Raw genomic sequence first — 56,460 nt, 5'->3', positions numbered from 1 at the left:
TCTCTATCGGGACACACGTCATCCTCTATCGCTTTGGCCATGCAAGACGAGACTGGTAAAGGCTCACGCGGTACGCAGGGAGAGGTCAGTAGAAGCTGTAGCCCGGCCAGTTATAGTGATGATGCAATTTCTTCTCATACACCTGGTCGATCATCGCAAGCGGGTCCCACGCCGGGCTGGTATTGACCTTGTCGCGGCTGACATTGAGGTGGATGTCATGCGCTTCCCAACTGATGGCCGTCACGGCATAGGGTGAGATCAGCACATGCTTGCCGGCCCACCAGTTTCTGGTATCGACAATCACGTAGCGAATGCTCCAACTGGCGTCTTCCATCAGCAGATTCTCGACATGGCCGATTGCGCCGTCGGTCGCATGCACATGATATCCGGTGACCTCCGCCGTGCTGCGCAGATGGGGATCTGCCGCATCGCCGGCCAGGGATACGTCATCCGTCGGGTGCGACCCTGCGCCAAAGAGCGGCGGTGCTGATACAGGCACGCCAATTCCGCCGGCACCAATGCCCTGACCGCCCAGGAAATAGTCATCACCACCCCAAAGCGGGCTCCAACCATAGTAGTCGTAAACGGTCAACTCAGCCTGACGCGATACCGGCTGATCACTGCGGATATCGGGACTGGCTTCCACCTGCGCCGTCGTCAGCGCCACGTTCAGCTCGCGGTGCTCATAATCCACCTTGCTGATTGCTGATGGATGCACCAGCACTTTGCGGCCCATGAGCCAATTTCCGGTATCGACCACCAGCCAGCGAATTTTCCACGTTCTATCATCGAAGAGAAATTCCGAGACAGTCCCCATCCGCCCATCGGTAGCCTCGATGACGTAGCCCTTGAAAGCCGCAATGACGACAAGCATGGCGAAGACCCTTCATGATAAAACGGCAACAAACCTAGGCTGCTTAGACACTGACGGCAGCGGATCGCTGTATCAACCGCCTGAAGCTCGGACAATAAATGTCCTCCTAGTTTACGGACAGGTTCGGAAAATACTCAAACTTTCCAAGAGCACGCGGACTGTTGACGGAGATCACTGCAAGGCCATGCGGCTTTTGGCTTCAGATCGTTGAGACGAGCAGTGCGCACCCTTTGCGAACCTGTGCTAGGATTGCATTCACGCCTCCAATATGGCGGCCCTACCGAGGCCATCGCATCATGCCAGAAAGCTCTTCGCGTCGCCGCACGAGAGACCCTGCCGACCTTACCGTCGTGGGCATCGGCGCCTCTGCGGGCGGTCTGGAAGCCTGCCGGGATTTCGTCAAAGCGCTACCGGCCGAGACGGGCCTCGCTTTCGTCCTGGTGCAGCATCTGGACCCATCCCATGAAAGCATGATGGTGGAATTGCTTGGCAACCACACCGCGCTCACGGTGCGGCAAGCTGCCGAAGGCATGAAGATTGAAGTCGAGCATTTATACGTCATCCCGCCAGGCTTCTATCTCTCCGTCACCGCAGGCACGCTTCACCTCTCCCGGCCGACCGCCCATCATGGCGCCCGCTTGCCCTTCGACTTCCTGCTGAACTCGCTGGCAGCAGCCTATGGCGACCACGCCTGCTGCGTCATCCTGTCCGGGTCGGGCGCCGATGGCAGCCTTGGTCTGGCCGCAGTCAAAAGGCATGGGGGCCTGGTCATCGCGCAAGATCCCGATGAGGCCGGCTATGATGGCATGCCACGAAGCGCCATCATGACCGGGCTGGTCGACCAGGTCCTTCGCGTGCGCGAGATTCCCGCTGCCCTTGCGCATCGGCATCAGCAAAAAATACTGGCGCCGTCAGGCCGCGCATCGCGTAAGACAGGCGCGGGCCTGATGGAGATCATCCATCTTCTGCGCCTCAAGACAGCGCATGATTTCACGCACTACAAGCAGGGCACCCTGCAGCGTCGGATACATCGGCGCATGACCCTCGCCGGAATCGAACTGGATGATATGCCGCGTTATCATGCGATGCTGGCGACCGACGCCCCGGAAGCCGATCTGCTGGCACAGGATCTCCTGATCAACGTGACCGGCTTCTTCCGGGACCCGAAGGTATTTGAGCTTCTTGCCAAGACACTCATCCCGGACATGGTGCGCCAGCATCCCTTGGACCGTGCGCTCCGCATCTGGGTCGCCGGCTGCAGCACAGGCGAGGAACCATACTCTCTCGCCATCCTCTTCCGGGAGGAAATCATTGCGGCGAAAAGTGCCCTCAAGCTCCAGGTCTTCGCCTCCGACGTGGATTCTGAGGCAATCGCCAGCGCGCGCGACGGCCTCTATCCGGCGACGATCGAAGCCGACGTCTCCGCTGAGCGTCTGGGCCGGTTCTTTACCAAGGAAGATAATGGCTACCGGATACTGCCCGAACTCCGTGCCATGGTCGTCTTTACCGTGCAGGACCTCATGGCCGATCCGCCCTTTTCACGGCTCGATCTGGTATCCTGCCGCAATCTGCTGATCTATCTGGATCTGGAAGCGCAGATGCGCGTCCTGTCTCTCTTCCATTTTGCTCTGCGGCCAGGTGGCATTCTTCTCCTTGGGTCATCCGAAACTGCCGGAAGTCTTGGCGATCGATTCGAGGTCATCTCCAAGCCGGCGCGCCTGTACCGCCGCATCGGTCACACGCGGGCGGGTGAAATCGGCTTCGCGGTCAGCAATGCCGATGGCGTTCGGCTTGCTGTCCGGCCGCGCCAAAATCCAGGTCTGTCGCGGCAGGCAGCCTTGGCCGAGCTATGCCGCAAACATGTGATGGATAGCTACGCGCCGGCAGCGCTGCTGATCAACGCCAAGAACGAATGCATCTATTCGCTCGGGCCCACCGACCGCTATCTCAGCGTGCCCACCGGCCACCCGACGCATGATCTGCTGGCGATGGCACGTCCCAGTATGCGGACCAAGCTCCGCTCCGCCATCCACAGTGCCAAAGACCGTCGCGCTCGCATTCTGGTATCGGGCGGACGGCTTGACCGCGGGGCAGACGGGCCTTCGTTCAACATCGCCATCGAGCCGGTCGAGAGTGACGGGGAGCCGCTACTGCTCATTTGCTTCCTCGACGACCAGACATACGATAAGAAACTCGGACGTCCTCTGACGCCGCAGGACGCGCCGCGGGTGGCGGAACTCGAGCAGGAGCTTGAAGCGACGCGCGCCGAGCTGCGTGGCGCCATCCATAGTCTTGAGATATCCAATGAAGAACAGAACGCCATCAATGAAGAGGCGCTCTCGGTCAACGAAGAATATCAATCGACCAACGAGGAACTGCTGACCTCCAAGGAGGAATTGCAGTCTCTCAACGAAGAACTGACGGCGCTCAATGGCCAGTTGCAGGAGACGTTAGAGAGTCAACGCACAACATCCAACGATCTCAAAAATATCCTCTACAGCACGGATGTCGCGACCCTCTTTCTTGATCCCCATCTCAATATCCGGTTCTTCACCCCGGCAACCCGATCGCTGTTCAGCATCATTGCGAGTGACGTCGGCCGCCCCCTCGCGGATCTCAACGCTCTCTCCTCCGATACGGACCTTCTCACCGATGCGCGATCGACACTCGAGGCACTGACACCCATCCAACGCGAAATTGAGGCGAAATCCGGCGCCTGGTACCTCCGCCGGGTGTCGCCGTATCGCACACATGATAACGATGTGGGCGGTGTCGTCATCACCTTCACCGATATCACCGACCGCAAGGCGGCTGCCAAAGCCCTCGAGGATGCAAGGCTCCGTGCCGAAACCGCCAACATGGCCAAATCGCGCTTCCTCGCGGCCGCAAGCCACGATCTCCGCCAGCCATTGCAGACGCTCTCTCTCATCCAGGGGCTGCTGGCCAGAAAAGTGCTGAGCGACAGGGCGCACAAGCTGGTCGGCATGCTCGGCCCGACCCTCACCGCCATGTCGGGCATGCTGAATACGCTTTTGGACATCAATCAGATCGACGCTGGCACCATCAAAGCCAAACCGAGCACATTTCCCATCGCGATGATCTTGGACCGTATGCGCGATGAATTCGCCTATCACGCAGAAGCGCAGGGACTAGTACTGGTCGTCGCGCCATGCAGCCTTTTACTCCACTCCGACGCGCACCTGCTTGAGCAGATGATCAGAAATCTTCTGGCAAATGCGTTGAAATATACGCGTTCAGGAAAAATTCTCCTTGGCTGCCGTCGCCATCCGGCAACGGTCAGCATTGAGGTTTGGGACACCGGGATCGGAATACCTGACGGCGAACTGAAATCAATCTTCAATGAATACCATCAGATCGATAATCCCTCGCATGACAGAAGCCTGGGCCTTGGACTCGGCCTGCCGATCGTCCAAAGACTGGGCGAATTATTGGATCACCGTATCACGGTTAAGTCCAACCTCGGCCGTGGTTCGGTATTTGCCATTGAGGTTGCACGCGAGATGGAGGCGACAAGTCCAACGGCTGATCCAATCCTGGATCAAACGGCCGCGGAAAATACCGTCGCAGAAGGGCGCCGCACCGGGACTATTCTCATCATTGAGGATGACGCCGAACTCAAAGAACTTCTTGATCTGCTGCTGTCCGCTGAAGGCCATCATGTTGTGACTGCACCAGACGGTGTCACGGCACTCGATCTTGTCGCGCGCGGCGCCGTGCGCCCCGCCCTGATTCTCTCTGACTACAATCTGCCGAGTGGCATCGATGGCCTTCAGGCATGCGCCCGCATTCGCGCAAGGTTGCAGCGGCATGTACCGGTCATCATACTGACCGGTGATATTTCAACCAAGACACTGCAGGATGTGGCCGCGCAAGACTGCGTCCAGATCAGCAAGCCCGCCAAGCCCGAGGAACTGACCGAGACCATTCAGCGCCTTCTTCCGGCGCGGCAGGCGGAGTTGCACTGGAACAAGTCGAAGCCTCACGGCACGGCCGATGCCACAGCGCCAGCTACGATTTATGTGATCGATGATGACCGCAATATACGGGACATGATGCTGCGCATCCTGGAAATGGAAGGCTTCGTCGTCGAGATCTATGAGAGCTGCGAAAGCTTCGTGGAAGCCTATCGCCACAGTGACCGCGCCGCCTGTCTTCTGGTAGACGCTTATTTGCCGGGGATGCAGGGGCTTGAGCTGCTGCAGAAGTTGAATGCCGAAGATAGTCGCCTGCCTGCCATCATGATCACGGGCACCAGCGACGTGCATATGGTCGTCGAAGCCATGAAGGCCGGGGCGTCCGACTTCATTGAGAAGCCCGTCAGTGACCACGAACTTCTCGCGAGCATCCACCGGGCACTGGAGCAAGCGCGCGACTCAAGCAAGCAGATGGCGTGGCGGCAGATCGCCGCCGATCGGGTGGCTGGGCTCACCGGACGGCAGAGGCAGATTATGGATCTCATTCTGGCCGGCCATCCCAGCAAGAATATCGCAGCCGACCTCGGCATCAGCCGGCGGACCGTCGAGAACCATCGGGCATCCATCATGAAGCGCACCAATTCGAGGTCTCTGCCAGAACTGGCCCGCACTGCGCTCACCGCCGCCTCGAGTAGCGCCGACCTGCTCGTGCAACCCGGCGCCAGGTCAATTCCAGTCGTGGCAGGGTAGACGTCACAATGCACGCCATGGTTCTGAATGCTCTGCACGCACCGCTCGAATGGACCGAACTGCCGGACAGAACGCCGGGACCTGGGGAGATCCGGGTGAAGGTCGCCGCCTGCGGCGTATGCCGGACGGATCTGCATGTCGTCGACGGCGAGTTGCCTCACCCGCAGGTCCCGATCATCCCGGGCCATGAGATCGTTGGGCGGATTGACGCGATCGGCAGTGATGTAGAAGGGCTGCATCTCGGCCAAAGGGTTGGTATCCCCTGGCTTGGCCATACCTGCGGGGTCTGCCCCTACTGCAGCACCCAGCATGAAAATTTGTGCGATCACCCGCTTTTCACGGGCTATACGCGCGATGGTGGATTTGCAACTGCAACCGTCGCAGACGCGCGTTTTGCCTTTCCACTGGGAGAAACCGGAACAGATGTGGAGGTCGCCCCTCTGCTCTGCGCCGGGCTGATCGGCTGGCGGTCGCTGGTCATCGCGGGGGACGGCCGCAAAGTCGGCCTCTACGGGTTCGGTGCCGCCGCACATATTCTGGCGCAGGTCGCGGCCTGGCAAAATCGCGCCGTCTACGCTTTCACCCGACCCGGAGACGTCTCAAACCAGGCCTTTGCGCGCAGCCTCGGTGCCTGCTGGGCCGGTGGTTCAGATGAAATGCCGCCCGAACCCCTGGATGCGGCGATCATCTTTGCCACGGCAGGCGAGCTGGTACCGATGGCGCTTAAAGCGGTCCGCAAGGGCGGCCGCGTCGTTTGCGCCGGCATCCATATGAGCGATATCCCGTCCTTCCCCTACAGCCTGCTGTGGGAAGAGCGCCAACTCGTCTCCGTCGCCAATCTCACGCGCCAGGATGGGCTCGATTTTCTCAGCCTGGTGCCGAAAATCGGCATCGTCATGAAGACGACGCCATACCCGCTTATCAAGGCGAACGAAGCCCTGGCCGATCTTCGTGCCGGCCGCTTTGAAGGGGCGGCCGTTCTCGTGCCGTAACGCGTGAGTCACGCATGAAATTCATGGAGAGCCATAAAAGCTCTGTAGAGAACGCGCGGCTCAAACTTACCCTGATATACTGCCGGCGGTTTGCGATTCAAATCCAGCAGCGCATAGACCGCTGTCTGGGCCGATCGGATCGAATACTCTACCGTGAACACAACATCGTCCGGCATTTCGCAAAACTGTCCAATGAAGGCGAGATTGGTCAAGCCGGCCGGTACCACGTCAGGACGATCACCCTTCTGGCGGCGGAGAAACTGGCTGGTGATGAACGGCATCATGCAGGGAATGCTGATGCTGCTGTCCAAAATGTCCGTGGCCCCAGCCACGATACCGAGATGACCCAGGATCTCGGTCATGATCTCGCGACCGCTACAGGCAGACATCGGCTTCTTGACGAAGTCGCCGGGCGTGTCGACGGCCAGCCCATAACCCCAAACGACGCTCACATCGGCGGCCTGGCCGATGAAATGCGGCTGAAACGGGATGACGATTGAAGCGAGCCAGCTCGATTGTGAGAAGGTGATCAGTCCGCCCTCCCCTGCGACATTTCCGGTCATGGCTGCAACCGCCTGTATAAAGGCCGGGTCATGCAAGGTGGTGGTGAAAGATACCCAGCGAGACTCCTCCACATGATCCGCGAAAACCGCCGGCTGTCCGAATTCCGTCCGGCCTGCGGCCAGTGTCTTCCATAATTGCCATGCTGCCCCATGGTCGCGCGCATCGAGAAGCGGGGCAGAGTCGTTGGTGCCAAGGCTGGATGCTGCCGTCATCGAACCAAGCGTGACCAGGACATAGTCCTCTGGCCTGACGACAATTTCTCCCGGCTCACCATCTTGCTCGAAGATAACACCGGCAACGCTTCTGCTGCCGTCATGCTCCGTGAACGCAAGATCCGTGACCCGCGTATTTAGCTCAAAAATCACGCCCCGTTCCTGAAGCCAGGCCTGCAGCGGCCGCACCATCGAGTCGTACTGGTTGTAGACGGTTCGCATGATGCCCTGCAGGCGATTGAAGCCATCGATCATGTGGGAGAAGCGCTGCAGATAGCGCTTGAACTCCAGGGCGCTATGCCAGGGCTGAAAGGCGAAGGTGGTGCACCACATCAGCCAGAAATTGGTCTTGAAAAAGGCTGCGTCGAATTGCTCGGCAATGCTGGTGCGGCCCAGCATCCACTCTGGTTCCAGCGCCAGCCGTTCGATCGTCAGGATATGGCGCTCACTGAGACCGAATTCCGGCGCCGTGTGACGGTGCCCATCGTAAAACAGACGCGATTTGGACGAGGTCTTGAGCGTTTCGTTCCAGGCAAAAATCTCCTGCGTGACGGTCTTGCTGCCATCGAGCGTCGGAATTGAGTCAAAAAGCCCGTAGGTACAGACGTATTTGCTCTCGAGCATCCGGCCGCCGCGCAGCACATAACCGCCCTGGGGTGATCCCGCGCCATCCAGGCTGCCGCCGAGCTTGTCCATCTCCTCAAGAAGAATGATGTTGCGGCCGAGGATGTCGCCGTCACGAATCATGAATGCCGCCGCCGCCAAGGAGGCGATTCCGCCACCAATCAGATAAACCTTCGCGTCGTCGCGATTGGCAGTCCTCATGGCCGCCTTTACACGGTCTGGCACGGGAAGAAGGGACAAATGAGCGACTCCTGATGAGGCCAGGCGGACGGAGAGGTTTTGCGGACTCGTCCAAGACCCCACCACCAGTCTCGCGGAATTGCCAGCCTCGGAAACTACCTAACACATCGCGAGGCTGGAGCGATGCGCACCATGGCAGTGTTATGCCTCCAAACCTAGGTAATTTCCGAGGCTACACGTCGCATAGCCTCGCTCCTTATATGTTCGGCGATGGACGACATCGTCCAATCAACCAAAGCTGGGAGCACAATTTCATGTCGCAAGATAGTCTGCTGCAACTCGCTGTTCTGGCAGAACTGGGCTGGGACCCGAGTGTCACAGCAAGCCATATCGGCGTGACCGCGAACGCGGGTGTTGTCACCCTTACTGGTCATGTTGAGACCTATGCCGAGAAGCTCGCGGCCGAAACAGCTGCGCGTCGTGTCAAGGGCGTCAAGGCCGTCGCGGAAGAACTGGAAGTTGAACTGCCCTTCGAGCGCGCACGCGGCGATGATGACATCGCGGCGGCTGTGCTTGATCGGCTGGCCTGGGACGTCTCGATTCCGCCCGATGCCATCTCCGTCACGGTCGAGCAGGGTTGGATCGTCCTGACCGGCGACGTGAACTGGTATTATCAGAAGGAAGCGGCCGAACAGGATGTGCGTCGCCTTGCCGGCGTCGTCGGCGTGTCCAACCACATCCAGGTCAAGCCGGCCGTCGATGCCGCCAATATCAGCACCCATATCGCCGACGCCCTGCATCGCTCATGGCTGCTTGACACCAATGAAATCCGCGTGACCGCCGAGGGTGGGGCGGTACGTCTCTCGGGCACCGCGTCCTCCCCCCAAGATCGCGAAGTCGCCTTTGCAACTGCTTGGGCAGCACCCGGCGTCATAAGCGTCGAGAACGATATTCTTGTCCGTTAGTCTCACCCAGCCTGGCCAGGCCACCAAACGAAGACGGAGCCATAGACGGTGAGTTCGCTACGCATTCTGTTGGTGGAAGACGACAATCTGATCGGCATGCTTCTATCCGCGATGCTTGAGGGCATGGACTACGAGGTTGTGTCAATCGTGGCGACCGAAGCGGACGCCGTGGCGCATGCCGCCCGTTACGAACCGGACCTGATGATTGTCGATATGAACCTGCGCGAAGGCAATGGTGCCTCCGCCGTGGCACGCATCCTCCAGTCCAGGCCGGTTCCTCATCTTTTCATGAGTGGCACGGTGCTGGAGTTTGAAGCCGCAGGCACCGTTTTCCTGCAAAAGCCGTTCCTCGAAAAAGACCTCGTGCAAGCCATACAACGAACGCTTGGGCGCTCGGTTGAGTCATAAAATTTTCTTCTAACCCTCCCTAGATCGAAAGACATGTCATGGCGAAAATGCATGCGGCCGTCGTGGAGCAATTTGGCAAGCCCCTGATCCTGCAGGAATGGGATATTCCCACCCCCGGCCCCGGTCAGATTCTGGTCAAGACCGAGGCCTGCGGCGTCTGCCACACGGACCTTCACGCGGCGCGCGGAGATTGGCCTTTGAAGCCCAGCCTGCCCTTCATCCCGGGCCATGAGGGGATCGGACTGGTCACCGCCGTGGGCGCCGGCGTCATCATTGTCAAGGAAGGCGACCGGGTCGGCGTGCCCTGGCTCTATTCGGCATGTGGTCACTGCGAACACTGCCTGTCGGCCTGGGAAACGGTCTGCGCCGAGGCCGAGTTCGGCGGCTATACCAAGAACGGCGGTTTTGCGGAATATATCCTGGCAGACCCCAACTACGTCGCCCATATCCCCGCCGGTCTTGCCGCCCGCGATGCTGCGCCGCTCATCTGCGCGGGCATTACCAGCTACAAGGGCATCAAGCAGACGCAAGCGAAGCCCGGTGAGTGGATCGTCATTTCCGGTGCCGGCGGCCTCGGCCATTTGGCCATCCAATATGCCAAAGCCATGGGGCTGCAGGTCTGTGCGGTCGATATCGACGAAGGCAAGCTCGCCCATGCCACCCGCCTTGGCGCCGATCTTGTGGTCAACGCCCTGCATGATGACCCGGCCGCAATCGTGAAGCAGGGGACAGGCGGGGGCGCCCATGGCGTGCTGATCACCGCCCCCTCGCTGGGTGCCTTCAAGCAAGGCGTCGGCATGACGCGCAAGCGCGGCACCTGCGTACTCGTCGGTCTGCCCCCAGGTGATTTCCCGGTGGCACTCTTCGATGTGGTTGCCAATTGCATCACCATCCGCGGCTCCTTCGTCGGCACCCGAGAGGATATGGCTGAAGCGCTGGCCTTCGCGGCCCAGGGCAAGGTGAAGGCGGATATCGAATTGCAGCCCTTGTCTGCCATCAATGACGTCTTCACGCGGCTGCAGCATGGCGATGTGCCGTCCCGCGTGGTGCTGGACTTCGCCTCCACCTGAAGGCAGGCGAAGACCCGGCCGCGTCAGGCGCGGCCGGGTCAGGCGCGGCCTAGGCCGCGTTGGCGCCCAGGCCGCGCACTGCCTCGATCATGCTCACCAGCACGGCCTGCGCGTCACCATAGACCATATTGCAGTTTTCTCCGTAGAACAGCGCATTGACGATGCCTGCATAGCCTTTGCCGTCACCGCGTTTGACGACATAGACTTTCTTCGCCTTGTCGGCATTCAGGATGGGCATTCCGAAGATCGGTGACGACTTATCCGTGCGGGCTGCCGGATTGACGACGTCATTGGCGCCGATCACCAGCGCCACATCGGCATTGGCAAATTCGTCGTTGATATCGTCAAGCTGGAAGATGAGATCATAGGGCACGCCGGCCTCTGCCAGCAGCACGTCCATTTGTCCTGGCATGCGGCCGGCCACGGGATGGATGGCGAATTTAACGACAACACCCGCACCCTGCAGCAGCTTGACGAATTCGTACAGCTTTTGCTGACCCTGCGCGACCGCCAGGCCATAGCCGGGAACGATGATCACCTCCTTGGCGTAGCGCATGAAAATGCCCGCGTCACCGGCACTGACCGGCTTGAGGCTGCCTTTGATGATGCCCTGTCTGGTCTTGGGGGCATCGCCGAAATTCGTGAACAGCACATTCGCCACCGAGCGGTTCATCGCCTTGGCCATCAGCAGCGTGAGCAGCATGCCGGCCGCCCCCACCACCATGCCAGCAATCATCAGCGCCGGGTTCTGCAGGGCAAAGCCTTCAAGGCCAACAGCAAGACCTGTGAAGGCGTTATAGACCGAGATCACGACGGGCATATCCGCGCCGCCAATCGGCAGCGTCATCAGAATGCCAAAGATCAGGGCGAGTGCGAAGAACAGACAAATCAGCTGCGGCATGGCGATCAGCGGATCGACACCATGCCGCATCGCCACGGCGATATAGGTGCCGACAACAACCGTGGCCAGAAGAACGACTCCGTTCAACCCCTGCTGTCCCCTCATGCGGAACGGCTTGTTGATGACGCCATCAAGCTTCGCCCAGGCAATGAGGGAACCGGACAATGACACCGCACCAATCAGGGCACCGACCAGAGTCACAACCAGAAGAACAGCGCTGTGGGCCTTGCCGCCGAAGAGCTCCACCGCCGCGATCGCGCCTGCCGCGCCACCGCCCATGCCATTGTAAATCGCCACCATCTGCGGCATCGCCGTCATGGCGACCTTCTTGCCGCTCCACCAGGCGGTGCCACCGCCCAGGATCAGGGCAATCAGCACAAGGCCAAGATTGACGGCAAGATGCGGCCGCGCGGCGGCATCGACGCTGAAGGCATAGAGGAAGCTCGCGATGACGGCAGCGAGCATGCCAATTCCGGCGACAAAAATCCCGGACGGCGCCGTGGTCGGCGATGACATCCGCTGTAGTCCGTACAGGAATAGAAACGCCGCTGCCAGGTCGGTCAGACCGATGACAAGCTGTGGAATCATGATCAGCATGGCGTATCTTCAACCCTTCTTCGCATGGTGGGGTTTGGCGTGCCGCGCATGGGCGGGCGTGCCACTGGTCTGGAACATGGCCAGCATGCGGCGCGTCACCGCAAAACCGCCGGCAGCATTGCCGGCGCCCAGCAGGACCGCGAAAAACCCGATCGCCTGCTCCAACACCGTGTTCGCATTCAGCAGCGCGAAGATCCCGCCCACCACGACGATGCCGTGCACGAAATTGCTGCCCGACATCAGCGGCGTATGCAGGATCGCCGGCACATGGCCGATGATGACCCAGCCGGCGAAGGCGGCGAGGAGGAAGATATACAGAGCAACGAAGCCCGATATCGATATAGCGGCGGTCATAGCGCTCTCCTTTGCCCGCTCATGCCGCGGTCTTGGACGGTGACACCGTCGCCAGCCCGCCATCATGGGTGAGGGCGGTTTTGGCAAGAATCTCGTCGGTCCAGTCGATGGTGACGATATTGTCCTTCATCATTAGCGCGAGCAGGTTGTATTGATTGGCGGCGTAGAGTGTGCTCGCATCCTGGGCCAGGAGGGACGGCACATTCAGCGGCGCCACAATCGTCACCTGCCCAATCTCCGCCGTCTCGCCGGGCACGGTGTCTTCGCAATTGCCGCCGCCCTCGGCGGATAGGTCGATGATGACCGCCCCCGCCTTCATGCCGGTCAATTGCGCCCGGCTGATCAGCTTGGGCGACGCCCGTCCCGGAATGGCGGCCGTGGTGATGATGAGATCAGCAGCCTGGATATGCTTGGTGAGGACAGTAGCGACCTTGGCCGTCTCATCGGCCGTAAGCGCGCGGGCATAGCCGCCCTTGCCGCGGGCGTCGACGCCGGTCTCTACAAAACTCGCCCCGAGCGACAGGGCCTGTTCCTCAGTTTCCGGCCTTACGTCATAGCCTTCGACCACCGCCCCCAGGCGATGGGCGGTGGCAATCGCTTCCAGACCCGCGACACCAAGACCCATGACCAGAACCTTGGCAGGTCCTATCGTGCCGCCCGCCGTTGTGATCTTCGGCAGAACCCGGCCGAGATGCGTCGCCCCAAGTTGAACGGCATAGTAGCCGGCAAGTGCTGACTGGCTGGAGAGCGCATCCATGGACTGCGCACGCGTGATGCGCGGCAGTCTCTCCATGGCAAAGCAGGTGATCTTCTTCTGGATCAGACGTTCGACCAAAGCCGGCTTCTGCCCCGCATAGATGAAGCAGATCAGGATGGAACCTGGCTTCATGCTGTCGATGACATCGAGTGCCGGGGGCTGCACCGCCAGCACCACGTCCGCCTCCGCCACCAGCGCGTGCCGATCCTCAGTGAAGGCCACATCCGCGAAGGCCGCATCGGGCATTCCCGCGGCAGCGCCCGCCCCCGCCTGCATCTGCAGCCTGGCGCCAAGCTTGGTAAGCTTGGCGACGCCCGCCGGCACCAGCGCCACCCGTCTTTCGTGGGGCAGCGTTTCCTTCAGCACGGCTACATGGACATACATGGCAGCTCCGGTTGTCAGCAGCGTTCAGTGGGGCCGGCGCGCAGTTGCCCCTACAACGGCGCTTCCGCGACCACGTAGCGCACGAGCTTTTTATTCACGAATTCCTGGATGCCCATATCGCCGAGTTCGCGGCCATAGCCGGAATCCTTGATCCCGCCGAAGGGCAGTTCGGCGTCCGACCAGGAGATATTGTTGATGAACATCATCCCGGTCTCAACGCGGCTGGCGACCCGCTTGCCGCGCGCGACATCCTTGGTGAAAACGGAGCCACCAAGGCCGAAATCCGAATCATTGGCGAGGGCAATCGCGGCGTCCTCGTCCTTGACCCGAAAGAACATCGCGACCGGACCGAAGAACTCATCACGAAAGGCCGGATTTTCCGGGCTCACGTCGGTCAGGATCGTGGGCTGCATGAACGCGCCCGGACGATCAATCCGCTTGCCGCCCAGCACGACCGTCGCGCCATGGGACACGGCAATATCAACCTGCTTCAACAGATCAAGCAGGGCCTGCTCCGTCGACAAAGGTCCCAGCGTCGTGTGCTCATCGGCAGGATCGCCGGCCTCAAGCGCACTCAGGGCTGCCGTGAATCGTTTTAGAAAGATGTCAGCCATGGACTCCACCACGATGAACCGCTTCGCGGCGCAGCAGGTCTGTCCCGTATTGTACATCCGGCCCCATACCGCCCACTTGATGGTGTGGTCGAGATCCGCATCATCCAGAACGATGAAGGCGTCGCTGCCGCCCAGTTCCATCGACGACGGCTTGAGATTCCGACCCGCCCGTGCGGCGATGCTGCGGCCCGCTGCCACGCTGCCGGTCAGGGCCACACCCTTGATGCGGGGATCGTCGATCAGGCGCTCGGATTGATCATGAGAGATCAGCAGATTGGTATAGAGACCGGGGGGCGCTCCGGCATCGAGCCATAGCTGCTCGAAGGCAATGGCACATTGCGGCACGCAGCCGGCGTGCTTTACCATCAGGACATTGCCCGCCATTAGATGCGGACCGGCCACGCGCGCCAGCTGATAATAAGGGAAGTTCCAGGGTTCGACGGCGAAGATCACGCCGATCGGGCTGCTCTCCATATGCCCTTCGCCCAGGCTTGGATGCAGCTCCACATTCGCCAGGAACCGCTCGGCGTTTTTGGCGTAATAGGCAAGAATGCTCGAACTGAACTCTGTCTCGCCGCGTGCCTCGCCGATCCTTTTGCCCATTTCCGAGGTCATGATCTGTGCCAGCGCATCGGCCCGCTCATGCAGAAGAACGGCTGCCTTGCTGACGATGACAGCGCGCTCGGCATAGGTTTTGTGCCGCCATGTCTCGTAGCACGCCGCGGCTGTTACAAGCTTCGCGTCGAATTCGGCATCCGTAATCTCCTCGAACGTCCTGGCAAGAGTTCCGCTAAACGGATTGACGCTTTGGTAGGTCATGGTTCGGGCCCTTCATTGGCCAACGCAGGCGCACAGCACCGCGTGGTTGTGAGCCGAAGGATAGGCTTTGGCGTGCCTGCCGGTAGCTTCGGAAACTACTCATGACCCGCATGCTCAGGCCTGTCGCCTTAGGTAGTTTCCGATCCTCCCCGCCCTGGTCAGCGGTTCGTATCTTGATCGCGATCGCCTATCTCTGCGCCGCTTTCGGTTTCTGAGCGTCATGGTCGCTGTGACAGCAATCGGAAGGGGAACGCCCTTGAAAATCGGAACACAGCCAATGCCCCAGCCCGAAGCCGGTCACCCGCGTGACGCTTTGCCCGTCGATTTCGCCTCCACCGACAAGCAGGGACAAAAGACGATCGAACATGTGTTCCGTCACCCGGTGACACATAATCTGGCATGGCTTGATGTCATTGCTTTGTTCGGCAAGCTCGGCCATGTCGACGAAAAGAGTAATGGTGAGGTCGTCTTTCACGCAGGTGCCGAGCAGCATCTGATGCGTCGCCCCTACGGCAAAGAACTGACCACACCCGAAGTCATCAAGCTGCGACAGTTCCTGACGCAGGCGGGCTGGTCTCCCGACGGGGGCGTCCCTGTGTCGGCACAGTTCTCTGGCCGCACTTTTGTATCGGATTGCGTGGTCGCCATCGATCATCACGAAGCGCGGATCTACAGCATCGAAATCGGGGCCGAAGATACCGCACCTGTGGTCATCCGTCCTGACGATCCCCTGCATATTCTGCATCACCTGAGCCATAAGGATCACGATGCCGAGCAAGGGCAGCGGGCACCCGAAGACCCGGCCTTCTATGGGCATATCGCCACGGCCCTTGCGGGTGCGGCGCGAATCGTCATCGTCGGGCATGGCAAAGGCCACAGCGATGCGGCGCAGCATCTCATCGCCTATCTCGATAAGCATAATCACGAGGACTGGAAACGCGTCGGCGCTGAGATTGCGGCCGATCTCTCGGCGATCACGCCGGCCCAGCTTGTAGCTTTGGGCCGCAGCACTTTGGCCGCACGCGGGGAAGGGTGATCCATGGCGGACACGCCCCCCACCAAAGTCCTGATCATCGGGGCCACGGGCCAGGTTGGTGCCAAGGTGATCGCCTTCCTGCGCCTGCAGGATGGCGTCGAGATTGTCGCGGCCGTCCGCTCCCCCGAGAAGGCGGCCGCATTTGCGGCCCAAGACATCGCGTCAGTCACACTCGACCTCGACAATGACGCTACCCACCGCAAGGCGCTTGACGGGATCAGTCGCCTTTTTCTGATGACCGGCTATACGGTCGATATGCTCCGTCAAAGCAAAGTGCTGCTCGACAACGCCCGCAAAGCCGGCGTGCGTCATGTCGTGCATCTCGGGGCCTGCGGACCGGATGATACGACCGTCGCGCATTGGGCATGGCATCAGTTGGTCGAGCGCTACATTCAATGGGCCGGCTTCTCCTACACCCATTTGCGGCCCGAAACCTTCATGCAGAACATGCTCAGCTATGGCGGCCAGAAATCCATCCAGCACGGCGTGATCAACGCCTTCGTGGCCAAGGCTCGCCTCAGCTGGGTGGATGTCGACGATGTGGCGCGGGTTGCCGCGCTCGCCTTGGCCCGCCCCGATCTGCATGCTGGCAAGACCTACCGCATGGGCTACGACGCGATCACCTTCGCCGAGATGGCAGCGCTGATGACCACGATCCTCAGCCAGCCTTTCCGGTATGAGCCGCTTCCGCCTGAAGTTTTCCTGCAATCGATGATCAAGGCCGGCGCCGATATGGCCTATATGGGCTGCGTCTATGATCATTATAAGCGTTACGCGGCGGGAACCATTCCCGGTGCCGATGATACCTTTGACAATTTTCCTGGCATCACAGGACAGCAGCCGACGAAATGGGCGGATTTCATCAAACGGCACAAGACCGAACTCGCCTATTGATGGTGGCTCCGCGGGGCGCCCTCTACACCTGCCCCATGCATCCGCAAATCCGCGAGGTCCAGCCGGGCAGCTGTCCCATCTGCGGCATGGCGCTTGAGACAGTGGACGTCACCGCTTCGGGGGCGCAGAATCATGAGCTGCGCGACAAGTCGTGGCGCTTCTGGATCGGCCTCGTCCTGGCAATACCGGTATTTCTGCTCGAAATGGGCGGTCATCTTCCCTGGCTTGACCTGAATGGTTTGGTGCCGGAGCCGTGGTCGATCTGGGTCCAATTTGTGCTTGCAACGCCCGTGGTCCTCTGGGCGGGTCGGCCGTTCTTTCAGCGGGCGGCGGCATCGGTCAGGTCCGGGCATCTGAACATGTTCACCCTGATCGCGCTGGGGACGGGCACCGCCTATTTCTACAGCCTCGTCGCGACTGTCGCGCCGGACTTGTTTCCGGCTGGGTTTCGCATGACAGGCGGGACGGTCGCGGTCTATTATGAGGCGGCCTCGGTCATCACCGTGCTGGTTCTGCTGGGCCAGGTGCTGGAGCTGCGCGCCCGTGAGCGGACAGGCGGCGCCATCCGCGCCCTTCTCAACCTCGCGCCCCGCACGGCGCGGCGCCTGCGCGATGCGGCGGAGGATGAGGAGATCGCGCTCGACCAGGTGCAGATCGGTGATCGGTTGCGTATCCGGCCGGGTGACGCCGTGCCGGTCGACGGCACGGTGCTGGATGGCAAAAGTGCCGTGGACGAATCCATGGTCACCGGAGAGGCGATGCCCGCGCCCAAAGGGCCGGGCGACACCATCATCGGTGGCACCGTCAACGGCACCGGGTCGCTCGTCATGCATGCTGATCAGCTGGGTAGCGGCGGCATGCTGTCGCATATCGTCGCCATGGTGTCCGAGGCCCAGCGGAGCCGCGCGCCGATCCAGACGCTGGCCGACAAGGTCGCCGGATATTTCGTGCCGGCGGTGCTCAGCATCGCCGTGGCCGCCTTCATCGCATGGGCGCTTTGGGGTCCAGCGCCCGCGTTGGCCATGGGGCTAATCGCCGCCGTCTCCGTCGTCATTATCGCCTGCCCCTGCGCACTCGGCCTCGCCACCCCGATGTCGATCATGGTCGCGATGGGCAAGGGCGCCGGGGCCGGGGTGCTGATCAAGTCTGCGCAAAGCCTGGAGCGGATGGAGAAGGTGGATACGCTCGTGGTGGATAAGACCGGCACATTGACTGAGGGCAAGCCGCGGGTCACGGCGGTCGTCCCGGCCGCCGGATGGGCCGAGGACGCGCTGCTGAAGCTCGCCGCCAGCCTCGAACGGTCAAGCGAGCATCCGCTGGCCGCCGCCATCTTGGCCGCTGCCCTGGCGAAGAGTCTGCCCAGCGAGGAGCCGACCGGCTTCGCATCGGTCACCGGAAAAGGTGTGACCGGAATGGTGGGCGGCCGTTCCGTGGCCCTCGGCAACGCCCGTCTGATGGCAGATCAGCGTGTTTATCTCGGCGCTCTCGCCGCACAGGCCGACCTTCTGCGCGGCTCTGGCGCTACCGCTCTGTTCATAGCCGTCGATGGCAAGGCGGCCGGGATTCTCGCCATCGCCGACCCGATCAAACCCACCACCCGCGCGGCGCTCGACCGCCTGCGGGCGGAGGGCCTCCACATCGTCATGCTGACAGGTGACAGCACGATAACCGCACAGGCCGTCGCCAGGCAGCTTGGCATCGACGACGTCACGGCAGAGGTGCTGCCCGAGGATAAGAGCCGCATCATCAAAAAGCTGCGTGCGGAGGGAAAGATTGTCGCCATGGCAGGGGACGGCGTGAATGATGCCCCTGCTTTGGCCGCAGCCGATGTGGGAATCGCCATGGGCACCGGCACCGAGGTCGCAATTCAAAGCGCCGGCGTGACCCTGGTCAGGGGAGACCTCGCCGGCATCGCCCGCGCCCGTGCCCTCAGCCGCATGACCATGCGCAATATCCGGCAGAATTTGGTCTTCGCGTTTGCGTACAACGCGATCGGCATCCCTATCGCTGCAGGCGTGCTGTACCCGGCCTTCGGCATCCTGCTTAGCCCTTTGGTCGCGGCACTGGCTATGTCGCTGAGTTCCGTCTCTGTCATTGGCAATGCCCTACGACTGCGCGCGACCAAACTGTAAATTGCAGTGCGGGCGCGCTTCAGCGTAAGCCCGCTTCTATCAGGCAAGCTCCGAATTATCGGTGCGGTCACCGCTCACATTTGTATGCGTTACAGTGACCTCGTTATCCTTCGGGACTGACGGTGATTTGTCGCGCTGCCCGGGGCGCGTACTATGGGTGCCTCCTGGATCTATCCCGGAGACCTCTTCATTTCCGGTAATCCGGGTCGAGCGCGTAGTGCTTTTTTCTGCCACGAGACTTATCCGAGATTAAATACGACCTTGACGCAGCCATCGACCTTGTCACGAAACTTTTCATACAGCGCGGGGCCATCGGCGAGATCCGAGCTGCGATGGGTAATCAGGAAGGTCGGGTCGATTTCACCGCTGAGAATTTTTGATGATAGATCATCCATATAGCGCTTGACGTGAGTCTGACCGCTGCGGATCGTCAGCCCCTTTTGCACGACGGCACCCATGTTCACCGGCACCGGACCGCCATAGACGCCGGGCACCGAGACGATACCCCCTGAACGCACGGCCTGTACGGCTTCTGCCAGAGCATAGGGCCGCTGCGTCGATGTCAGTTTGGCCTGGATCTTGGCCATTGTGCCAAGCGTCCCGGGAGGTGCGACAGCTTCCATGCCGACGCAATCGATCACGGCATCGGGTCCCTCACCATTGGTCATCTCTTGAATATGCGCAACGACATCGCCGTCTTCCAGGTCGATGATATCGGTGGCGCCGGCCTGCCGTGCCAAGGCAATGCGCTCAGGGACCGATTCAATGACGATGATGCGGGCAGCCCCCATAATCTGAGCCGATTTGATCGCGAAAAGCCCGACTGGACCTGCACCCCAAATAGCGACGGTCTCGCCGCCCTTGAGATCGCAATAAGCGGCCGCCTGCCATCCCGTCGGGAGAATATCAGATAAGAACAAGGCATGTTCATCATCCATCCCCTCCGGCACTTTCATGGGGCCGACATCCGCCATCGGCACGCGCACATATTCCGCCTGGCCACCCCAATATCCGCCCGTGAGATGGGAATAGCCAAACAGCCCTGCGGTCGGATATCCGAACATTTTGGCCGCCATGTCGCCATTGCGGTTGGAATTCAAGCAACCGGCCCAATTGCCGCGCAGGCATTGGGAGCAGCTTCCGCAATTGATGTTGAAGGGCACAACCAGGCGGTCACCCTTCTTATACTTGTGATCTGGACTTCCAACTTCGATAACTTCACCCATGAATTCATGGCCCAGCACATCGCCCGATTCCATGGTCGGCATCTGACCATCCATGAGATGGAGGTCGGACCCGCAGATGGCGCAAGCTGTCACACGCAGAATGACGTCGCGCCGATCCTCGATCACCGGGTCAGGCACGGTCTCACACCGAATATCGTTTTTGCCCTGCCAAACAAGTGCCTTCATAGCGACATACCTTTTGAAATAATTGATGAAAGCGTCCGCTATGGGGTCGCTCGGCAGACCGGCTTCCGGTCACAGACCATCGCGGCGCTGACGCAAGGCCAGGCCGCCGCAAGCGATCCGTCTTGGTCAGCCGCCCGCGCCACCGCCGGAGCCACCACCAGCACCGCCGCCGCCCGCGCCGCCGCCAGCACCGCCACCACCAGCACCGCCGCCGGCACCTGTCCCAGAACCTCCGCCCGTGCCAGCACCGCCTCCGCCTGCGCCCTGGGAATCACCGGTGCCATTGCCGGGCATCTTCTGTATCGTCGTGCTGCCCAAGGCACCGTTATTCGAAGGCGCCGCGGCCGCGCCCGTGCCGGTCGTCGTCTGCGCCAAGGCAGGAGCGATACCGATCGCCGACAGCATGAAGGCTGAGGCAACTGCGGTCTTAAAGTTGATACGCATGAAGATCTCCGTGTCTTTTACGCGGCGTGTTCCCGCCGCACGGAGCTGGCAACTGAGGGTGCTTATCCCAAGGGGCCACACTGTCACGTGTTCTGGCTCGCATGGCGCGCTCAGCCAAATCAGGCGCGCGGCCGCGCAAGGGCGCCCTTATGCGCGGCCGCAATCTGCGGCATGGTGCTGTTTCCTTGCTTGATGGTGACAGTTCATGGACCAGCTCTCGGCCGCCCGCATGTTCGGCGGCATGCAATATGTCTTTCGTCACGCATCCGACGCGACGGGCACGGCGATGACGTTCGCAGCCTTCGTGCCGCCGCACGCGCCCGGGGCAAAACTGCCGGTGGTCTATTTTCTGGCCGGGCTGACCTGCACGGAAGAGAATTTCACGGTCAAGGCCGGCGCCCAGCGTGTGGCGGCCGAACTGGGCCTGATCCTGGTCGCCCCCGATACCTCGCCCCGCGGCGAGGGCGTGCCGGATGACCCGGATGGTGCCTATGATTTCGGCCTTGGCGCCGGCTTCTATCTCGATGCAACCGCCCTGCCCTGGGCGCGCCACTACAAGATGGAACGCTATGTGCTGGAGGATCTGCCACGGGCCGTCGCCAGCGCTTTGCCGGCTGATATGGAGCGGCAATCCATCATGGGCCATTCCATGGGCGGTCATGGCGCACTCACGCTATCCTTGCGCCATCCCGGCCGCTTCCGCGCAACCTCCGCCTTCGCGCCGATTTGCGCGCCAGGCCAATGCGCCTGGGGCGAAAAGGCGCTGGGCGGCTATCTGGGACCTGATCGCAGCACTTGGCGCGGCCATGATGCCGTGGCGCTGATCGAGGATGGCGCCAGACTCGCCGACATCCTGGTCGATCAGGGCCTGGCCGACAAATTCCTAACCGACCAGCTCAAGCCGGACCTGCTGGAGGCCGCCTGCGCGGCAGCCGGTATCCCGCTGACGCTACGCCGGCAGGAAGGCTACGATCATTCCTATTACTTCATCGCGTCCTTTGTCGAAGACCATCTCCGCTGGCACGCGGCCCGGCTGACTGAGGCGTGATCCATAGGGGGTGCTGATCGCGCCGAAACTGCCCTAAGCTGCGCCGAAAGACGCGCGGGGGAAGCAGAATGAGCACGATCACCTATCTGACCCGAATTGAATTTGGCGAGGGCGAGGTCCGGCGCCTCGCCGAATTTCTGGAATCCCTCGGGATTCGCCGCCCTCTGATCGCGACCGATGCCGGCATGGTCGCCTCCGGCCTGGTCGGGCGTGTTCTGGAACCGCTCGGTGGCACGACCGTCTTTGACGCGACGCCCTCCAATCCCACGGAAGACGCCGTGCTCGTCGCCTATGCCCTGTACCGGTCCGCGGATTGCGACGGGGTTGTCGCCATCGGCGGCGGCTCCTCCATCGATCTCGCCAAGGCGGTGCGGCTTTTGAGCAGCCATCCCGGCCCGCTCGAACAATATGCCGCCGTCAATGGCGGCGTGAAACGCATCCAGAACAGCATGTGCCCGATGATCGCGATCCCCACGACTGCCGGCACAGGGTCCGAGGTCGGCCGTGGCGCCATCATCAACATGGCGTCCGGCCGCAAGCTCGGCATCCTCTCGCCCTTCATTCTGCCCAGCCTCGCCCTGTGCGACCCTGAATTGACCTACGGCCTGCCGCCGCGCCTGACGGCGGCCACCGGCATGGACGCCATTTCCCACTGCCTCGAAACCTTCATGGCGCCCGCTTTCAATCCGCCTGCGGAGGCCATCGCGCTGCATGGTCTGGCCGCCGGGCTCGGCGCGATCGAGACCGCAACCGCGAATGGTGCTGATCGGCAGGCCCGGCGCAACATGATGGTAGCCGCCCTCGAAGGGGCCATGGCCTTCCAGAAGGGGCTCGGCGCCGTCCACGCCCTGACCCATGCGCTGGGCGCTATCCATGCGCTCAATCTCCATCACGGCATGTTGAACGCGCTGCTGATGCCGGCCGTGCTGCGCTTCAACCGGCCGTCGATCGGGGACAAATGGTCGGTGCTGACGCGCATCATGGGCGGCGAACCCGATGCCGTTATTGCATCGCTGAACCAGCGGCTGGCACTGCCGGACGGCCTCGCCACCCTGGGTGTCACGGAGGCGATGATGGCCCAGGTCGCGGATGCCGCGCTGCTGGACCATTGCCACGCCACAAATCCCCGCACGGCCAGCCAGGACGACTATCTCAACCTGCTGCGGGATTCACTTTGACCCCACTTGCCGAGATACCGCTGTAGCGCCACTCTCTCACTTTAAGGACGCCCGCCACCGAACATGGCGTCCACGCAACGGGCCGGAACGACGAGAATGACGATGAATGCGACGACACGACGTCCCCTGGGCACGACCGGCTTAAGCGTGTCCGCGCTCGGACTCGGCACCGCACCGCTGGGCGGTCTCTACAACCCTGTGTCCGCCGCCGATGCGATGGAAGTTCTGGACACCGCATGGGGCTCGGGCATTCGGTATTTTGACACCGCACCGATGTATGGACTGACACGGTCTGAACATCTGCTCGGCCGGCTTTTGCAGGAAAAGACCGAGGATTTTGTGGTCTCCACCAAGGTCGGCCGCCTGATGACGAACGCGCGCGCCGGACGCAGCCTGCCGCCGGAACCGCCGAAAAATCCCTTCGATGCCGGCTTTGAAAATGCCCTGCCGTTCCGTGAAGTCTTTGACTACAGCTATGACGGTGTCATGCGCAGCTTTGACGACAGCCAGCAGCGCCTGGGCCTGCGCAAGCTGGACCTGCTCTTTGTCCATGACATCGGGCCTGTGACGCATGGTGACGCCCAGGCCCATCACTGGTCGGCCTTGACGGCCGGCGGCGGCTTCCGCGCCTTGCAGGAATTGAAGGCGCATGGCGATATCGCGGGCTTCGGCCTTGGCGTCAACGAGTGGGAAGTGATCAGAGACGCGCTTGACGAAACCGATCTCGATGCCTGCCTTCTCGCCGGCCGCTATACGCTGCTGGACCGGTCGGCCGCACAGACCTTTCTCCCGCTTGCCGAAAAGCGCCAGGTCGCTATCGCCCTTGGTGGCGCCTTCAATTCCGGCATATTGGCGGCTCCCCCCAATGCGCCCCAGAAGTTCAACTATGTCGATGCGCCGAGCGATATCGTCGCGCGTGTCGCGGCACTCCGCAGCCTTTGCGCCGACCACGGCATTCCCTTGGCAGCCGCAGCCATCCAGTTCCCCCTGCGGCATCCAGCGATCACCACAGTCGTCATCGGGGCACAGTCCAAAGGGCAATTGCTGCAGAACATCGAGTGGTTCGACATGCCTCTACCGGAAAGCCTTTGGTCTGATCTCGATGTTATTCAAGCCGAAGGCTGACAGGGGAACGCGTCATGCTTGATGCACATCAGCATTTTTGGGACCCTGTTCGTGGGGACTACGGGTGGCTGACGCCGGACCTTGCCATACTCTACCGCCCCTTCGGGCCAGAGGATTTGCGTCCGCAGCTTTCAGCCTGCGGCATCCAGCAGACGATCATCGTGCAGGCCGCCGAGAGCGAAGCGGAGACGGATTATCTGCTCGAGATCGCACGGACCACTGATTTCGTCGCCGGTGTCGTCGGCTGGCTTGATATGCTGGCGGATGGGTTCGCAACACGCCTGGACCATTATGCAAAGCATCCCCAATGGCTGGGCCTGCGACCCATGCTGCAGGATCATCCGCCCGAATTGATCGCAGACCCGCGCTTCCGTGCCAGCCTCGCCCAGGTAGCCCAGCAGGATATTCCCTTCGACATCCTGACATTTCCCCGCCACCTCCCGGCCTTGCGCCAGGCGCTGGCCGCAACGCCCGATCTGCGCGGGATTGTCGATCACCTTTCCAAACCCGATATGACGCAGACCGACCTGGGCGACTGGCGCGCCCATATCTCGGCCCTCGCGGAACACCCCCGCCTGATGTGCAAGATCTCCGGCATGGTCACCGAAGCGGGGGCTGATTGGACGGCTGATCGCATCCGCCCCTGCCTTCAGCACGTGGCCCACGCCTTCGGCCCGCAGCGCCTGGTCTTCGGATCGGATTGGCCGGTCTGCACAATCGCTGCCGACTACGGCAGTGTCTTGCATCTGGCTCAGCATCTGCTTGGCGAGATCTTCTCGGGCGACGATCTGGCGCAGATATTCGGTGGCAATGCCAAGAGATTCTACAAAATTTCTGCGTAAATGGCTGGCGGCCGAAGGTGAAGACGTCTCGTATTTTGTAACAAAAAATCGAAACGTTTGATATATCTCAACGCAGGGCAACGTGCCCTCGGGCAAGGCAATCCCGACACCGGTATAGACTTGACGGCCACACATCGCCTAAGCCATTGGTAAATCGGTTTACCAAACCGATCACATGATCGCTGACATGCGATTTTCCGATCTAATGCACGGTGTCAGGCACCGTGGGTCTCAGCGTAAGGAATGCGCATCTCGTGCCAAAGACAAACGTGCTTCTGGTTGGCGAAAGCTGGGTCACATCCGCGACCCATTTTAAAGGTTTCGACCAGTTTGGCAGCGTCACGTTTCATTTAGGCGCTGAACCGCTGGTGGCCGCTCTACGGGGCAGCAATTTTGAGCTGACCTACATGCCCGCGCATGAGGCGGCCGAGCGCTTTCCCTTCGATCTTGAAGGTCTGCAGCAGTATCAGGTGATTTTGCTGTCGGATATCGGCGCCAATACGCTGCTGCTGCCGCCCTCAGTCTGGCTGAACGGCAAGCCGGTGCCGAACCGTCTGAAGCTTATCCGTGACTGGGCTCAGGCCGGTGGCGGTCTTGCCATGATCGGCGGGTATTTCAGCTTTCAGGGGATCGATGGGCGGGCGCGCTGGCACCGCACAGCCGTCGAAGACGCGCTCCCCGTCACCTGCCTCGCGTTCGATGACCGGCTGGAAGTGCCGGAAGGCTTCCACCCCGAAATCCTGAAGCCACATCATCCCATTCTGGCGGACATCGCTGGCCCCTGGCCTCTGCTGCTCGGCGCGAACGAGGTTGTCGCCAAGGAAGGTGCCGAGATTCTTGCGCGACTGCCAGCAGACCATGGCGGACATCCCCTGCTGGTCACTGGCAGCTACGGCCGCGGCCGCACGGCTGCCTGGACATCCGATATCGGTCCGCATTGGGTGCCGAATGAATTCGTCGCCTGGGACGGGTATGGCAAGCTATGGCGCAATCTTCTCGCCTGGCTGTCCTATACGGCCTGAGAAGCTGAAAACCCGGAACGTGGCGACGGCGCGTTCCGGGTTTCGATTAGCACAGGACCGACTGCGGGCTCAGACCTTGACGGTCGAGGCCGCGTAGATTTCGTCAATCGCCGCGCCGATCGCCGCGTTGAACGCCGCGTCATCCATCTGCTTGGTCAGGCCCTCGGTCAAAGCGCGGGAGAAGCTCGCGATCATGCCGTGATTGGACGCCAGATGCTGACAGGCCTCGCTCCGCGAATAGCCGCCTGACAGCGCCACGACCCGCAGCACGTTCTCATGCGCGACCAGCGGCTCGTAGAAATCCGGCACGGTCGGGATGGTGACCTTTAGCATCACCTTTTGACCCGCAGGCAGCGCGTCCAGGGCCTTGAGAATTTCTTCCCGCAGCAATGCCTCGGCGCCCTTCTTGTCCGGGCTTTTGATCAGCACTTCCGGCTCGATGATCGGCATCAGCCCATGGGCTGCAATCTGCGCCGCAATCTCGAACTGCTGGCGGACGATCGCCGCGACACCGGTGGGCGAGGCCAGATTGATGGTCGAGCGCATCTTGGTGCCAAAAACGCCAAGTTTTACGGCGCGTTCCAGCAGCGGATCGAGGCCGGGAATGGGCTTCATCAGGCTGACGCCGTCGGCCTCGGCTTCGAGACCCTTGTCCATTTTCAGAAAGGGCACGACGCCACGGTCCTGCCACAGGAAGGACGGCACCGGCTTGCCCTCGGCCTCGCCGTCCATCGTCTTTTCAAACAGAATGGCGCCGATCACCTTATCGCCTGTGAAGGCGGGTGCGGTCATGATGCGCACGCGCATCTCATGCATGAGCTGGAACATTTCGGCATCACCGCTATAGGCGCTGTCCGGGATTCCATAGGCGCGAAGCGCGCCCGGGGTGGAGCCGCCGCTCTGGTCCAGCGCGGCAATGAAGCCGCCTTTCTGACCCATCTGCGTCAGCATTTTTTCGTCGGCCATGATCACGATCCTTGACAGCGGTCAGCAGGAACAAACACGTCATCGTGCCATCGAACGCCCGGTCCAAGCACAGCAGGGTTTTGGCATAGGCGTCCTGCCCCCGCAATCTTGGTATGGTGACGCATGCGGCGCAGGGCGTCAGGCCTGAAAATGGCTCACCCCCGACGTTGTGACGACGGTCCCAGCCTATCCCGCCAACATCACCCGGAAAATTGATAATGATTATCATTCTCGTTAATTGACGCAGCAAACGGCTTCGCGTTAGTCTGCAATTGCGAATCGTTCGCAATTATATCGTAAGCAACCTCATCTGCGTGGGGTCGGCGCCGCCGTCTGCGAAAGAAAATCAGGATGACTGATATCGATGACAAGGGCGGCCAGGCCCAGCAACTGGCCCTCTGGACCATCCGCTCTGCCCGCCGACCTGTCGGTCTGCCGTTCAGCTTCTGGATGACCGGCCAGACCGATCATTGGCGGGATCTGCAGGCGATCAGCACCATGGTTCGCGCAGTCAGTCAGGACGTCGCCGCCCAGCGCGGCAGAGGTCTGGATATCGCGCCCCTCGGCCAGGTCTGGATCACGACGGAAGAACGCCATCTGCTGCGCGCCGCCGCTGCCGCCCAGGCTGAGGATGAGAGGGTTCTGACCGACAGCGCGGACGCTCTCACATCCAATGCCGCGCTGACACAGCCCATCATGACAGCGGCCGCGATGCTGGGCGCTGCCTTGGCGGCACACGGCTACTGGCTGCCCAAACCCAGGACAGACACCAGAACCCTGGCCTGCGCGGCCCTCTCGGTCGCGCGCCAGCGAACGACCAACTGGGACCAGGCCGACGTCCTATGGCCTTAAAATCGCCCCGTCCGGGCACCTCTGACAAGGATCATGCCTGATGCTCGTGAACAAATACGTGGGACTTTGCAACACCCTCCCGCCACTCGAACAAAGCCTGTTATGGACGATGCGGACCTGGGTATTGGGCCATTGTCGCGGGGTCGATTTCAGCGACCGCATTCAAACGGTGTTCGACACGCTGCGCGCATCCGAAGCCAGCTACCACCTTGATCATTTCATGCAGGTGCTCAGCCGCGCAGCCAATCGCAGCCTGCAAGTCAATTGCGTCTGCAATAGGATGCTCAGCGAGGATGAAGCGACCCTGCTCGATATCCTAGCCCTCCAGCAGCGGGAGCAGCACGAAGACGCGTTCGAGAGGCTTGCGCGCATCACCAATGAATGGGCGGCCATCGCCGGATGCGATCACGCCAATCGCATCGCCCTGGCGCTTTCCGATCGCGGTCATTTCTTCGCGCTGACGACGCCTGCCGCCGCCACGCCACGCAACTGGCCGGTGACCGCCAGCCTCTCGTCCCTCACCCTGCACTAGCCAGCCGGGGCGGCGCAGCCTGAACGGGCCGAACCCCGGCAATGCCGGCGCCGCGGACTTTCCTCGGGCCGCCTTATTGTGCAGAGCAAAATCTCATATACCGCTCAGGCGTTCACTCTTGCGGGCCACCATAAAGCTGATTTGAGCCTGCCCAACCCCTCAAAAATCGGTTCGGGAAGGCAGATACCCCCTAAAACGGTCTTCGCCGCGGTGCGATAGGCCCATTCCCTATTAGTTGAGCCTGCGCATGTGCTCCACCCTGTTGACAATTGTCCGCGCCCGAACGACAATGCGCTCAATAAATGGTGACAATGGGAGGCGGTTCCTCACATGCAGCAACAGCAGCAGGTGATTTCAGCGGAGCATCAGCCGTGAGCGGCAGTGACTCCGTCAATCTGAAGGATGCCGCCCCGATTATGCTCGACCTCGTGAACATCATTGTTCGCGAGCAGGGTAAGCTGAGCGAAATCGACGGTCAGACCGGCGACGGCGATCATGGCGTCAATATGGGCAAGGGCTTCCGTATTGCCGGGGAGCGTCTGCGTGCCCTGCCGTCCTTTACCCTTCCCGAAGGCCTGAACCTCCTCGGCGATACGCTGCTTAGTGACATCGGCGGTTCCATGGGTCCGCTCTACGGCACCTTCTTCACGGATATGAGCGACGTGCTGGACGGCAAGGACAGTCTGACGGCCGAGGACTTCTCCGCCATGCTGGCGGCGGGCCTCGCAGCCGTACAAGGTCTGGGTGAAGCAAAGCCCGGCGACAAGACGCTGGTCGATGTGCTGGTGCCCTCACGCATTGCCTTTGACACGGCAATTGCCGAAGGCAAAAGCTTCGCCGAAGCGCTGCAGGCTTTGAAGACCGCCGCGGCCGCTGGCCTCGAAGCCACGCGTGACATGGTCGCCAAAGTCGGCCGCGCCAGCCGCCTGGGTGAACGCTCGCGCGGCACGCTCGATGCCGGTGCCGCCTCCTGCGACATGATTTTGGAAACCCTCGCGGAAGGGCTGATCAAGCAGCTTCCGGCCTGATGCCTATCATGGGGCGGGTGACCTCGCCCCATGACACTGTCTTCGACAAGAAGGGACGCCAGTCCCCGGTCCATTGCGTGGTTGCGGGCGCCTGCCGCCTTCAGAAAACTGACGTTTCGGGATGCGCAAAGCCATGACGCAGCTCTTCATGCCGGCCAACACCCTTGCCTTCGGTGATGGTGCGGTGACGCTACCCTGCCCCATTTGCCATATGGTTTGATGTCATGAGCGCACCTGCCGCTACTCCTTCTGCATCCCGCACCTCCCCGACGCTGCGACGCCTGATCGGTGGTGGCGTCGTGGTCGTTCTGCTCGTCGCCATGGCGCTGAATGTCAAAGTCGTCAAAATCGGCAGCGGCGCTTCCGCGACACCCGGCGCCTTCGATCCCGCGACCTATGGCCAAAGCCAATTCCCGAAGATCCAGTCGGCCATCGAAGCACGCGCGGTCGATGCCGCAACCCTCGCCGCGGCTATTGCGAAAGACCCCGCAGCCGCCGCCAAGCAGTATGGCATCCCGGCCGATATCGGCACGGAATATTCCGTCAAGTTCACCGCCGTCGTCGGCAAGGGCACCTTTGGCGTCTATTACATGAAGATCGCCGGCGTGCCGGATAACCTGATCGTGCGCGTGCAGATGGGCCCCGCGATCAATGGCACCGCGGTGCGGGACGCCACCGGCCAGATCAATTTCGGCCAGTTCACTAATCAGATCGACTATCAGAACGCGGGCTCATCCCTGAACAACGAAATCAAGAAGCAGGTTCTGGCCAAGATCGACACCAAGGACCTTACCGGCAAGACGGTCAGCATCACCGGCGCCTTCCAGGCTGTCGTGCCCAATAGCTGGCTCATCACGCCGGTAAAGGTCGCGGTGCCGTGATGGATCAGCTGCCCGCCTCCTACCTCGCACCCGAGATCGTTCTCTCCGCCCGCAATGTCGTCAAATCCTACGGCAATACCCATGCGCTGAAGGGCGTGAATTTCGACATTCATCGCGGCAAGGTCACGACGCTGTTTGGTGAAAACGGCGCCGGCAAATCAACGCTGATGAAGATCCTGTCGGGCGTTATCTCACCGACCAGCGGCGCCATCACGCTGGACGGCAAGCCGATCCATTTCGCCAGCTCAACCGAGGCACGCGACCACGGCATTTCCATCATCCATCAGGAACTCAGCCTCGCACCCAATCTCAGCGTGCGCGACAACATCTTCATGGGCCGCGAAATCATGACGCCGACCGGCGTCAATTTTGCGGAAGAAGCGCGCCAGGCGCAGCTGCTGATGGAAGAGCTGGAGGAAGCGATTGATCCGCTGACCCTCGTCGAGGAGCTTCGCCTCGGCCAGCAGCAGATCGTCGAAATCGCTCGCGCGCTCTCCGTAGATTCCCGCATCCTGATCATGGACGAACCGACCTCGGCGCTCAGCGCCAGCGAGGTCGAGGTCCTGTTCAAGGTCATCCGGGATCTGACCGGCCGCGGCGTCTCGATCGTCTATATTTCGCATCACCTGGAAGAGGCCCTGCAGATCACCGACTATGCGGTGGTTCTGCGCGACGGCAACATCACCGCGACCGCTGAGGCGAAAGACATCGATCTGGAATGGATCGTCCGCAACATGGTGGGTGAGAATTTCGATCTCGGCTCGCCGCCGACAGGCTATGCCTTCGGCGAGGTTGCCCTTTCCATCCGCGATATCAGTGTGAGCAGCGGCCTGGGCGACGCGCTTGTCGTCGACCACCTCTCGCTTGACGTCCGCGCCGGCGAAATCGTCTGCATCTATGGGCTGATGGGCGCCGGCCGTACCGAATTGCTGGAATGTGTCGCCGGCCGCGTGCCCAAGGTCAGTGGCGAGATCATGCTGGAGGGCCGCGACGTCTCCCGCCTCAGCATTGCCCAGCGCATCGCCGAAGGCCTTGCCTTGGTGCCGGAAGACCGGCAGCGCGACGGGCTGGTGCAGACCATGACGGTGGGTGAAAACCTCTCTCTCGCCAGCATCACGAATTTCGTCCGCGGCCTGTTTCTGTCCTCCGGTCTGGAACGCAACCTGATCCAGCGGTCCATCAAGGACGTCACGGTCAAGACATCGGGTGGGGACGCCGCCATCGGCTCACTCTCGGGTGGCAATCAGCAGAAGGTCGTCATCGGCAAAATGCTGGCGACCAACCCGCGCGTCATCCTGCTCGACGAGCCGAGCCGCGGCATCGACGTCGGCGCCAAGGCGGAAGTCTTCAAGCTTCTGGCTGAGCGCGCAAAGACCGGCCTCGCTGTCGTCTACTCCACATCCGAAGTCGGCGAATGCCTCAGCATCGCGCATCGCATCATCGTCATGAGCCGCGGCAAGATCGCCGCCGAGTTCAGCGCCGACGCCACCAAGGAAGAGATCATGGCCGCCTCCGGCGAAGCCGTGGTCGCCTGATCGCAAAGAATAGCGGAACATATCATGAGCAACCCCAGCCAGACGCTCCAGCGCAGCCGACCGGGTCTTTTCAGCGACGGCTTCGACCTCGGTCAGACGCTGCTGAAGGGCCGCGCCTTCTTTGCCCTGATCGCGATCATCATCGTCTTCTCCTTCCTCTCGCCCTATTACTTCTCCGTCGGCAACTTCCTGACCATGGCGTCGCATGTCGCGATCTACGCGATCCTCGCCATGGGCATGCTGCTGGTGATTCTGAACGGCGGCATTGACCTGTCGGTCGGATCGACCCTTGGCCTCTCGGGTATCATCGCGGGCTTCCTGATGCAGGGCGTCACGCTGAAGTTCCTCGGCGTCACGCTTTACCCCTCCGTCTGGGTGGTCGTCGTGCTGTCCTGCGCCCTCGGCGGTGTGGTGGGGCTTGTCAACGGTGTGCTGATCGCCCGCTTCCGGGTGCCAGCCTTCGTCGCGACGCTGGGCGTGATGTATGTGGTACGCGGCATCGCCCTGCTCATCACCAACGGCTTGACCTATAATGACCTCAGTGGGCAGGCAGCCCTCGGCAATACCGGCTTCAACTGGCTCGGCTTCAACCGTCTGTTCAACGTTCCCATCGGCGTGCTGGTGATGATCGTCATCGCCATCATCGGCAGCCTGGTGCTGAACCGCACCGCCTTCGGCCGCTGGCTCTATGCCTCGGGCGGCAATGAACGCGCGGCCGAACTCTCGGGCGTGCCCACGAAGCGCGTGCAGATCATGGTCTATATGCTCTCGGGCATTTGCGCCGCCATCGCCGGCCTCATCCTGTCCTCGCAGCTGACCTCGGCCGGTCCCACGGCCGGTACCTCCTACGAACTGACGGCGATTGCGGCCGTCGTCATCGGCGGCGCCGCCCTCACGGGCGGACGCGGCAATATCCGCGGCACGCTGCTCGGTGCCTTCGTCATCGGCTTCCTCTCCGATGGTCTCGTCATCATCGGCATCTCCTCCTACTGGCAGACGGTCTTCACCGGCGGCGTCATCGTGCTCGCCGTGCTGCTGAACGCTGTCCAGTATCAGCGCCGCGCCAAGCCCGCGAAGACGGCGGCGGCAACCCCTTCTCCTCAAACCGGCAAGCCCGCCTGACCCGGGCCCTGCCGAAACGGTGAGAGACTAGCCGGCATGCCGGCACGACTGTAACCAACAAAGGGAACGACCATGTCCAAGAAGACCAAAGCCTGGATGCTGACGGCCATGACGCTGGCCACCCCGCTCGTCGCGGGTGCCCTGGTGGCCCCGACCGCAGCCCATGCGGCTGGCGGCCTCATCTCCATCATCGTCAACGACCCTGCCAACCCCTATTGGCTGACCGAAGGCAAGGTTGCCGCCGACGAAGCCAAGGCCCTCGGCTATACGGCCGCCGTCTCCGCCAACAAGGGTGACACCAATACCGAAAGCAACCTGATCGACACCGCGATCACCAATAAGTCGGTGGCCATCATTCTTGATCCCGCCAATGCCTCGGGCTCGATCGGCGCCGTGAAGAAGGCTGTGGCCGCGGGTATCCCCGTCTTCCTGGTCAATGCGGAAATCAACCAGCAGGGCCTGGCCAAGGCGCAGCTCGTCTCCAACAATGCCCAGGGTGCCGCTCTCGGTGCGCAGGAATGGGTGAAGGATGTCGGCCAGCAGGGCAATTACGCCGAGCTGCTCGGCGCCCCGTCGGACAATAACGCCGCCACCCGCTCCAACGGTTACGAGACCGTGCTCAGCCAGTATCCTGGCCTGGTCAAGGTTGCCTCCCAGGTTGCCAATTGGGACCGCACCCAGGGCCATGACAAGATGCAGAGCATGCTGCAGGCCCATCCCGATATCATTGGCGTCATCAGCGGCAATGATGAAATGGCACTGGGCGCCATCGCCGCGCTGAAGGAAGCCGGCAAGATCGACAAGATCAAGGTCGGTGGTTTTGACGGCTCACCGGATGCGGTTGCCGCCATCAAGGCCAATGAACTGCAATACACCGTCCTGCAGCCGGTCGCCGTCTTCTCGAAGAAGGCCGTCGATGAAGCCGACAGCTTCATCAAGACCGGCAAGACCGGTGCGGCGAGCGAGAAGCAGCTGTTCGACTGCATCCTCATCACCAAGGACAATGTTGGTGACTTCGTCGCTCCCTTCACTCTGAAGCAGTAAGCTGCGGTTGCGGGGGCATCCTTTGCGGTGCTCCCGCATACCTTTCCGCTTTGCCTGGGCAGATTGCACACATGACCCATCTTTTCGATGATCCTGAAGTTTTCGCGGCAACCGCCCTTCAGGGTTTCTGTGACATTCACGCCCGTCTGGTGCGCCTCACCCCCGGCGGCGTGCGGCGCGCGACGGCCACCGATCGCGGCAAGGTCGCCCTCGTCATCGGCGGTGGCAGCGGACATTACCCGGCCTTTGCCGGCTATGTCGGGCCGGGCCTCGCCGACGCGGCGGTCGCGGGCGATGTCTTCGCCTCCCCCTCGACGCGCCTTGTCTACAATGTCGCCGCCAAGGCGCATAAGGGCGGCGGCGTCATCCTGGGCTACGGCAATTATGCCGGTGACGTCCTGAATTTCGGTGCCGCGGCCGAACGGCTACGCAGCGCAGGCATCGACGCCCGCACGCTCGCGATCACCGACGATATTGCCAGCGCATCGGCGGCTGAAGTGTCCAAGCGCCGTGGTGTGGCGGGGGACGTCGCGGTCTTCAAGATCGCCGGCGCAGCGGCCGAGGCCGGTCTATCGCTGGATGAGGTCGAGCGTATCGCCCGCCGCGCCAATGACCGCACGCGCTCGTTCGGCGTCGCCTTTGGCGGCTGCACCCTGCCCGGCGCGGATGGCCCGCTGTTCAGCGTGCCGAAAGGCCAGATGGCGATCGGCCTTGGCATCCACGGTGAGCCCGGCATATCCGAAAGCCCCATTCTGCCTGCGTCCGAGCTTGCCACCCTGCTGGTGGACCGCCTTGTGCAGGAAACACCCGCTGACAGTAACGGTCGCGTTGCGGTCATCCTGAACGGCCTCGGCAGCACCAAGCAGGAAGAGCTTTTCGTCCTCTGGACCAGTATCGCCGCCAAGCTGCGTGCGCATGGGCTGACGCCGGTCGCACCTTTGGTTGGCGAATATGTCACCAGCCTCGATATGGAAGGCTGCTCGCTGACGCTGACCTGGCTGGATGAGACGCTGGAAGGCTTCTGGCGCGCGCCCTGCGATACCGCGGTTCTGACGATCGGGCGCATCGATGCGCGCCCGGCAGACCTGGAAGAGCAGACCGCGGAAGAGGTGCAGGCGCCGATCAGCCCCGGCACCCCGCCGTCACAGGCAGACGGTCAACGCATCGCGACCGGGCTGGAACGCCTCGCGGGCGCCTTGAAGGAGGCCGAAGCCGAGCTTGGCCGGATCGACGCCCAGGCCGGCGACGGCGATCACGGCCAGGGCATGGCCCGTGGGTCCGCGGCCGCGGCCGCGGCCGCCCGGGAAGCGGCCTCAGCCGGTGCCGGCGCCGCAACCGTGCTGGCCGCCGCCGCCAATGCCTGGGCTGACCGCGCCGGCGGCACGTCAGGCGCCATCTGGGGCCTTGGCCTGCTGGCCGCCAGCCGTGCGCTGAGCGACGAGACGGCAACAGACGACGGCGCCATCGGCCAGGCCGCCGAGCAAGCTCTGGACAGCGTGCTCACGCTCGGCCGCGCCCGCCCCGGCGACAAAACGCTGGTCGACGCTTTCGTGCCTTTCGTGGAAGCACTGCGTGCTGAACTGGCCGCAGGCCGGTCCGCGCGTGAGGCCTGGACGGCCGGCGCTGCCGCGGCCGCTCAGGGTGCGGAACAGACAGCACAACTGATCCCGCGCATGGGACGTGCCAGACCGCTGGCTGAACGCAGCATTGGTCACCGCGATGCCGGGGCGGTGTCTTTCGCCCTTTGCAGCCGGGTGGCTATCGAATTTTTGGGAGAGACCGATGTCTGAACAGCAATTCACCATCGTCATTGGATGTGATGACGCCGGCACCCGCTTCCGCGAAGCGCTCGCGGCTGACCTGCGAAAGGATAGTCGCGTCGCTGAGGTCATCGATATCGGGGTCACCGCCAATGAGACAACGGCCTATCCGCATATCGCAGTCACCGCCGGGCGCATGGTGGCCGAAGGCCGCGCCGATCGCGCGCTGCTGATCTGCGGCACGGGTCTGGGCGTCGCCATCAGCGCGAATAAAGTGCCCGGCATCCGGGCTGTCACCGCGCATGACGTCTATTCCGTCCAGCGCGCCATCCTGAGCAACAATGCCCAGGTGCTCTGCCTGGGCGAGCGCGTCATCGGCCTCGAGCTGGCCCGCGTCCTGGTCAAGGAATGGCTGGCGCATCGCTTCGATGAAAGCTCTGCCTCGGCTGCGAAAGTGGCAGCCATCAGCGCCTACGAATCGGGCGCTGCCAGCGCTTCGTGATCTGAAAGCGATCTATCGCAAGGGGGGACCTGTCCAGAAGGATGGGTCCCTTTTTTGTGACAGGTTCCTGACAAGGTGCTTATGCCGCTGACGGACGCCGCCAGATGTCCATGTCGTCGGCGACTTTCGGTCGATACGCGATAAGCGCAGGCCAAGCCAGCAGTCTCTGAATCCCGGCGGGGCTTGCACGGTGCTGGAAACTACATTAGGGGCGGCGTCCGTCAAACTCGGGATTTTGAGACATGAGCAAAGCCTTCCTCGCCTCCGTTCTTCAGGAGTCGCTTGATTGCACTGGTGTTGCGGCCAACCGCGCCGCTTCGGCCCTTATTGATTCCATCGTGCATCAGCTGAAGACGACCGGCGGCTTCACCCTGCCGTCCTTCGGCACCTTCACGGTGAAGAAGACCAAGGCCCGCAAGGCTCTGAACCCGCGCACGGGCGAACCTGTCAAGGTGAAGGCCGGCAAGACTGTCCGTTTCAAGGCGAGCCCCTCGCTGAAGAAGGACGTCTAATCCTCGCCGGCAAAGCCGGTCATGGCAATACGGCGACCCCACGGCGTAGCAGCCGGGGTCGCCGCTCCTGGCGAAACAGGGCACAGATCGCCATCATTTTTGTTTCAAAATGATATAAAGCGACCCCAAATCCTGCGATTGGCTCGATTCTGCGGGCGTGCATCGAAGCCGCGCCATCACGCAGATAAGTGACCCGCGCAGGCTCAGAAAAAAGCTGATGACGCCCGGGCGCGGACCTACACTCCTCTTCAGGATCTGCGGGGGGTGGGCAATGGCACGGCTTGATGTGTCGCGGTGCTGGATGGCTCCAGGCTGGACAGTTCCTGGGCATAAGGCCCGGAGACAGGTCATCCATGGACGCACCTCCTGATGCAACCTGCGCCGGAACCCTACTATCTCGAACATTTCATGCGGGTGCTGCTGTCTGTAGAGAGCCGCTACGGCTTTCTGCTGTCTGACCGGGAGCATGAGCACATCCGGCGACTGCACGGGTTGAGCCTGCCCGCCAGGATGCTCTATGCCCGCATCGCCAACCGCAAAGGCCCCTGCTTTCGGGTCGACCGGCTGCACTACGCCGAGTTGCCGGCGCTGCAGACGGCGCTCGCCGCATTGCAGGACGCCCATCTGCTGCAGGTCGTCACGGGGCCGCCCGCCAGCGATGACGTGGCGCCCCTGCTCCGCTGCTTCACGCTGCCCGAACTGGCCGCGGGGCTGCGGCGCCACGGCATTACGCCGCCGCGCCGCCGGGGTGATCTGCTGGCCTGGCTCGCGCAATGGCCGGGACAAGCGGACTGGCTCGCGCAGATGCTGGACCGCCATCCGGTGATCCGGCTGGCGGCGCCAGAGATCTGGGCTTTCCTGCGCTTTCTGTTCTTTGGCGCTTTGCGGGACAATCTGTCCGATTTCGTCGTCCATGAGCTGGGCTTCCTGACACCCGAAGACATCGCCCCTCATCACCTGGCCATCCGCTTCGCCAGCCGCGCCGAAGCCGTGGATGCCTTTCGCATGGCCCGCCTCTATGCCGAATTCCGTGTCATCCGAGAGGCTGGCAGCGCGGGCGAAACCCTTATCTGGTGGCAGCGCCAGGGCATAGACCGCGGCAGCCTGGCGGCCGGCCAGGACATCCTCGACCGGCTGATCGACCGGCTGGGGCGGCGATTGGAACGCGCGCGGGAGCCGGCCCTTGCTCTGTCCCTCTATGCCTCCAACCCGCAGGGCATGACGCGCGACCGGCATGCACGGCTGCTGATCAAGGAGGGCCGCCGCGCTGAGGCCGCAGACCTCGCGACCGCCATGACCGTCGCCCCGCGCAGCACCGAGGAAGCCTATGCTGGGCGGCACCTGCTGCAGAAGCTGACGCCAGGCCGACGGATCAGCGATGCGCGCCGCCTGCAGAAAATGGGACGCCTGGTCAGCGTAGGCAGAGCAGACAGCTCAGTTGAACAGGCAACGCTCGCACATTACCGTGATCTTGGCTGGAACGGCGTGCATGGCGAAAACTGGCTCTGGAACGCAGCCTTCGGCCTGTTGCTTTGGGATATCATCTACGATCCCACGTTAGGCACCTTCCACTCCCCGCTGCAGACAGCCCCCTCGGACCTCTATGACAGGGATTTCTACCGTCGCCGTCAGACCGCGATCGAGGAAAGGCTGGCCCAGGTGCAAGACCGCGGCGCGGCACAGAGTGTGGCCCAGACCACCTTTCACGCCAAACGTGGCCTGACCAATCCGTTCGTGCCCTGGCAGGACGACGTCCTCCCCTCTGTGCAGATGATGATCAGTCGCCTGCCGGGCGACGGCCTGGCCGGTGTCCTGCGGCGTTTGGCGCAGGACATCCGCAATCATGCCCGTGGATTCCCGGACCTGTTCTTGTGGCGATCGGACGACTACTGTTTCGTGGAAGTCAAATCAGAGACTGATCAACTATCTCCGGCACAATACGAATGGCTCTCTTTTTTCAAGGAATGCGGTATTTCCATCTATATCGACAATATTCGCCAAGCCTGAGAGCAGCACTGGATTTTACTTTTCAGATGAATGCCGGCGGTAAAGCAGAAGTTGCTCGCTTCTCGTAAGCCTTTTGTATCATGAACGTCATACTTTATTTGATCTGGACAGGAAGCGTGCCCGCAGACAATTGACGCCCGGCAGAACCCGTTGCTAGAGCTAGACGGCGATGCGCTAGCTATTCCCTGTAACGAGGTGCCCTGCCCATGCTGCGAAAGCGCTTTTTGGTGACCGGAGGCGCCGGCTTCGTCGGCAGTCATCTCGTGGCTGCTCTTTTGGAGCAGAACGCTGATGTTGTCGTACTCGACAACCTATACCTCGGCCATCGGGCGGCAGTACTGCCCGGTGCCAAGCTCATCGTGGCGGACCTCTCGGACGGAAATCGGGTTGACGACATTCTGGCGGATGGACCCTGGGATGCCGTATTCCATTTCGCATCGCTCTCTCTGGTGGGAGAGAGCATGAAGCTGCCGTTCAAGTATCTGCTCGAAAATGGCGTCAATGGGATCAGGCTTATCGAAGCCTGCGTCCGCCACAAGGTATCGCGCTTCGTGCTCTCCTCGACCGCGAATCTGTTCGGCACGCCCGAGCGCATCCCCATCGACGAAGCGGTGACCATCGATCCGTCTTCGCCCTATGGTGAAAGCAAGTTCATGATCGAACGCGCGCTCCATTGGGCGGGGGAGATCCATGGCTTGCGCAGCGCCTGCCTGCGCTATTTTAACGCGGCCGGGGCGGATTCCCAGGGGCGCATCGGCGAAGACCACGATCCCGAAACCCATCTGATTCCCCTGGCGATCGACGCGGTCCTGGACAGGCGTCCGTCACTCGCCGTTTTCGGCAGCGATTACCCGACCCCCGACGGCACCTGCATTCGCGATTATATTCATGTCGAAGACCTGGCCGACGCCCATATCCGCGTGCTCGACCAGCTTCTGCACCGCAGCGTGCGCTATAATGTCGGCACCGGGCGCGGCTATTCCGTCTCCGAAATTATCGCGTCAGTCAATCGAATTGCTGGCAAAACCGTGCCGTCCTACCCCGCGCCCCGCCGACTGGGTGACCCCGCCGTGCTGATAGCCGGCGCCGAAGCGCTACGGGCTGATACCGGATGGTCTCCGCGCTATACGGATTTGGACGCGGTGGTCCGAACTGCTTTCCGCTGGCGCGAGGCGCATCCGCAAGGCTATGCGGACCGCACCCCGGCTCCGCTTTCCGCTTGAAGGGCAGGGTTCGGCCGCGCTGCAGACGCATGATGGCATGACACTGACACGCCCGGCCCTTGCGCGGCTGTGGCCAGGCATGTCTATTTAGCGAACTGAATTTCCAGCGACACTCCTGCCTACGAGGTCTGCCATTGAGGCGCGCGCTTAACCTCAACTGGGTCCGAAGCTTCGAGGCCTCGGCCAGGCTGCTCAGTTTCACTAAGGCCGCGCAGGAATTGGGGATGACCCAGGCCGGCGTCAGCCAGCATATGCGGATGCTAGAACAGCAGCTGGGTGAGCGTCTTTTCGTCCGCCTGCCGCGTGCCGTGCGGTTGACGGATGCCGGAGAGGCCTATTTGCGCGTCGTGCGCGAAAGCCTGGAGCGGCTGCGGCTGGGCACGTCGGATATTTTTGGCTCCGGCAGCGAAGGGGCGGTCCGGTTACGGGCGGAACCTGGCTTCGTCTCCTATTGGCTGGCCCCGCGTCTCAAGGCCTTTCTGTTGAGCTATCCTGAGATATCGTTGCAGATCTCACCCATTTTGCATGGTATCGATACGGATTGGGACGAATTCGATCTGGAGGTCAGCTTCGATAGCGAGCGGATGGCCGGCCTGGACGCAATTGCTCTGATGGGCGATCCTGTTTTTCCGGTCTGCAGCCCGGAACTCGCTCGCGCCATGCGCAAGCCGCAAGACCTTCTCGCCCAGAGATTGCTTCATGTCGTCGGACATCGGCGCGGCTGGTCCGAATGGCTGGCGCTGGCCGGCGTCACGCCCCATGCGGCAACGGCGGTCCTGCAAATAGACTCAATGGAGGCCGCTCTGGCTTTCGCCGAACAGGGTATTGGCGTCGCTCTCAGCCATGGGTCTTTTGTTGACCCACTGCTGCAGGCGGGGCGTCTGTGCCGTCCATTTCCAGAAACGCTCGAAACGGTTGGAATTTTCTATCTCATCACGCCCAGCACCGTGCCCTTGCGCCGGCAGGGGCGGCTGTTCCGTGACTGGCTTCTGACGGAAGGTGCGAGGGATGTCGAGGTATAGGCGGCCGGACTGATCCGACCACTGTCAAAAGCCTTCAATCGCCGCTCTGGCACGGAGATAGACTTGCGCTGCAGCCAATTGCAGGGATTGGCCGGGATTGTCCTCGCAATGCCGTGCCAGAAGATCAAGGATCGCCGGTGAGCTGAGCATTTGGGCGGCGATCGCCGCGTGACCCGTCGCCATCGTCTGCCGGTCCATGTCCTGCCACTGCGCCAGTACATCCGTCACCACACTCGGCGCTTCGACCCCGGGGTGCTGTGCCACCAGCGTCAAGGCGGCGGCGCATTTGAGGGTGCCAACCGCCTGGGCCCAGCCCGGCTGCGCCAGGCCGAAAGCAACCAGACCGGCAACCGCAACTCCGGTCATCACCCATCGCGAAAATCTCTGCGGCCGAGTCTTACCTGCCATCGGCCATGCTCCGTCCTGGCTGTCACTGGATCGCGTCCTATTGAGACATCGCATATCGATCTTGAGAGCAGATTAAGATGCCAGGGCCATCCCGACATTATGCTGTCCCGTTGGCCAGACCGCCTATCCGTCAGCTCAAACTGGTGCGCCGCCGGTTGGCTTTCGGCACGGGGAAGCCGTCCGCCGCCAGAGATCTCAGGATGATGTGCCGAATCGATGCCCCGGTATCGGCAGACCTTTGACGGAGCGCGTCACGGGTTTCCGCCGGGATCAGAATTTGCACCGGAAATTGCGGAATACCCTCTTTCGTGCGGCGCACCCGGCTGACATCGCCGGCATTCTGATGATTTGGTATGACCTCGACTGTTTCGACATTGCCAGACATATGGAACTCCCTCGGCTATCAGCGATCATGAACTCTATGGCCACCTGTGACGGCGTCCTGACTGCCCCGCGGGCCGGTGGCATCTCATATATTTTCGAAATCGGCCGCAATTTCTTGCCCGCTGAAATCATATATTGTCATGCATAGACTACCCGTCGCTGGCCTCTGGCTGGCCCGTTGGTTGCGACATCAGATCATCTCAGTTAAAATTTTGTGACGTCCTGGCGCACCCTCAGGGGTGCCGGAGAGGCATTTCGATTTCGGCAATCTTCGGCGGTGGCGGCTTCTGCGCTTGCGTGCTGGCCGCACGCCAGGCTTGCAGCCGCCAGACATAGGCCAGGACCTCGGCGCAGGCCCGATAAAGCGCCACCGGAATGAAATCATCCGGCTCGACATAGCGATAGACAGCACGGGCCAGCGGCGGCGCCTCAACGATCGGAATGCCGTAGCTCCGCGCCTTGGTGACAATCTCCGTCGCCATCAGATCGGCGCCTTTGGCCACAAGCACGGGCGCCGCGTCACGCCCCCGGCGAAAGCGCAGGGCGACGGCGATATGCGTGGGATTTGTCACCACCACGGAGGCTTCCGGCAGACGACGCATCTGTCGCGCCCGGGCAATGCGCCGCTGCGCCGTGCGTTGCCGCTGCTTCACCTGCGGATTGCCGACCGCATCTTTCATCTCTTCGCGCAGTTCGGCGTCCGACATGCGATGCCGTCGGCGATGCAGCCAAAGCTGCAGACCCATATCGACAACGGCGACCGCGGCGATGACAAGACAGATACTGGACAGAACCTGCAGGATCAGATCCAGCACGGGTGCCGGGCTGAAATGCCGGTTGCCGCTCAGGGTGAGGATGGACCAGCGCGCGCTGAACACCGCTGCCGCGCCGACCCCACCGATCACGACGAATTTCAGGAATGATTTCATCGTCTCGGTCAGATGAGAGACGGAAAACGCCTCGCCCAGGCCGGCGAAGGAGATCAGCTTGCCCAAAGCAGGTGACAGGCTGGCCAGGGAAAACGCCCAGCCGCCGAACAGGATCGAGGTCAGCATCGACAGCAAGGCGACCAGGACGATCACCGGCAATACCGCGTGCATGGTGCTGCTGAGCCAGTCTGCCGCGACGCCAATCGGCGCTGTCCCTGCGGTGCTGAGCGCCGCCCAGGCGATGCGCTTGATCGTGCTACCGATCAGGGTCGATGCATTCAATGCAATCAACACCGTCGCGATAATGGCCGTCGCTCTCGGCAAATCGACCGAGCGGACCATATCGCCACGCTCGGCGGCCTGCCGCAGCCTCCGTTCAGTCGGCGCATGTTTCTTGTCGGCATCGGACGCGCCCTCAGCCATGGACGATCATACTCCCGACCAGGCGAGCGGCCTCGTCCAGCAGGGTTTGGATGGGACCGCCCATGAACAGGACCGCACCAGACAGCGTTGCCAGCCCACCGAGGATAAGCAGCGGAAATCCGATCGTCAGAAGATTGAGCTGGGGCGCGAAGACCGTCATCAACCCCACCGTCAGATTGATGCAAAGCGACACGGCCATCACCGGCAAAGCCAGCATCACGGACGCGTTCAGCACGACCCCGCCGAAGGTCGCGATATCGGCCCAGCTCGCGGCGCGCAAAGGGTCGAGACCCGCCTGGAAGGAATGGGCGATCGCGGCGAAGAGCCAGATCGGGCCGCCGAGGACGATATACCCCATCATCCCCAGCCACAGCATGAGATCATACAGCGTCTCGGTATTGCCTTCGGCATCCCGAAACTGCAGCGCGGCAAAGCTCAATCCGATCGAGAGACCCGATATTTCTCCGACGCTCGCAACCGCCGATACGACCAGCTGCGCCGTCAGGCCGATCACCGCACCGATGCTGGTCTGAATGATGGTCTGGACAATCGCCTGCCCCGGCTCCTGCGGAAAGGGCGGCAACGGCGGCAGCCACAGGGACAGGCTCCAGGCATAGGCGAGCACGATGATGGCTTTGACGCGGGCCGGAATAAGGGTCGAGCTATAAAGCGGCGCCGTCAGAAACAGGCCCGTCAGGCGCAGAAAGGGCCAGAGTATGCTGCCGGCCCATGTGAAAATGTCCTGCTCGGTCAGGCCCATGGTTGGCGGACCAGCCGATCGCCATGTTCGATCCAAAGCGTCATCAATCGCTCGATGCTGTTCAGAAGATGCAGGCCGAAAACCATGATGAGAAAAATCATGGCGATCGTCTTGGGCAAAAGACTGAGTGCCGTGTCTTCCAGCTGTAGCCCCGCCTGGACCAGAGCCGTTATGAGCGTGACGATCAAGATCCACGTAATGAGCGGAAACAGGCAGGCCACCACGACCGACAAAGCCTGCGCGAAGAGCGTGACATAAAGCGGCACCGCTAACCGCCTGCGCCCGCAAAACTATGCGCCAGAGAGCCGAGAATCAGTGTCCAGCCATGGATGGATACGAACATCAGCAATTTCAGCGGCAGGGCGATCAAGGTCGGGGACACCATGATCATGCCGAGAGACATGAGAATGGACGCGACCGCCAGATCGATCAGGACGAAGGGAATGTAGATCAAAAAGCCGATCTGAAAGGCCGTCTCCAGCTCGGAGGTCGCAAAGGCCGGTACCAACACGGCGAAGGGCACATCCTCAGGCGTCGCGTAATGGCCGCCGCTCAGATCGACGAAGAGATGCAGAGGTTGCTTGCGCGTCTGCGCGAGCATGAATGTTTGCAAGGGCGGCTGCGCCGCCGCGATCGCCTCATGAAAATTGATCGTTCCGGCAAGATAGGGCTCGATCGCATTGGTCTGCTCCTGCGCAATGACGCCGCGCATGACGAAGACAGTCAGGGCCAGGGCCAGGGCCGCCAGAACCATATTGGGCGGCGTCGTTTGCAGGCCTAAAGCCTGGCGGAAGATCGACAGAACGATGATGATGCGGGTGAACGCCGTCGTCAGCAGCAGCAGGCCCGGCAGGAAGGCCAGACCGGTGATGACCAGCAGGGTCTGCACATCCAGGGAATAGGTTTCGCCGGTCTGGCCCTGGGTCGCCGTGAGCAGCGGCACGCCCCCGCTGGTTTGCGCATGCAGCGCCTGTGGCAGTGCGGTCACGCCCAGTAAAACCAGCGCCAGGATGATGATCGCGCGTGCTCTCATGGCGTCGTCCCTGTGCCGGTGGCCTCCTCCACATCGGGAAACCGCAAGCCTCCCGTTGCGTGAAGCGGCGTCAGTGGCACGATGCTCGCACGCGTCGCCGCCAGAAGGAACCGCTGTCCGTCAACTTCAATCAGAATCAGCGATGACTGCAGGCCGAGGCGTTTCGTGGCGAGAAGGCGGATCTGCGACTGGTCAAAGGCCGTAGGGCCGCGCCGCTGCCGATACCGCCCCACCAGGGTCAGAACCACCAGCAGAGACACCACGGTCGCGATTGGCCATAGCAGGGCGCCGAAATCTGGAGCCATCCCAGACATGCCTATGATCAGTCCTGGGTCACGAGATTCGCGATATAAGCCGCGGTGAACGGATTGGGCGGATTGTAGTTAAGATTCTTGGCAAGAATTCCGTTCACGATGCCAAGCGCGCTGGCCATCAGTTCCGTACGTGTCTGCTGGCTCTGCAGGCTTTGCGTCGTCTCATTCAGCAGCCGCGTTATGATCGCCGACTTGATGATCGGCTGCAATTCGTCGAAAGCGACCAGCGCGCCTTGATCGGTTGTAGAAAATTTAATGGAGAAAAGCACATAGGAGGTCGCCGGCGTGCCTGGCTGCGGTGGAATACTGACCGTTATATCGGCCAGGGATGCAAAATAAGTCGGCTTGACCACCACGGGAACCGGCTTGGGCTTGGCCGCCACCGCCGGCGCGGTTGCCGATGCACCATGGTGCAGAAATGTCATTACGCCAAAGGTCGCACCGCTGCCGATCAACAGTGAAACCACAGCCACCACAACCATGCCCAGAATCTTACGCATTTCTTGCCTGCCCGACTACCGCTTCATCTTGGCTGGCAACAGGTAAACAAAACGCAACCGTCGCTTATTGTACTGCCTGAAGAATGCTTTGAAACATCGTTGAGGTCGCTGCAATGACCTTGGCTGCGGCCTGATAGGCCTGCTCATACTGGCTGAGCAACACCGCCTGCTGATTAAGATCAACGCCACTGACCGATTGCAGGCTGGTCGTGGCGGTCGTGACCTCGGTTGCCGCTGTGCTGGACAGCGTCGTGGCCTTTTGCGCGTTGCTGCCAAGTGTCGTGCCCAGGCCGACAAAGGCCTGCTCCATCGTGCCGGCGCTGGTCGTACTGGCGTCCGTCCACAAGGCCTGCATGCGGGTCGCGTTACTGCCATCCCCGCTGGACCCGGCCGTCAGCGTCAATGTGTCCCCCACCGTCGGCGTCCCTGAAATGGGCAATTGCCAGTAGGTTCCGCTCGCCGCCCCCCCACCCGGATAAGCCAGTGCCAGCGTCGCCGTCGGGTTGCTGCCGCTCAGACTGCCGCTGGCGATGACGGTGGAAGGATTGGCCGTCGTCGTCACATTGAACGCGGTCGCACTGGTAAAGATGACCTGCAGAGACTGGCCGAAATTCGCAGATGGCACGACAACAGCGCCAGAGGTTGGCGTTCCCGTCACACTGCTGCTGCCGGACGTAATGGTGCCGCCATTGCTGTTGACGATAGAGCCGTCGGACTGCAGCGTGCCGGCCGTCGCGACATAGGGGTCAGCGGCGGCGATGGCATTCGGGCTGGTCGCCGCCAGCGCAAAGCCCTCTGCGGCCGCCGGCGCGGGGTTGAGCGTGAAGCTGTCGCCATTGGCAGGCGTGCCTGATACCGTCGCCGTCAGCCCGGCAAAGCTCAGGCTCGTACCCTGTCCCAGCGTATAGCTCTGCTGACTGGCCTGGTCGACCGCCGTCCATCCATTCGCCGTGCTATAGGTCAGCGTGAAGGGGCCGCCATCCGTAGGCAGGCTGCTGGCATCCGTCAGGGCGGCCGAGAGTGTGGCATTGCCGGTATTACCCGTGGCCGCCGTGGCCGTCGGCGACGGTACCGAAAATAGGGCCGCGCCCGCGGTGCCGCTCGGCGTGACGCCCTGCGCCTGACTGGTATTGACCAGTGACGCGAAGACCACGGCCAGCGCATTCAAGGATTGCAGAGCGCTGCTGCCCGCCTGCCAGCTTGCGATATTGCCGCCAATCGCACCATCGCTCTGCGTGGTGGAGAGTGGAATGGCTGCAGAGCCGACTGTGATGCTTGGAGACACGGTGGGCGTGCCCGGCTGCAAGGTCAGGTTCTGCGCGCCTGCCTGATTGAGCAGCACCGTACCGCCCGCCGCGACCAGAACCTGACCGCTGCTCCCTTGCGGAATGACATTGACGGAGAGCAGCGCGGACAGGGAGTTGAGCGCTGATTCCTGCTGGTCCAGCAGGCTCGCATTATGCGGGCTCGTATTCAGCCCTTGGTTGATCGTGGCCAGCTGGGTCAGCAGACTGTTCGCCGTGGTCACATTGTTCTGCAGGTCGGTGGAGGACCCTGTCTGACTGGTGGTGATGGCAGATGCCGCACTTTGAAAGGAACCCGTGATCGACTGCGCATCGGATAGGACCGTCTGCCTCTGCGCGCTGCTGACCGGATTGCCCGCCAGCGTGCTCACATCCTGAAAGAACTGGTTGACCTGATACTGGACATTGCCGTTATCGGAGAGAGCATTTGAGATCGCTGTCAAGGATGAGCTTGAAACCGATGCTGCCTGGCTGGCACTATTGGCAGAGCGCAGCACCGAGGCGGCAAAGCCATCGGCGGCGCGCGTCACTTGCGAGGCGACACCCACCCCGACCGTTTGCTTTCCGGGATTGTCGACCGTCGAGAGAGTCAGGGATTCGACCGCATAGCCGGGCGTCGTCTGGTTTGAAATGTTTTGCGAGACAATACCGATGCCCTGCTCGAAGGCATCGATACCCGTCAAAGCGACATTCATCGCACCCGTAAGTCCGCTCATGGACCAAACTCTCCCGCTTCAGGCCGGATCTATTCGTCGCTCAGGGACAAATCTTGTCAGATCGGGAGATTGTTTCAGTTTCCCGTGTCCCCGACGTCGTGCAGCATCTGCTGCATCAGGGGCGAGCGCGCGATGGCGATGATCTTGGCGGCATAGGCACCGTCCGTCGCGTATCCGCCTGCTTGTAGAGCCTGCGCAAAACCTTCGATCGAGGATTGCCCCAGGACATTGGGAAAATTCGCCTGAATAAGCTGGACATAATCCGACAGGCTGGCATCCGGCGATGCGTAGTCACGAAAACTGTCGACCACGGGGACAAGCGCGCCGTTGACCATCTCATGCGTGGCACGCAGGCTCGCCTGCGGGTCGCCGCCCGCCTTGATGCCAAAGAAATTATAGCCCGGAATGGAACTCCCCCAGCCGGTTTCAAGCGCCGCCTGGGCCAGAAGCCCGACCGGCGGCACGCCGAGCACGCTGGCCGCAGCCTTCACCGCCGGCCATATCACCTTGGTCAGGGATTGCGCATGGCCCGCCTGTTCGCTGCTGCTGTCGAAATTCTCGGCCGCCGCCTCAGTCACTTGCGGCAGTAGCGACGCGCTGGTGGCCGCAAAGGACTCCGCCGGACGGGCCTGCGGCCTGGTCCCCTCGCCGCCGATTTGCCGCATCGTCGCCTGCACGATCTGGGTATCGTATTTGGCGAAATCCTTTTGCGACATCTCCCACAGAAACATGTTCTGATAGGTGTCGCCGCCGGGGCCGAGAGCAGACTGATCAAGCCCGCTGCGGTTCATCTCGGTCATCATATTGTACCACAAGGTGCCCGCCAGCTTTTCGACCGTCTGCCCCAGCCTGGTATTGGGCTGGGCCACGGATACGGTGTCGCGGGCAATTCCCATGATCGGCATCAGAAGACTTTCACATTGCCGGTGATCGCACCGGCAAGCTTCAGCGCCTGAATGATGGCGATGAGGTCAGCAGGCGTCGCACCCACTGCATTCAAAGCCTGCGCCACTTCGGCCAGGGTCGCGCGTTTCGGCAGATAGACGACCTCGGCCTTGCCCTGCTTGGCCTGCACCACCGTATTCTGCACGCCGACCGTCGTGCCGCCGCTGAAGGCGCCCGGCTGGCTGACGCTGTTCTGCTGCTGGATGCTGACGGTCAGATTGCCATGCGACACCACAGCAGGCCCCAGTTCGACACCCGCATTCATGACGATCGTGCCACTCTGCGCATCCACCGCGATCGTCGGCGCCTGATCCGCTGGCGAAATCGGCAAAGCCAAGATCTGCGCGACGAAGCGCACCGACCCCGTGTCGCCGTTGCGCACATCAACCTCACCGGGAGAGATAGCGGTCGCGGTGCCGTAGCCCAGATAGTGGTTGATCGTGTCCTCGATTTGCTGCGCCAATTGGTAGCTCGGCGCATTGACCAGAAGCCGTACCGCGCCATCCGTCGCGAAGGTGGCCGGTATGCCCGTCGACATGATGACCCCGCCCGGGAGCGATCCGACCGTCGGCACATTCGTCGCCGAGCTATTGCCATTGGAACTCACGGCAAAACCACTCACCAGCAAGGGCCCCTGCGCCTGGGCGAAGACTGCGCCATTGCCGCCGCGCAGCGGCGTCGGCAAGAGCACGCCACCGGCCAGAGAGGCCGCATTGCCGACGGCCGAGACGATGGCATCGACATGCTGGCCGGATGACGTGAAGGGCGGCACCTCCGCCGTGACCATGACCGAGGCGACGTCATTGGGCTGCATGACATTCACATTGGTCAGCGTAATGCCCATATTGCGCAGCATGTTGAGAATGGTCTGCTGCGTATAGGGAACCTGGGTCGTCTGGTCCCCGGTGCCCGACAGACCCACGACCAGCCCATAGCCATAAAGCTGGTTGGACGGCGCACCCGCCACTGTCACCAGCTGGCCGACCGTCGTCCGCTCAGCCGCAAAGGCTGCGGCCGGCATGACCGAAGCCAGCAGCAGCATGATCAGAACGGCCAGATTTTGTCTAATACCTGTTGTAATAGCGGCACCTGATGGGAATCGTTGACGGGTCCATTGCCGACATATTGCACATTCATGCCGGCGACATTATTGGAGCTGACGGTGGCATTGGCGGTGATGTCTTGCGGGCTGGCATAGCCCGTTACCACGAGGGCCGTGACGTTTCCGTTTACATTGACATTGGTGCGTCCCTCCAAGGCCAGCGTGCCATTCGGATCGACCCGCGTGACGACCGCTTCGATCGTGCCGCTGATCGTGTTCGACGCCGCTTCCGTACCGCTGCCGGCATATTTGTTCGAAGATGCGGTCGAGATATTGGGGGAAAACGGGGTCCCCGCCAGACTGCCGAAATTCAACGGCACGCCAAAGAAGCTGGTGACGGAATTGCTGACCGTGCCATCGCGGGAGAGGGTTGTCGCATCATTATTGGTCGCCGATGTCGTGGTCACGATATCGATCGCCACCAGATCGCCCGGCCGCCAGTCCCGCTTTGGTTCATAGAGCGAGCCTGAACTGGTCGCCGGAAACACCGATCCATTTTCCGCCACCGGCCCCCGCGGCACCGCGATGGGAAAGGCCGTGGCTGGCACCAGAGACCGTGCGCTGGGCGCTTCCGTCGCGCATGCGGCCAGACACAGCAGCATGCAAAGGCAGCCCGCATGTCGGCGAACGCGAACGGGGCAGCGCGCTGCCGTCATGCGCCCTGGGCGGCCTGGGCCAGATAGTTCATCTGATTGTCGACGGCGGCAATCACCTGCGTGCCAAGCTGATAGGCGCGCTCGGCGGATATCATATTGACCATGGATTGCACGACATCGACATTGGATGCTTCGAGATAGTTCTGGTTGATCGAGCCCAGACCATTGCTCTCCGGCGCGCCGGCCGTGGCCGTCCCGCTGGACGAAGTACTGGCATAGAGATTGTCGCCCAAAGGCTGCAGGCCCTGCGGATTGACGAAGCTCGCGATCTGCATCTGACCGACCTGGCTCGCCTTCTGGGAGCCGGGCAGCGTGACCGATACGGTGCCATCGGTCCCGATCGTCACGCTCGTCGCATTGGAGGCGATGGTGATATTGGGCAGAACCTGATAGCCGCTGGATGTGACCAGCTGGCCATTCTGATTGAGCTGAAAACTGCCGTCCCGCGTATAGGCGGTCTGGCCGTTCGGCAGCACGACCTGAAAATAGCCCGAACCGTCGATCGCGACATTGAGCGGATTTCCGGTGCTCGTCAGCGAGCCCTGGGTGAGAATGGTCGTCACCGCTGCCGTTTTCACGCCGGTGCCCAGTTCCAGGCCCGAGGGATAGATCGTCGTGCCGGTCGATTGCGCGCCGGGCTGAATCCCGTTCTGATACAGAAGCGTTTGAAATTGCGCTGATTCTGCCTTGAACCCCGTCGTATTGACGTTGGACAGATTGTCGGCGATCGTATCCATCATGACCTGGCTGGCCTGCAGCCCGGTCGCCATCGTGTCTAATGCATGATCCATCAGGCCTATCCTTGCGCCAGAACGGTGTTCAATCCGTTGCTATTGTCACTGCTCGTCTTCATCAGATTGGTCTGCAATTGATAGGACCGGCTGATATCGATGAGTTCAACCATGCTTTTGACAGTGTCGACGTTACTGCCATTCAAATAGCCTTGCGCCACCGACGCGGTCTGGCTCTGCTGCAATTGCGCGGGATTGGCTGGCGCGAACAGAGAGCCGCTCAGGGACTGCAAAGGGCCCGGCGGTGTCGAGACAATATTGAGCTGCCCGAAATTGCGGCTCTGGCCGGGCTGGCCGACCGGGATGCCAGAAATCGTCCCATCCGATCCGATCGTCAGGCTCGTCACCTTGGGCAGGCTGATGGGCGCGCCGTCCACACCCAGCACGGGATTGCCGGCATCGTCGACAAGAAGACCATCGGTTGAGATCTGCAAAGCACCGTTGCGGGTCAGCGCCGGACCGGAGGCGGTCTGCACTTCCAGCCAGCCATCGCCACCCAGACCGACATTCAGCGGATTGCCGGTATGGGTCAAAGCTCCGGCCCGCGTATCCGGCCCCGGTGCCAGCGCCACCACGTCCGCCCCCATCGGCGCATTGCCGCCCGCATAGGGCGCAGCCTGTGTCATCGCCTGGATCGCCTGATACCCCGTTGTCTGCGCATTGGCGAGATTGGCCGACAGAGCGTCCATCTTGGCGGAAATCGCCTGCAGCCCCGCCATGCTGGTATAGTAGGTATCGGCGCTCATGGTCAGATCTGGCTCAGTTTGGTGAAGTTCTGCTGCTCCGCCTGCAGCTCCGTCGCATTGGCCTGATAGGCCTGCTGGTATTGAATGAGATCGACCAGAGCCGAGGAGGTCGAGACATTGGACTGTTCCAGATTGCCACTCAGAAGCGTCCCCGCCTGGCCGGAACCCGGCGTATTGACGACGGCATCGCCGGATGTATTGGTCACCGCATAGAGATTGCCGGTGACATTCTGCAGCCCTTGCGGATTGATGAAATTGGCGAGACCCAGCGTGCCCACGGATTTGACCTGATTGTTGCTGTAGGTCGCTTGAATGGCCCCGCTTGAGGAAATCGCAGTGCTGAGGTAGTTGCCGGGTGGATAGCCGTCATTGGTTGTGCCGGCAATGGCGAAGCTCTGCGCGCCGAGCGTCGTCCCCGTGAAGTTCATCGCGACTGACGACGCCGCCGAGCCATTGCCCCAGTTCACGGCCAGCGTGGCCGGACTGCCGGCCGTAAGCGCCCCGCTTGCATTGAAACTCAAACTCGTCAGCAGTGACGGCGTGCTCACGACCGTGCCGGCGGAGGTCACCGGTTCGGCATAGACATTCCAGGTCGGCGTACCTCCCGCGGTCGCCGGCGCCTCCTGCTGAAAATACAGATTGACGGTATTGGCATTGCCCAGACTGTCATAGGCGACGACGGATGTCGTCTCATTATAGGTCGACGGCGTGCCGGGCACCGGCGTCACCGGCGCTGCAAACTGGGCATCTGCCGAATTCAGATTGACGGTCAGGCCAATATTGGCCGAGGCATTGGCGGCCAAAGCACCCGTATTGACGGTAATCCCCTGCAGACTGCCGCTTTGCGTGCCGGATGAGGAATCGACCGGATAACCCTGCACGGAGGCGCCGCTGGACGTCACCAGCTCGCCGGAGGAATTCAGCTGGAAGGCACCGTCACGGGTATATTGGATGGACCCGTTATTATTGATAACGAAAAATCCGTTGCCCTGTATCGCACTGTCCAGGCTATTGCCGGTCTGCACCTGCGTGCCTTGCGTGAAATTGGTGTCCAGGCCCGCGGATTGCACGCCAATGCCCGGCACGCCCTTCTGGTTGACCGGAAAGACATCCGAAAACAGACCGAGCTGGCTTTTGAACGCCGTGGTATTGGCATTGGCCAGATTGTTGGACACGACGTCCAAGCCGGCCTGGGCTGCCGTCAGGCCCGAATAGGCTGTGTCCAAGCTCATGATGCGCTAGCTCCCAAAACGGATTGGATGGAGGAGACGGGAATGGCGACCGCCTGGCCCTGAACATTGAAGCTCTGGGTGCCGCCGGAGACAGTCACGCCGTTGACCGTGTAGACGGTATAGGGCGTGACGGAGACGGCCGTGCCATCCGCGGCCGTGGCCGTGACCTGATAGGTATAGTCCTGCCCCGCCTCACCGCCGGACCAGGTGAAACTCTGCTGCCCGGCAGGCAGAGCGCCCAGGTTTTCCGTGCCCGCGACCGTCCCCTTCGGTCCGATCACCGTCACCACGGCCTTCTGGGCGGCGCCGGCGAGAGAAAACGCGCCTGTCGCGCTGCCGGCGGCATTCGGCACCAGGGCGTCACCGGACACCGTCACCTGCTTGCCCACAAGCGCAGAGGCCTGGGCAAGCTGCGATGCCGCCTGTCCCGACTGAATGCTGCTGACCGTCGCGTTGAGCTGGTTGATGCCGGTCACGGTCGAGATCTGGGCGAATTCCGAGGCCAGCTGCGTCGGGTCCGCGGGCGAGGTCGGCGACTGGTATTTCAGCTGCGCCATCAAAAGCTGCAAAAAATTGGCCTGGCTCATCGTGCTGGTCGAGGCGGACGAGGCCGTGCCACTTGTCGCGGCGCCGGACGAGGCCGTGGTTGACGCAGCCGTCGCTGTCGCCGTCACCGAATTGGACAAAGCAAGATTGGTCATCATCCCACCTGAAAGCTCGTGATCATCTGTTGATCGATGCGCGTTGCCTGCTGCAAGACCGCGAGAGAGGCCGAATAGCTGTTGGAGGCGTTGATAAGGTCGACCATCTGCCCGACCTGGGACACGTTGGAGCCCGTCACATAGCCATTGCTGTCGGCATAGGGGCTCGACGGATTATAGGTCTGAACGGGCGGCGCGTTGCTGAGAACCGAGCCCACGACGGTCACGCCCAGCGAAGACTGATCCGCTGTCGGATCGCTGGCATCCGTCGCCACGGCATCGCTGCTGGCGACAGACGCGTCTGACTGGCCCACCGGCCCGGCCTGGAACACCACCTCATGGGCGCGATAGGGCGCATTGCCCGGGGCCGCGATGGAATTGGCATTCGCGAGGTTCGAGGCGATGACGCTTAGCCGGGCATTTTGCGCATTGAGCGCACTGCCGACGATGGAAAAAATATCTGCCATTCTAGATCCCGCTCGGATTTGGACGCAACGCCGTGATCAGATCGGTGGTGGATTGACGGAGAAAGGTTGAGACCGACTGAATCCGTTCCGCCGTCTGCGCCGATTCCAGACGCTCGCTGTCCAGCGACACGTCATTGCCATCGAGCGTCACGGTGGATGCCGCGCGATAGAGCGGGGCAGCGGCATCGTTCTGACGATCGAAGCTCGGCGATCCCGGGGCCTTGTCCAGCTGCGTATTGATCGTATCCGCAAAGGATATGTCGCGGGCTTTGAATCCCGGCGTATCGACATTCGCGATGTTATTGGCAATCAAATCGCTGCGGGCCTGGGCCGCATCCAGAACGGCACCATAATACTGCGTGAAGGCTACCGGCATCTCCGCGACTTTCACTTCTGGGACAACGCAACGATCGTATAAATAAATGCATCAAAAAAACTGAGACGCTGCAAATATTCAGGTTCTATTAACCTTTCCATCACCACAACTGTTTTACGCAATGCCATCGCATGACGCAACGACAATAAGACGCCAGATTATTATGAATTTTCATTGGAAACCATTTATTTATGTTTTGGGTCCTATGAGAGCATCCAATGCATATCTTGAAGCTTTCCAATTTGGTCCCCTGAAACGATCATTACTTGTCATGATAAATTCGCGCAGTTGAGGCGAATCTATCTTTGCTAAATGGATCACGCACATGCTGGTAAATGGGGTACCTCCAGTCTCGGCCGTCACGGGCGCCGGGCAAGCCGATCTCTCCACCACGCAGACGGCGACAAATGGCAGCCACTTTCTGGATCTGATCGATACGGCGCTGCAAAACGTCAGCACGACACAAAATCAGGCGACCCAGGCGGAATCCGGCTTCGCGGTGGGCGCGCCGGGCGCGACGCTGGGCCGCGCCCTGGTCGCGAGCGATCGTGCGCAAATCGCCTGGAACGCGACGGTTGCGGTGCGCAATGAGGTCGTCGCCGCCTATCAATCCGTCATGAGCATGCAGTTCTGATGCGGAACTGGCGGGCCATTCTGGAGGCGCTGCGCGGCTTCGCCGCAAGGCTGCCAATGATCGCCTGGCTGGGCGCGGTCGCCGTCGCATTGGCGCTGGCGGGCGCCATTTATCTTGAGTCGAGCGGGCCGCCTTTCGTGGCCCTGTATGATGGGCTGTCTCCCGTGGATGGCGGCAAGGTCATCGCGCAGCTGCAAAAGCTTGGCATTCCCTATCAGCTTCAGGCCGCCGGCAATCTCATCCTGGTGCCGGAGAACCAGCTCGCCGCGGCACGCTTGCAATTGGGCGCGCTGCAGCTGCCGGGCAATGGCGCCGCCAATGCCTGGGACCGTCTTGAATCCGCCCCCATGACGACCACCGATGCGGCGCAGAATGCCATGGCAACCCAGGCGCTGGAAGCATCCTTGCAGCAGTCCATTGAAAGCCTCAGCGGCGTGCGGGCGGCGCAGGTCTATATCGCCCAGCCGAAGGATACGCCGTTCCTGGCCGATCAGCCGAAGCCCAGCGCGGCGGTCATCATCGATGCCGAGGAGGCGGATGCGGAGCAGGTGGCCCCCGCGATTGCGCATCTGCTCACGGGCGCGGTGCCCGGTCTTGCGGTCAGCCAGGTGACGGTGTCGACCACGGCGGGCCTGCGGGTGTATCCCGCCAGCGCCAATCAGGCCAATAAGGCGACGCAGTTTTCGACCATCGACCAGGTGGAGGCCCTGGCCTCGGCGCAGGTCTCCCGCCTTTTGGCGCCGATCGTCGGCAATGGCCATTTCCGCGTCGCAGTGTCTGCCGATATCGATTTCACCCAGATGACGACGCATCAAATTCTCTATGGTCCCAACCAGATGGTCAGCCGGGCCGATACCAGCCAGACAGTTCAGACCGGGTTGAACGGTACCGGTTTTGGTATTCCGGGCGCGCTGTCGAAT

At 61.8% G+C, this 56,460-nt stretch carries 55 protein-coding genes (1 of these 55 cut by a window edge); 28 read left to right on the top strand and 27 right to left on the bottom strand.

The genetic code is table 11. From position 1 onward, the window contains the following. Positions 1 to 85: 85 nt before the first annotated feature. Positions 86 to 874: a PRC-barrel domain-containing protein gene (locus tag AC3G7M_RS06660; RefSeq protein ID WP_489214982.1), complete on the bottom strand. Its 789-nt coding sequence runs from the start codon at positions 872 to 874 to the stop codon at positions 86 to 88. Between the two features lie 296 nt (positions 875 to 1,170). On the opposite strand from AC3G7M_RS06660, the gene AC3G7M_RS06655 reads away from it, so the two are divergent. Further along, positions 1,171 to 5,559: a chemotaxis protein CheB gene (locus AC3G7M_RS06655; protein WP_489214980.1), complete on the top strand. Its 4,389-nt coding sequence runs from the start codon at positions 1,171 to 1,173 to the stop codon at positions 5,557 to 5,559. An 8-nt stretch (positions 5,560 to 5,567) separates the two neighbouring features. Continuing rightward, entirely contained in the window at positions 5,568 to 6,551 is a 984-nt protein-coding gene (locus AC3G7M_RS06650) for a zinc-dependent alcohol dehydrogenase family protein (RefSeq protein ID WP_489214978.1), read from the top strand. A gap of 8 nt (positions 6,552 to 6,559) precedes the next feature. Here the strand turns inward: AC3G7M_RS06650 and AC3G7M_RS06645 are convergent, their stop codons facing one another. Further along, on the bottom strand, positions 6,560 to 8,191 hold the full coding sequence (locus AC3G7M_RS06645) for an oleate hydratase (RefSeq protein WP_489214976.1): 1,632 nt from the start codon (positions 8,189 to 8,191) through the stop codon (positions 6,560 to 6,562). Positions 8,192 to 8,445: 254 nt separating this feature from the next. Here AC3G7M_RS06645 and AC3G7M_RS06640 point away from each other — a divergent pair, with 254 nt between their 5' ends. From AC3G7M_RS06640 to AC3G7M_RS06630, 3 genes are read left to right on the top strand one after another with little or no spacing between them, the layout of a single operon-like run. Further along, positions 8,446 to 9,096 (top strand): BON domain-containing protein, encoded by a 651-nt coding sequence (locus AC3G7M_RS06640; RefSeq protein WP_489214973.1) that lies wholly within the window; start codon positions 8,446 to 8,448, stop codon positions 9,094 to 9,096. Between the two features lie 48 nt (positions 9,097 to 9,144). Continuing rightward, positions 9,145 to 9,504, top strand: a complete 360-nt coding sequence (locus AC3G7M_RS06635) for a response regulator (RefSeq protein WP_489214971.1) — start codon at positions 9,145 to 9,147, stop codon at positions 9,502 to 9,504. A gap of 38 nt (positions 9,505 to 9,542) precedes the next feature. Continuing rightward, positions 9,543 to 10,574: a zinc-dependent alcohol dehydrogenase gene (locus AC3G7M_RS06630; protein ID WP_489214969.1), complete on the top strand. Its 1,032-nt coding sequence runs from the start codon at positions 9,543 to 9,545 to the stop codon at positions 10,572 to 10,574. A 49-nt stretch (positions 10,575 to 10,623) separates the two neighbouring features. Here the strand turns inward: AC3G7M_RS06630 and AC3G7M_RS06625 are convergent, their stop codons facing one another. Genes AC3G7M_RS06625 through AC3G7M_RS06610 form a run of 4 tightly spaced genes read right to left on the bottom strand, consistent with a single transcriptional unit; the run spans position 10,624 to position 15,000 of the window. Beyond that, entirely contained in the window at positions 10,624 to 12,063 is a 1,440-nt protein-coding gene (locus AC3G7M_RS06625; RefSeq protein WP_489215976.1) for an NAD(P)(+) transhydrogenase (Re/Si-specific) subunit beta, read from the bottom strand. 18 nt (positions 12,064 to 12,081) lie between these two features. Then, the gene (locus AC3G7M_RS06620; RefSeq protein ID WP_489214967.1) at positions 12,082 to 12,426 is read right to left on the bottom strand and encodes an NAD(P) transhydrogenase subunit alpha part 2; all 345 of its coding nucleotides are present in this window, start codon (positions 12,424 to 12,426) and stop codon (positions 12,082 to 12,084) included. Positions 12,427 to 12,445: 19 nt separating this feature from the next. Beyond that, positions 12,446 to 13,567, bottom strand: coding sequence for an NAD(P) transhydrogenase subunit alpha (locus AC3G7M_RS06615; protein WP_489214965.1), 1,122 nt, complete (start codon positions 13,565 to 13,567; stop codon positions 12,446 to 12,448). Between the two features lie 50 nt (positions 13,568 to 13,617). Next, complete coding sequence (locus AC3G7M_RS06610; protein WP_489214963.1) at positions 13,618 to 15,000, bottom strand: NAD-dependent succinate-semialdehyde dehydrogenase; 1,383 nt, start codon at positions 14,998 to 15,000, stop codon at positions 13,618 to 13,620. Between the two features lie 277 nt (positions 15,001 to 15,277). Between AC3G7M_RS06610 and AC3G7M_RS06605 the strand changes: the two genes are divergently transcribed. From AC3G7M_RS06605 to AC3G7M_RS06595, 3 genes are read left to right on the top strand one after another with little or no spacing between them, the layout of a single operon-like run. Then, positions 15,278 to 16,036, top strand: coding sequence for a hypothetical protein (locus tag AC3G7M_RS06605; RefSeq protein WP_489214961.1), 759 nt, complete (start codon positions 15,278 to 15,280; stop codon positions 16,034 to 16,036). 3 nt (positions 16,037 to 16,039) lie between these two features. Beyond that, the gene (locus AC3G7M_RS06600; protein WP_489214959.1) at positions 16,040 to 16,930 is read left to right on the top strand and encodes an NmrA family NAD(P)-binding protein; all 891 of its coding nucleotides are present in this window, start codon (positions 16,040 to 16,042) and stop codon (positions 16,928 to 16,930) included. Next, complete coding sequence (locus tag AC3G7M_RS06595; RefSeq protein ID WP_489214957.1) at positions 16,930 to 19,062, top strand: copper-transporting P-type ATPase; 2,133 nt, start codon at positions 16,930 to 16,932, stop codon at positions 19,060 to 19,062. The genes AC3G7M_RS06600 and AC3G7M_RS06595 overlap by 1 nt, the downstream gene beginning before the upstream one ends. Before the next feature lie 239 nt (positions 19,063 to 19,301). On the opposite strand, the gene AC3G7M_RS06590 is transcribed toward AC3G7M_RS06595, so the two are convergent. Continuing rightward, positions 19,302 to 20,474, bottom strand: coding sequence for a zinc-dependent alcohol dehydrogenase (locus AC3G7M_RS06590; RefSeq protein WP_489214955.1), 1,173 nt, complete (start codon positions 20,472 to 20,474; stop codon positions 19,302 to 19,304). 38 nt (positions 20,475 to 20,512) lie between these two features. Then, a complete protein-coding gene (locus AC3G7M_RS06585) occupies positions 20,513 to 20,758 on the bottom strand; it encodes a hypothetical protein (RefSeq protein ID WP_489214953.1) in 246 nt (81 codons plus the stop codon). Between the two features lie 365 nt (positions 20,759 to 21,123). Here AC3G7M_RS06585 and fghA point away from each other — a divergent pair, with 365 nt between their 5' ends. From fghA to AC3G7M_RS06560, 5 genes are all read left to right on the top strand, one after another. Then, the gene (gene fghA / locus AC3G7M_RS06580; RefSeq protein ID WP_489214951.1) at positions 21,124 to 21,966 is read left to right on the top strand and encodes an S-formylglutathione hydrolase; all 843 of its coding nucleotides are present in this window, start codon (positions 21,124 to 21,126) and stop codon (positions 21,964 to 21,966) included. 68 nt (positions 21,967 to 22,034) lie between these two features. Further along, positions 22,035 to 23,144 (top strand): iron-containing alcohol dehydrogenase, encoded by a 1,110-nt coding sequence (locus tag AC3G7M_RS06575; protein ID WP_489214949.1) that lies wholly within the window; start codon positions 22,035 to 22,037, stop codon positions 23,142 to 23,144. A gap of 96 nt (positions 23,145 to 23,240) precedes the next feature. Beyond that, on the top strand, positions 23,241 to 24,269 hold the full coding sequence (locus AC3G7M_RS06570) for an aldo/keto reductase (protein WP_489214947.1): 1,029 nt from the start codon (positions 23,241 to 23,243) through the stop codon (positions 24,267 to 24,269). A 14-nt stretch (positions 24,270 to 24,283) separates the two neighbouring features. Continuing rightward, positions 24,284 to 25,111, top strand: a complete 828-nt coding sequence (locus AC3G7M_RS06565; RefSeq protein ID WP_489214945.1) for an amidohydrolase family protein — start codon at positions 24,284 to 24,286, stop codon at positions 25,109 to 25,111. A 254-nt stretch (positions 25,112 to 25,365) separates the two neighbouring features. Beyond that, positions 25,366 to 26,133 (top strand): glutamine amidotransferase, encoded by a 768-nt coding sequence (locus AC3G7M_RS06560; RefSeq protein WP_489214943.1) that lies wholly within the window; start codon positions 25,366 to 25,368, stop codon positions 26,131 to 26,133. 69 nt (positions 26,134 to 26,202) lie between these two features. Here the strand turns inward: AC3G7M_RS06560 and AC3G7M_RS06555 are convergent, their stop codons facing one another. After that, positions 26,203 to 27,099 (bottom strand): fructose bisphosphate aldolase, encoded by an 897-nt coding sequence (locus AC3G7M_RS06555; RefSeq protein ID WP_489214941.1) that lies wholly within the window; start codon positions 27,097 to 27,099, stop codon positions 26,203 to 26,205. Positions 27,100 to 27,450: 351 nt separating this feature from the next. Here AC3G7M_RS06555 and AC3G7M_RS06550 point away from each other — a divergent pair, with 351 nt between their 5' ends. From AC3G7M_RS06550 to AC3G7M_RS06490, 13 genes are all read left to right on the top strand, one after another. Next, positions 27,451 to 27,951 carry a hypothetical protein gene (locus tag AC3G7M_RS06550; RefSeq protein WP_489214939.1) on the top strand — a complete coding sequence of 167 codons (501 nt, stop codon included), beginning with the start codon at positions 27,451 to 27,453 and terminating at the stop codon, positions 27,949 to 27,951. 40 nt (positions 27,952 to 27,991) lie between these two features. Further along, positions 27,992 to 28,483 carry a hypothetical protein gene (locus tag AC3G7M_RS06545; protein WP_489214937.1) on the top strand — a complete coding sequence of 164 codons (492 nt, stop codon included), beginning with the start codon at positions 27,992 to 27,994 and terminating at the stop codon, positions 28,481 to 28,483. A 371-nt stretch (positions 28,484 to 28,854) separates the two neighbouring features. After that, positions 28,855 to 29,511, top strand: coding sequence for a dihydroxyacetone kinase subunit DhaL (gene dhaL, locus AC3G7M_RS06540; RefSeq protein WP_489214935.1), 657 nt, complete (start codon positions 28,855 to 28,857; stop codon positions 29,509 to 29,511). 224 nt (positions 29,512 to 29,735) lie between these two features. After that, the gene (locus tag AC3G7M_RS06535) at positions 29,736 to 30,392 is read left to right on the top strand and encodes a DUF2291 family protein (RefSeq protein WP_489214933.1); all 657 of its coding nucleotides are present in this window, start codon (positions 29,736 to 29,738) and stop codon (positions 30,390 to 30,392) included. Then, a complete protein-coding gene (locus tag AC3G7M_RS06530) occupies positions 30,392 to 31,927 on the top strand; it encodes a sugar ABC transporter ATP-binding protein (protein WP_489214931.1) in 1,536 nt (511 codons plus the stop codon). Before AC3G7M_RS06535 ends, AC3G7M_RS06530 begins: the two co-directional genes overlap by 1 nt. A 24-nt stretch (positions 31,928 to 31,951) precedes the next feature. Then, positions 31,952 to 33,049, top strand: a complete 1,098-nt coding sequence (locus AC3G7M_RS06525) for an ABC transporter permease (RefSeq protein WP_489214929.1) — start codon at positions 31,952 to 31,954, stop codon at positions 33,047 to 33,049. A gap of 72 nt (positions 33,050 to 33,121) precedes the next feature. Further along, positions 33,122 to 34,093, top strand: a complete 972-nt coding sequence (locus AC3G7M_RS06520; protein WP_489214927.1) for a D-ribose ABC transporter substrate-binding protein — start codon at positions 33,122 to 33,124, stop codon at positions 34,091 to 34,093. A gap of 71 nt (positions 34,094 to 34,164) precedes the next feature. After that, positions 34,165 to 35,883 (top strand): dihydroxyacetone kinase family protein, encoded by a 1,719-nt coding sequence (locus AC3G7M_RS06515; protein ID WP_489214925.1) that lies wholly within the window; start codon positions 34,165 to 34,167, stop codon positions 35,881 to 35,883. After that, on the top strand, positions 35,876 to 36,355 hold the full coding sequence (locus AC3G7M_RS06510) for a ribose-5-phosphate isomerase (protein WP_489214923.1): 480 nt from the start codon (positions 35,876 to 35,878) through the stop codon (positions 36,353 to 36,355). Before AC3G7M_RS06515 ends, AC3G7M_RS06510 begins: the two co-directional genes overlap by 8 nt. Positions 36,356 to 36,597: 242 nt before the next feature. Further along, positions 36,598 to 36,867, top strand: coding sequence for an HU family DNA-binding protein (locus AC3G7M_RS06505; RefSeq protein WP_489214921.1), 270 nt, complete (start codon positions 36,598 to 36,600; stop codon positions 36,865 to 36,867). A 369-nt stretch (positions 36,868 to 37,236) separates the two neighbouring features. After that, a complete protein-coding gene (locus AC3G7M_RS06500; RefSeq protein WP_489214919.1) occupies positions 37,237 to 38,874 on the top strand; it encodes a VRR-NUC domain-containing protein in 1,638 nt (545 codons plus the stop codon). A 206-nt stretch (positions 38,875 to 39,080) separates the two neighbouring features. Continuing rightward, entirely contained in the window at positions 39,081 to 40,097 is a 1,017-nt protein-coding gene (gene galE, locus AC3G7M_RS06495) for a UDP-glucose 4-epimerase GalE (RefSeq protein ID WP_489214917.1), read from the top strand. A 59-nt stretch (positions 40,098 to 40,156) separates the two neighbouring features. Beyond that, positions 40,157 to 41,119, top strand: coding sequence for a LysR substrate-binding domain-containing protein (locus tag AC3G7M_RS06490; protein WP_489214915.1), 963 nt, complete (start codon positions 40,157 to 40,159; stop codon positions 41,117 to 41,119). A gap of 24 nt (positions 41,120 to 41,143) precedes the next feature. Here the strand turns inward: AC3G7M_RS06490 and AC3G7M_RS06485 are convergent, their stop codons facing one another. From AC3G7M_RS06485 to flgB, 18 genes are all read right to left on the bottom strand, one after another. Continuing rightward, on the bottom strand, positions 41,144 to 41,527 hold the full coding sequence (locus AC3G7M_RS06485; RefSeq protein ID WP_489214913.1) for a hypothetical protein: 384 nt from the start codon (positions 41,525 to 41,527) through the stop codon (positions 41,144 to 41,146). Positions 41,528 to 41,657: 130 nt separating this feature from the next. Further along, a complete protein-coding gene (locus AC3G7M_RS06480) occupies positions 41,658 to 41,912 on the bottom strand; it encodes a hypothetical protein (protein ID WP_489214911.1) in 255 nt (84 codons plus the stop codon). Positions 41,913 to 42,144: 232 nt separating this feature from the next. Further along, positions 42,145 to 43,263 carry an EscU/YscU/HrcU family type III secretion system export apparatus switch protein gene (locus AC3G7M_RS06475; RefSeq protein WP_489214909.1) on the bottom strand — a complete coding sequence of 373 codons (1,119 nt, stop codon included), beginning with the start codon at positions 43,261 to 43,263 and terminating at the stop codon, positions 42,145 to 42,147. Next, the gene (locus AC3G7M_RS06470) at positions 43,256 to 44,023 is read right to left on the bottom strand and encodes a flagellar biosynthetic protein FliR (RefSeq protein WP_489214907.1); all 768 of its coding nucleotides are present in this window, start codon (positions 44,021 to 44,023) and stop codon (positions 43,256 to 43,258) included. Before AC3G7M_RS06470 ends, AC3G7M_RS06475 begins: the two co-directional genes overlap by 8 nt. Continuing rightward, entirely contained in the window at positions 44,014 to 44,289 is a 276-nt protein-coding gene (locus AC3G7M_RS06465; RefSeq protein ID WP_489214905.1) for a flagellar biosynthetic protein FliQ, read from the bottom strand. The genes AC3G7M_RS06470 and AC3G7M_RS06465 overlap by 10 nt, the downstream gene beginning before the upstream one ends. A gap of 2 nt (positions 44,290 to 44,291) precedes the next feature. Next, on the bottom strand, positions 44,292 to 45,056 hold the full coding sequence (gene fliP / locus AC3G7M_RS06460; RefSeq protein ID WP_489214903.1) for a flagellar type III secretion system pore protein FliP: 765 nt from the start codon (positions 45,054 to 45,056) through the stop codon (positions 44,292 to 44,294). Next, entirely contained in the window at positions 45,053 to 45,370 is a 318-nt protein-coding gene (locus tag AC3G7M_RS06455; RefSeq protein WP_489214901.1) for a flagellar biosynthetic protein FliO, read from the bottom strand. The genes fliP and AC3G7M_RS06455 overlap by 4 nt, the downstream gene beginning before the upstream one ends. 8 nt (positions 45,371 to 45,378) lie before the next feature. Next, a complete protein-coding gene (locus tag AC3G7M_RS06450; RefSeq protein WP_489214899.1) occupies positions 45,379 to 45,870 on the bottom strand; it encodes a flagellar basal body-associated FliL family protein in 492 nt (163 codons plus the stop codon). 64 nt (positions 45,871 to 45,934) lie between these two features. Next, complete coding sequence (locus AC3G7M_RS06445) at positions 45,935 to 47,890, bottom strand: FlgK family flagellar hook-associated protein (RefSeq protein WP_489214897.1); 1,956 nt, start codon at positions 47,888 to 47,890, stop codon at positions 45,935 to 45,937. Positions 47,891 to 47,964: 74 nt separating this feature from the next. After that, complete coding sequence (locus AC3G7M_RS06440) at positions 47,965 to 48,795, bottom strand: glycoside hydrolase family 73 protein (protein ID WP_489214895.1); 831 nt, start codon at positions 48,793 to 48,795, stop codon at positions 47,965 to 47,967. Then, positions 48,795 to 49,877 (bottom strand): flagellar basal body P-ring protein FlgI, encoded by a 1,083-nt coding sequence (gene flgI, locus AC3G7M_RS06435; protein ID WP_489214893.1) that lies wholly within the window; start codon positions 49,875 to 49,877, stop codon positions 48,795 to 48,797. Before flgI ends, AC3G7M_RS06440 begins: the two co-directional genes overlap by 1 nt. Before the next feature lie 2 nt (positions 49,878 to 49,879). Continuing rightward, on the bottom strand, positions 49,880 to 50,539 hold the full coding sequence (locus AC3G7M_RS06430; RefSeq protein ID WP_489214891.1) for a flagellar basal body L-ring protein FlgH: 660 nt from the start codon (positions 50,537 to 50,539) through the stop codon (positions 49,880 to 49,882). A 50-nt stretch (positions 50,540 to 50,589) separates the two neighbouring features. Continuing rightward, the gene (gene flgG / locus AC3G7M_RS06425) at positions 50,590 to 51,384 is read right to left on the bottom strand and encodes a flagellar basal-body rod protein FlgG (RefSeq protein WP_489214889.1); all 795 of its coding nucleotides are present in this window, start codon (positions 51,382 to 51,384) and stop codon (positions 50,590 to 50,592) included. Between the two features lie 5 nt (positions 51,385 to 51,389). Continuing rightward, positions 51,390 to 52,130, bottom strand: a complete 741-nt coding sequence (locus tag AC3G7M_RS06420) for a flagellar hook-basal body complex protein (RefSeq protein ID WP_489214887.1) — start codon at positions 52,128 to 52,130, stop codon at positions 51,390 to 51,392. A gap of 2 nt (positions 52,131 to 52,132) precedes the next feature. Continuing rightward, positions 52,133 to 53,362, bottom strand: a complete 1,230-nt coding sequence (locus AC3G7M_RS06415; RefSeq protein ID WP_489214885.1) for a flagellar hook protein FlgE — start codon at positions 53,360 to 53,362, stop codon at positions 52,133 to 52,135. Continuing rightward, a complete protein-coding gene (locus tag AC3G7M_RS06410) occupies positions 53,359 to 54,066 on the bottom strand; it encodes a flagellar hook assembly protein FlgD (protein WP_489214883.1) in 708 nt (235 codons plus the stop codon). The genes AC3G7M_RS06415 and AC3G7M_RS06410 overlap by 4 nt, the downstream gene beginning before the upstream one ends. Further along, positions 54,063 to 54,530 carry a flagellar basal body rod protein FlgC gene (gene flgC, locus AC3G7M_RS06405; protein ID WP_489214881.1) on the bottom strand — a complete coding sequence of 156 codons (468 nt, stop codon included), beginning with the start codon at positions 54,528 to 54,530 and terminating at the stop codon, positions 54,063 to 54,065. Before flgC ends, AC3G7M_RS06410 begins: the two co-directional genes overlap by 4 nt. Before the next feature lies 1 nt (position 54,531). After that, complete coding sequence (flgB, locus tag AC3G7M_RS06400) at positions 54,532 to 54,906, bottom strand: flagellar basal body rod protein FlgB (RefSeq protein WP_489214879.1); 375 nt, start codon at positions 54,904 to 54,906, stop codon at positions 54,532 to 54,534. A 325-nt stretch (positions 54,907 to 55,231) separates the two neighbouring features. Here flgB and fliE point away from each other — a divergent pair, with 325 nt between their 5' ends. Next, complete coding sequence (fliE, locus tag AC3G7M_RS06395) at positions 55,232 to 55,540, top strand: flagellar hook-basal body complex protein FliE (RefSeq protein WP_489214877.1); 309 nt, start codon at positions 55,232 to 55,234, stop codon at positions 55,538 to 55,540. Further along, positions 55,540 to 56,460 carry the 5' portion of a flagellar M-ring protein FliF C-terminal domain-containing protein gene (locus AC3G7M_RS06390; protein WP_489214875.1) on the top strand. It continues 711 nt past the right edge of the window, so the window shows 921 of its 1,632 coding nt (coding positions 1–921); the start codon lies at positions 55,540 to 55,542; its stop codon lies off the right edge, out of view. The genes fliE and AC3G7M_RS06390 overlap by 1 nt, the downstream gene beginning before the upstream one ends.

The organism is Acidisoma sibiricum (assembly GCF_057837225.1).
The sequence above is the reverse complement of the archived record's forward strand: the minus strand, read 5'-3'. Positions and strand labels throughout refer to the sequence as shown.

What these genes read in the sequence shown, in the direction of transcription:
- AC3G7M_RS06660 (WP_489214982.1), bottom strand. Translation starts at nt 874, where the DNA reads ATGCTTGTCGTCATTGCGGCTTTCAAGGGCTACGTCATCGAGGCTACC.
- AC3G7M_RS06655 (WP_489214980.1), top strand. Translation starts at nt 1,171, where the DNA reads ATGCCAGAAAGCTCTTCGCGTCGCCGCACGAGAGACCCTGCCGACCTT.
- AC3G7M_RS06650 (WP_489214978.1), top strand. Translation starts at nt 5,568, where the DNA reads ATGCACGCCATGGTTCTGAATGCTCTGCACGCACCGCTCGAATGGACC.
- AC3G7M_RS06640 (WP_489214973.1), top strand. Translation starts at nt 8,446, where the DNA reads ATGTCGCAAGATAGTCTGCTGCAACTCGCTGTTCTGGCAGAACTGGGC.
- AC3G7M_RS06630 (WP_489214969.1), top strand. Translation starts at nt 9,543, where the DNA reads ATGGCGAAAATGCATGCGGCCGTCGTGGAGCAATTTGGCAAGCCCCTG.
- AC3G7M_RS06625 (WP_489215976.1), bottom strand. Translation starts at nt 12,063, where the DNA reads ATGATTCCACAGCTTGTCATCGGTCTGACCGACCTGGCAGCGGCGTTT.
- AC3G7M_RS06620 (WP_489214967.1), bottom strand. Translation starts at nt 12,426, where the DNA reads ATGACCGCCGCTATATCGATATCGGGCTTCGTTGCTCTGTATATCTTC.
- AC3G7M_RS06615 (WP_489214965.1), bottom strand. Translation starts at nt 13,567, where the DNA reads ATGTATGTCCATGTAGCCGTGCTGAAGGAAACGCTGCCCCACGAAAGA.
- AC3G7M_RS06610 (WP_489214963.1), bottom strand. Translation starts at nt 15,000, where the DNA reads ATGACCTACCAAAGCGTCAATCCGTTTAGCGGAACTCTTGCCAGGACG.
- AC3G7M_RS06605 (WP_489214961.1), top strand. Translation starts at nt 15,278, where the DNA reads ATGCCCCAGCCCGAAGCCGGTCACCCGCGTGACGCTTTGCCCGTCGAT.
- AC3G7M_RS06600 (WP_489214959.1), top strand. Translation starts at nt 16,040, where the DNA reads ATGGCGGACACGCCCCCCACCAAAGTCCTGATCATCGGGGCCACGGGC.
- AC3G7M_RS06595 (WP_489214957.1), top strand. Translation starts at nt 16,930, where the DNA reads ATGGTGGCTCCGCGGGGCGCCCTCTACACCTGCCCCATGCATCCGCAA.
- AC3G7M_RS06590 (WP_489214955.1), bottom strand. Translation starts at nt 20,474, where the DNA reads ATGAAGGCACTTGTTTGGCAGGGCAAAAACGATATTCGGTGTGAGACC.
- AC3G7M_RS06585 (WP_489214953.1), bottom strand. Translation starts at nt 20,758, where the DNA reads ATGGCACCGGTGATTCCCAGGGCGCAGGCGGAGGCGGTGCTGGCACGG.
- fghA (WP_489214951.1), top strand. Translation starts at nt 21,124, where the DNA reads ATGGACCAGCTCTCGGCCGCCCGCATGTTCGGCGGCATGCAATATGTC.
- AC3G7M_RS06575 (WP_489214949.1), top strand. Translation starts at nt 22,035, where the DNA reads ATGAGCACGATCACCTATCTGACCCGAATTGAATTTGGCGAGGGCGAG.
- AC3G7M_RS06570 (WP_489214947.1), top strand. Translation starts at nt 23,241, where the DNA reads ATGACGATGAATGCGACGACACGACGTCCCCTGGGCACGACCGGCTTA.
- AC3G7M_RS06565 (WP_489214945.1), top strand. Translation starts at nt 24,284, where the DNA reads ATGCTTGATGCACATCAGCATTTTTGGGACCCTGTTCGTGGGGACTAC.
- AC3G7M_RS06555 (WP_489214941.1), bottom strand. Translation starts at nt 27,099, where the DNA reads ATGGCCGACGAAAAAATGCTGACGCAGATGGGTCAGAAAGGCGGCTTC.
- AC3G7M_RS06550 (WP_489214939.1), top strand. Translation starts at nt 27,451, where the DNA reads ATGACTGATATCGATGACAAGGGCGGCCAGGCCCAGCAACTGGCCCTC.
- AC3G7M_RS06545 (WP_489214937.1), top strand. Translation starts at nt 27,992, where the DNA reads ATGCTCGTGAACAAATACGTGGGACTTTGCAACACCCTCCCGCCACTC.
- AC3G7M_RS06535 (WP_489214933.1), top strand. Translation starts at nt 29,736, where the DNA reads ATGAGCGCACCTGCCGCTACTCCTTCTGCATCCCGCACCTCCCCGACG.
- AC3G7M_RS06530 (WP_489214931.1), top strand. Translation starts at nt 30,392, where the DNA reads ATGGATCAGCTGCCCGCCTCCTACCTCGCACCCGAGATCGTTCTCTCC.
- AC3G7M_RS06525 (WP_489214929.1), top strand. Translation starts at nt 31,952, where the DNA reads ATGAGCAACCCCAGCCAGACGCTCCAGCGCAGCCGACCGGGTCTTTTC.
- AC3G7M_RS06520 (WP_489214927.1), top strand. Translation starts at nt 33,122, where the DNA reads ATGTCCAAGAAGACCAAAGCCTGGATGCTGACGGCCATGACGCTGGCC.
- AC3G7M_RS06515 (WP_489214925.1), top strand. Translation starts at nt 34,165, where the DNA reads ATGACCCATCTTTTCGATGATCCTGAAGTTTTCGCGGCAACCGCCCTT.
- AC3G7M_RS06510 (WP_489214923.1), top strand. Translation starts at nt 35,876, where the DNA reads ATGTCTGAACAGCAATTCACCATCGTCATTGGATGTGATGACGCCGGC.
- AC3G7M_RS06505 (WP_489214921.1), top strand. Translation starts at nt 36,598, where the DNA reads ATGAGCAAAGCCTTCCTCGCCTCCGTTCTTCAGGAGTCGCTTGATTGC.
- AC3G7M_RS06500 (WP_489214919.1), top strand. Translation starts at nt 37,237, where the DNA reads ATGCAACCTGCGCCGGAACCCTACTATCTCGAACATTTCATGCGGGTG.
- galE (WP_489214917.1), top strand. Translation starts at nt 39,081, where the DNA reads ATGCTGCGAAAGCGCTTTTTGGTGACCGGAGGCGCCGGCTTCGTCGGC.
- AC3G7M_RS06485 (WP_489214913.1), bottom strand. Translation starts at nt 41,527, where the DNA reads ATGGCAGGTAAGACTCGGCCGCAGAGATTTTCGCGATGGGTGATGACC.
- AC3G7M_RS06480 (WP_489214911.1), bottom strand. Translation starts at nt 41,912, where the DNA reads ATGTCTGGCAATGTCGAAACAGTCGAGGTCATACCAAATCATCAGAAT.
- AC3G7M_RS06475 (WP_489214909.1), bottom strand. Translation starts at nt 43,263, where the DNA reads ATGGCTGAGGGCGCGTCCGATGCCGACAAGAAACATGCGCCGACTGAA.
- AC3G7M_RS06470 (WP_489214907.1), bottom strand. Translation starts at nt 44,023, where the DNA reads ATGGGCCTGACCGAGCAGGACATTTTCACATGGGCCGGCAGCATACTC.
- fliP (WP_489214903.1), bottom strand. Translation starts at nt 45,056, where the DNA reads ATGAGAGCACGCGCGATCATCATCCTGGCGCTGGTTTTACTGGGCGTG.
- AC3G7M_RS06455 (WP_489214901.1), bottom strand. Translation starts at nt 45,370, where the DNA reads ATGTCTGGGATGGCTCCAGATTTCGGCGCCCTGCTATGGCCAATCGCG.
- AC3G7M_RS06450 (WP_489214899.1), bottom strand. Translation starts at nt 45,870, where the DNA reads ATGCGTAAGATTCTGGGCATGGTTGTGGTGGCTGTGGTTTCACTGTTG.
- AC3G7M_RS06445 (WP_489214897.1), bottom strand. Translation starts at nt 47,890, where the DNA reads ATGAGCGGACTTACGGGTGCGATGAATGTCGCTTTGACGGGTATCGAT.
- AC3G7M_RS06440 (WP_489214895.1), bottom strand. Translation starts at nt 48,795, where the DNA reads ATGCCGATCATGGGAATTGCCCGCGACACCGTATCCGTGGCCCAGCCC.
- flgI (WP_489214893.1), bottom strand. Translation starts at nt 49,877, where the DNA reads ATGCTGCTGCTGGCTTCGGTCATGCCGGCCGCAGCCTTTGCGGCTGAG.
- AC3G7M_RS06430 (WP_489214891.1), bottom strand. Translation starts at nt 50,539, where the DNA reads ATGCTGCTGTGTCTGGCCGCATGCGCGACGGAAGCGCCCAGCGCACGG.
- flgG (WP_489214889.1), bottom strand. Translation starts at nt 51,384, where the DNA reads ATGGATCATGCATTAGACACGATGGCGACCGGGCTGCAGGCCAGCCAG.
- AC3G7M_RS06420 (WP_489214887.1), bottom strand. Translation starts at nt 52,130, where the DNA reads ATGAGCGCCGATACCTACTATACCAGCATGGCGGGGCTGCAGGCGATT.
- AC3G7M_RS06415 (WP_489214885.1), bottom strand. Translation starts at nt 53,362, where the DNA reads ATGAGCTTGGACACAGCCTATTCGGGCCTGACGGCAGCCCAGGCCGGC.
- AC3G7M_RS06410 (WP_489214883.1), bottom strand. Translation starts at nt 54,066, where the DNA reads ATGATGACCAATCTTGCTTTGTCCAATTCGGTGACGGCGACAGCGACG.
- flgC (WP_489214881.1), bottom strand. Translation starts at nt 54,530, where the DNA reads ATGGCAGATATTTTTTCCATCGTCGGCAGTGCGCTCAATGCGCAAAAT.
- flgB (WP_489214879.1), bottom strand. Translation starts at nt 54,906, where the DNA reads ATGCCGGTAGCCTTCACGCAGTATTATGGTGCCGTTCTGGATGCGGCC.
- fliE (WP_489214877.1), top strand. Translation starts at nt 55,232, where the DNA reads ATGCTGGTAAATGGGGTACCTCCAGTCTCGGCCGTCACGGGCGCCGGG.